The following is a 55,628-nucleotide window of genomic DNA, read 5'->3' as shown; positions in this document are numbered from 1 at the left end:
TTTAAAACTAACACACGCATCTATTGTGAATGATGGGAATTTAGTACAGGAGATTATTTTCACTTTAAAAGAGTTAAGGAATTCGGTTGCGCATAATAATGTAATATTCGATTGTAGGTTTGTTGGTGGTACCCATGCGATGAATTCTGTTAAGGCATATGTAAGCGTTGAGGTAGTTGTCCCAAATATAGAGTTTAAGTTTTTAATTGATTATTTCATCCTGATCGTTTTATTGCTTAAGAAACTTGGGTATAATAAAACAGAATTAAAGAGGATAATTAAAGAATTTAAAGAGGAAACTGAAAAATTAAGATTAGTGGTACCAGTTTCGATATGCAACAGAATAAATGGTACCAATCTTAATACAAAGCTAACTTGTTTAAATAATTATATTTAGGAAGAAAACTTTTCTCTTTACGAATAAGTACAGACTATGATAACATAATATTAACTAATAGCGGTGAGTTGCTGCGGCGCTCACTTAAGGGGGTTGGATGCGTCCGACCCTCTTTTTAATTTTTTTCTGCCTAAACTAAAGGAACCTTTAGTTGAATATGAATAGTAAAGACCACTTAAATGTTGGTCTTATATTTTTGTCTACATACAGAACGTTAGTTCTCATATGGTGGTATCTAAGGAGATGATTCAGAATGACAATACGTGACCGTGGTAAAATGAAATGGGTCGGCTTCTTTCATACGCTAGTATTAGGAATGACCGACGAAATGTTCAAGGGTTAATCTTGGACTACAAAGCCAATATTAGACGAATGTCAATCGGTGGAGTTCGACCTGCGGATAGCTTACGCCATAGAATACAACCATGTGATGGATGAGAAGTCGAAGTGAAAGTTTTTGAATTAAGCGAACATCAACATACATTGAGTCAGCCTATTGTAGGTTGGCATTTTGTATTTAATATAAAGGTACCTTTCAGCACCGTGATTTTTATAGTAAAATAGAATTAAGCGCTACTTAGAAAAAATAGAATTTAGGAGATTACAACATGGCAGAAAATAATTCGAAAAATTTATATCAAGCTTTATGGAGTTCAGCTGATATTTTACGTTCCAAAATGGATGCAAACGAATATAAGATCTATTTATTGGGATTAATCTTTTACAAATATTTATCCGATAAGATGCTTATTCATGCTGCATCACTACTTGAAGAACCAACAACCGACCTAGAAGTCGCACAAAAAGTCTACGCAGCAGCGTACCAGGAAGAAGATGTGAAAGACGATTTACTTGCTGAATTACAATACGACTTTTCTTACACGCTTGAACCAAACTTAACCTTTACAGCACTTGTTCAAGCGATCCATAAAGGGCTATTCCAATTAGAAGATTTAGCACAGGGTTTCCGCAATATTGAGCAATCAAGCGAAACATTTGAAAATTTATTTGAAGATGTCGATCTATACTCGAAAAAACTAGGTTCAACACCTCAAAAACAAAATCAAACGGTTGCGGAAGTGATGAAAGAATTATCCGTATTGAACGTTGCAGGACATGACCGTGACATGCTAGGTGATGCCTATGAATATTTAATCGGTCAATTTGCATCGGATTCAGGTAAGAAAGCAGGCGAATTCTATACGCCACAAACCATTTCAACGCTTATGACAAGAATTGTCTTACATGACAAAGAAAATCAAAAAGGTTTCTCTGTGTATGATCCAACAATGGGATCGGGTTCACTTTTATTAAACGTGAAAAAATACTCGAATGAAGCGGGAACGATTTCATACTTCGGACAAGAGCTAAATACGTCTACATATAACTTGGCTCGTATGAACATGATTTTGCATGGTGTAGATACTGCCAACCAACATTTGAGCAATGCAGATACATTAGATCAAGACTGGCCTACTGATGAACCAACGAACTTTGATGGTGTGTTAATGAACCCGCCGTATTCCGCTAATTGGGCTGCGGAAAAAGGCTTTTTAGACGATCCACGCTTCTCAATGTACGGTGTGTTAGCGCCGAAATCGAAAGCAGACTTTGCTTTCTTACTACATGGCTTCTATCACTTGAAAGACAATGGTGTTATGGCGATTGTGTTGCCTCATGGCGTTTTATTTAGAGGGAATACAGAAAGTAAGATTCGTAAAATCTTATTAGATAATGGCGCAATTGATACGGTGATCGGGCTACCATCGAATATTTTCTTTAGTACATCTATCCAAACGACGGTTATCATTTTAAAGAAAAATCGTTCAACAAAAGATGTATTATTTATTGACGCATCAAACGAATTTGAAAAAGGTAAAAATCTAAATATCTTAACAGATCAACATATCAGCAAAATGCTTGAAACATATATTCAACGTGATAATATTGAAAAATACGCACATGTCGCTTCTTTCGATGAAATAGTTGAAAATGGTTACAACTTATATATCCCTCGCTATGTGGACACATTTGAGGAAGAAGAAGAAATTTCACTTGTTGAGCTATCGGGAGCAATGCAGCAAACACAACAAGAGTTGCAACAAGCAGAACAAAATCTATTTGCGATGTTGAATGAATTGGAAGGTACGAACGAAGATGCTAACAAAGAACTTCAATACTTTATTCAAGGATTTGGATTAGATGGTGGAAAGAATGAATAGGAATGTGCCGAAAGTGCTATTTAAAGGTACTTTTGAACCGTGGAAACCATATAAATTAACAGATGTAGCAAATTATTTTAGGGGATCTTTTCCCCAACCTTACGGAAATAAGGATTGGTATGATGAAATAAACGGAACTCCGTTCGTTCAAGTTGCTGATATTGGATTTGATTTACGTCTAAATGACGAAACGAAATTGAAAATCAGCAAACTAGCTGAACCTAAAAGTCGTTATGTGAAGAAAGGAAAGGTTATTGTTGCTTTGCAAGGAAGTATTGAAACAAGTATTGGTCGAGTGGCGATCACTCAATACGCGGCGTTTTTTGATAGAACTATTTTAATATTTGATAGTTATAATGTACCTATTAATGAACAGTTTTTTGCATATGTAATTCAACGGATTTTTAAACGTGAAAAAGAAAGCGCACCTGGAGTAACAATTAGTACAATTACAAAAGAAGCATTAGGTTATTTTGATACTGCACTTCCTTCTGTAGAAACTCAACAAAAAATCGGAACATTCTTCAAACAATTGGACGATACGATCTCTTTGCAACAACAAATGGTCAAACAGCAGCAACAATACAAAAAAGCGATGTTACAAAAAATGTTCCCGCAAAGAGGCGAACGTGTGCCAAAAGTTCGATTTGATGGGTTTAGTGGGGATTGGACAAATGAAAAGTTATCATGTTTTTTTAAAAAGTATCAAGAAACTATTTATCTAGATGACAATAAAGAATATTCCCAAATATCTATAAGAAACAATGGATTAGTTGAAATTCGTGGAATAAAAAAAGGGATAGATATAGGACGCAAAAGACAATATTTAATTAATACCAAAGACTACCCCAATACGTTAACTTTCACAAGACAAACTATCTATCAAGGTGGGATAGGATTTATTCCCGAATTATTAAATGGATCTATAGTGACAGAAAATATGCCACTTTTATCAATGAATCAAAATTTAAATATTAATTTTATATTATCATTATTTAAAACTAAGTTATATTATCAAAATGTAATAGGAAAAAATATGCCTATAGGAAGCGCTCAAAAAGCTCTACATGAGAAAGTTTGGTTGGAAAGTGAATTATTGTTCCCTTCTCTCGAAGAACAACAAAAAATCGGTGATTACTTCAAGCAGCTGAACGATACCATCGCCCTTCATCAGAAAAAGCTCAAGGATTACGAACAACTGAAGAAAGCATTATTACTGCGCATGTTCGTTTAATATTTTTTAGATCGAAATGAGGTGAGCATCATAATGGTTCATTCTTTTGTACCTGAATCAGAACTAGAGGATAGTTTAATTAAACAATTAATACGTGCTGAATCCCAATGGACGTATCGTGGTGATTTACATACGGAAGATGAGTTGTGGCAAAACTTTAAAAATAAGCTAGAAAACAATAATAAAGATGTACTGAACGAGGTTCCTTTAACGGAACAAGAATTCCGTCAAATTAAAGAACAGCTTCATTTCGTGAATTTTTACGAAGCGGCTAAATGGTTGGCTGGCGAGAATGGCATCGCTAAAGTTCAAGTACAGCGTGAAGATGCGGCACTAGGTACAATTCGTATGAAAGTATTAAATCGTGCTGATGTAGCGGGTGGTATGTCCTCTTATGAAGTGGTTAATCAATATCAAAGCAATAAACGTACAAAAGAAGACCAAGAACGACGCTTTGATGTGACGTTATTAATTAATGGGTTACCGATGATTCATATTGAACTAAAAAACCGAAAGCACTCCTACATGGAAGGCTTTCGTCAAATTAAAAAGTATCTTAAAGAAGATAAATTTACAGGTATTTTCTCAACTGTACAGATGTTTGTCGTATCGAATGGTACAGATACCCGTTATATTGCGACGGCTCGTGATGAAAAGTTGAACGAACAGTTTTTAAGTAAATGGTTAGATCGTGAAAACCAGCCTGTCAATAATTACTTGGATTTTGCTAAAGATGTTCTCTCGATTCCGCAGGCACACAAAATGGTGACGCAATATACGGTCATGGATAGTGCGAAAAAGGCGTTGATTTTACTTCGTCCGTATCAAATCCATGCTATTGAAGCGGTGAAAGAGGCTTCAAGACAACAAGAATCGGGCTATGTATGGCATACAACCGGTTCAGGGAAAACATTAACATCGTACAAAGTAGCACGCAATTTACTTCAAATTCCGTCCTTACAAAAAACGATCTTTATCGTGGATCGTGTCGATTTAGATCAACAAACAAGTAGTTCATTTGAATCCTATGCAGAACATGATGTGATTGAGATAAATGAAACGAACAATGTGAATGATTTAATTAAGAAATTACTGTCCCAAGATCGGAATGTAGTCGTGACAACGATTCAAAAGCTTAATCATGTTATGAAACGTTTTGATGGAAAAGACGATTCAAAGAAATCGAATATGCTCCGCCGATTAAAAATAGCGTTCGTAGTAGATGAGTGTCACCGAGCGGTTTCACCTCAAAAACAGCAAGAAATTAAAGAATTCTTTGTCCGCTCGTTATGGTACGGATTCACTGGTACACCTATTTTTGTGGAAAATGCGAAGCAGTCTGTAGGAAACCTCCCTCGCACAACAGAGGGACAATACGGACGACGATTACATGAATATACGGTCAAAGAAGCCATTTACGATAAAGCGGTACTAGGATTCCAAATTGAATACAAGAGCACCTTTTCAGAAGAAGAACTCGATGTAGCTTTAGTTCAATTAGACAGTGAAATTGAATTAGACGACCTCACACTTGCGGATAAAGAAGCACGTTTACCGAAGAGAGTCTATGAACGTGAACGCCATATGCTAGAGGTCATTAAATCAATCGTAAATAAATCCCGCAACAAACTTGGTTTCCAAAATGGTGTCGGTAAGACGAACAATGCGATTCTAACAACTTCTTCAATCGCTCAAGCACAACGCTATTACGACTTGTTTAAACGAGTGAAGGCGGACGAAACAACCGTTCAAATTAGTGAAAAAACGAAGCGGACTTTACCTGACTTCCCGAAAGTTGCGATTACTTACTCGATTTCTGAGAATGAAGAATCCTCTATCGAAAATCAAGAGAAGATGAAGGAAGCCCTTTTTGAGTACAATGAGGCCTTTGACACAAGCTATACATTGGAAACGATGCGTTCATACAATCGAAACGTCAATGACCGTTTAGCACGTAAAAAAGAGAAGTTCCTACCTAGGTCGGAACAGTTGGATATTATCATTGTTGTGGGTCGTTTATTAACCGGGTTTGATGCACCTTGTTTATCGACATTGTTCATTGACCGCCCTGCAATGAAGCCTCATGATATAATTCAAGCCTTTTCACGTACAAATCGTCTTTTCGATAAGTCGAAAAAATACGGGCAAGTTGTGACATTCCAAACACCCACAATTTTTGAAGAAAAAGTGAAGCAAGCACTTATCCTTTATTCAAATGGTGGCGAAAATGAAGTTGTCGCTCCAACGTGGGAGGAAGCACACGAAGCCTTTCACACAGCAATTAAGGAATTACGTGAAATAGCCCCAATACATGAAGGAATAGACATAGAGAGCTTAGAACCAGCACAATTAAAGAAATTTGCGAAAGCCTACCAATCTTTAGATAAAGCCTTTGCGAATATTCAGGTATATACCGAGTATAGTGATGCGCAGCTTGGTTCAGACTATCCAATCCAACTGGACCAGATTGAAGAATATCATGGCAAATACGTCAATGTATTAGAGAAACTTCAGAAGGAAAAAGAAGATAAAGACGATGTGGACGTTAATATTGAGTATGAGTTGGAATCTGTAAAAACAGAAGAAATCAATTACGAATACATTTTACTTCTAATCCAAGCCTTTTTACCGAATACGCACGATAAAAAAGCGCAACAACCACCTGCCGAAAGGACAGTGGAAGAAATTAATCAGTATTTAGCAAGGTTGAAAAAAGGAAATCCAATACTCGCTGGATTAATGGGAAAATTATGGGCGAACATTCAAGCAAATCCAGAAGCCTATCGCGATCAACATGTATCCTCATTATTAGAACAAATGATTCAGCAAACAATTAACACACTCGTTGGTGACTTTGCAAAAACATGGTGGGTCCAAGAAGATGAATTAGCATTTATGGTAGCTAATTATAATCCAGCTCGTAAGAAACAAAATGGGGAAGCGGAACTAAAAGAAACAAGTGATTACGTAGGTTATAAAGAGAATACAGAAAATCCAGTAAAGCGTTTAGCTTATTGGAAATCTGTCAAACAAGCTTTTGAAGAAATGATGCTACATGATATTTTACCTTTACAAAAGAGATAGGTAAAACAATTGGAAACAATATAGATTTTAGGTATATTTAGAGAGGAACATGATATTCTCTAAAAAAAAGAGCTCGCCATTTACTTGGGAGCTCTTTTAGACCTTAAGTTTAGTGGGAATAGTCTCCATTTATGCAAATCGAGCACTTATAGCCCTTTCTGTAAGTGCTTTGACAGTAATTATACGTGCCAACACCGTGCCAAGTTCGTGCCAAGTTGAAAATATAATCCATTTTAAACCATTTGAAAAAATGGCTTTATATCAAAGGTTTGACCGGATTTTTGTTAATCAGGTCGTGCCATTTCAAGCAAACTTAATCAAGTTCGAAATGGAAGGCTTGATTGATACATTAATTTAGTGAAGCGAAGTGATATGAACGCACTTTTCCGATTTGTTGTTGGTTTTAAAAAAAAGAATATAGTCAGACCAAACCACCGAAAAACCACCGGGAAGTTTTAAGACTGCTCATTTTCATTTTAAGAGAAATAACTAAATGTTGACGTAGTAGTGTTTATTGTATCTATTTCACTATATTGAACAGGTTATGGGTATCCACGCAAGAAAACATCAGTGCGCACCAATTTCATTATTCGCGCAGAAAATTTAAGGCAGAAGATAGTCGTCAAGTCTCTTCTATTAAAGAAAGTGGATGGACATCTCTCGATGTACCTGTTCTGTTTTCTTCTACTACCATCGAAATTAAATGTCATGATTTTTGCGTTCATATCCCAGAAAATGCGAGTGAAGAGCATATTAGTCGTGTACTTAGGGTGCTGAGAAATGAATGATTAGCCATCGAGACGTCGATCGAGTATATCTTGCTCAAGGAAGCACCGATCTTCGAAAGGCAATAGATGGTTTAGCTGCTATTGTTCAAGAAACTTTTCAGTTGGACCCTTTTTCTTCGTGTCTTTTCGTTTTGTGCAACCGACAGCGAGATAAAATCAAAATTCTTCATTGGGAACATAATGGTTCCTCCCCTTTTAAAGCTAGCTGATTTTGAAGGGAGATAATTTGATGCATGAAAATGATATTGATTATATGACCTCAGTATTCAGAACACTTTATGAAATCGAAACAATTTTTAAATATACGATCCAGTCTACTTATTCTCGAACATATGGGTCTAATTGGGAACGACATTGCTCATATGAGAGTTATTACTCCGGTTGAATATGATCTTCTGCAAGAATGTCAACATAATGTTTTGAGAAGTAAGAAACAAAGTGTTGCATCTTCATAACTTCGTCAAATGATTGCTGGTCTAATAAATTCCATATGAGAGAAATTGGATAATTATGGTTATAACTAAAATTATTGTCAAGAAATACAATTTGAAAAAATAAGCGGTTAATCTATTATTATGGGTTAACCGCTTATTTAATTGGTAAGCGTAAAATGATTCCCACCTTCTAATGATATGAGGGTAATTTATAACGGCTTGCAATTTAGTCGTGTAATTAGATTACTATTTTTAATTTTGTCTCCAAAAACCGAATACGTTATAAGATCAGTTAAAATCACATAAAAATACTAAAATATGTATTTTTATACACCGTTACAAAAAAGTGTGAAATTTAAGTATTTAATTAATTAGTTATTAATTATGTTAACCCTAGATTAATAAAGGTTTTTAAATTATAAACTTAAATTCTTATGTAGATAATGTGATTCGAGATGTGCCGAAAAGTGAGAGGCCTAGAGAACGATTAGTTAGAGATGGCCCCCAAGCTTTATCCAATCAGGATCTTATTGCTTTACTTCTTGGATCTGGAACGAAATCTGAGTCCGTTATTCAATTATCGGCAAGAGTTATTCAACACTTTGATGGATTGAAGTTACTGAAAGAGGCATCGATCAAAGAGTTAATGGATATTCGGGGAATTGGAGAAGCGAAAGCAGTACAGCTTAAAGCAGCCCTCGAATTAGGAAGAAGAATTCACCAATACCCCGCAGAAGACCGCTATGTTATCAGATCCCCCGAAGACGTATCGAATTATATGATGGAAGAGATGCGTCACCTTCAACAGGAACACTTCATTTGTGTATACCTTTCATAAACCCTAAAAAAAGCGCACATCTTTAACCTCGACCACACCATTCTCTTTCTCGAAAGAAATACTCTCTACAAATTGACTCATGAATTCTTTCTTCTCCAAATCCTCAAGACGACTCCAAATGTTATTGAAATCCCGTACAATCATTTTTGCCTTTTCTTTGTCCATTACTTCTTCAACAGGTTCAATTTTATTTAATTCCTCCTGGAGCTCATCCATCACTTCTTTAGTCTCAATCATGCGATCACTAAATTCTTCATCTGTCATTAATTCCATTGACCAACCACGCTGATATTTCTCTCGTTGCTTTTCTACTTGAGTTAATTTATTTAGTATTTTCTTTATATCTTTCTTTCGATTAGCTCCCAGAGGTTTCGGGGCTGTCCGTGTAGCGAAGTTTCTCATGTACTCGACGAATGCCTTATGAATCTTTGTTTGACTCATAGAAGGAGATTTACGACCGTTCAGAGGGCATGCTCCACATCTGTAAGAAGCGTGTTCGATCGTTTGTTTATCTGTTTTCCTTGTATATCTGCTTCTTTCCGATGTGAATCGACCACCACAAACAGGGCAGATAATTTTAGTCTGAAAAATAAATACGGATTTTGTTTCCCTCAACTTTACATGTCTACGACTTTCGATGATACTCCTTAAATGCATAAATTCTTCTTTGGATATAATTCCTTCATGTGTATCTTCAATGATCTGGTCACGCCACTTGGTTGCACCATAAAGCGCAGGATTACGTAAGAGAGAAAGAATAGTGCCTATATGCCACTGATATCCCCTTATGGGCGAGTGACCAGAATTGTTCATGTAAGTTGATAGCTGTCTAGCTGTCGATCCTTTCTTAGCTCGGTTAATGATATCTAACATGATTTCCTTTTCTTCATCGTGAATGACTAATTTGCTGTCTACTTTTCTAAATCCAAAAGGAGCTGCAGCACTGAATTGTCCTTGTCGCGCTTTTTCTGTTTGACCCATTCGTACTCTTTCGCCTAAGTTCTCTCGTTCCCACTGAGCCATAGCTGCAACCAGTGTGATAAACAGGCGACCTATTGCGGATCCGGTATCATAAACCTCTGTGGCGCTTTTGAATGTGCAGTCGTATTTTTCGAAGACATCTAACAATTTGTAGAGATCAACAACTGATCTAGTCAGACGGTCTAATCGGTATACTAATACTGTATCTATGTGCCCTTCCTCAATGTGCTGTAGCATTTGCTTTAATTGAGGACGGTTCGTATCTTTCGCAGAAATACCTTCATCGACATAAAATTTATACTCGTTCCAATCTTGTACCTTACAATAAGCTTTCATTTTCTCTCTTTGTGCTGAGATAGAGTATCCTTCAGCAACTTGTTCCTCCGTAGATACTCGAACATATATTCCAACTGTCATATCCTATACCTCCTAAGATAATTGACGAGATATATTTACTTCAATAAGTTCCTGAACATCATCGACTAGCATAATAAAATAGTCAATATCATTAAATAGATTAGGATCAATTCCCTTAGATTCCAGATCTGCTTTGAACTTATAGACTGGAACACCGATACTATTTTCTTTAAATGGATCACGAATCATATCTCCAAGCGGAACTGTGAAGGCATGGAAATCAAGCATATCTTCTTCAAGCATTCGTTCGAATGGTCCGTTCACAGTGTAGTAAGGGCACTTCACATCAGTTATGGCTTTAACAATCAACCATTTCGGTTGTAATTCTCCGTCAATCTCTTCGAAATAAACCCACATGATTAATGACCTCCTGTCCTGTTTGTTGTTTTAACTTATCCATGACACGAACCGTTTCATTTGACCATCGATCAGGCTTATAGCTACCCGATTCAAGGTTTGACGCTTTTCCTAATTCCAGCTCGTCATACTCTTTGCGTTTTTGAGAGACGAAAAGTAACTTACTCTTTACGAATTCCTCCGGCACCTTGAAAACATCTCTCAGTTCTTCCACGATATAAGGACTTTCCAAATTGAATTTTTTCATCATGTGCCAGGGCATAGCAGCGTAGAATTCAAAATGTTTAGCATCCCATTCTAACCAATTTGTATAACTAGCTGGAGCATCAAATCCTTTATTTGTCTGTCTTATCAAATGTCCTAGCTCGTGAAAGAAGTGCATTCGGTACTCAAGAGGATCCACATCTCTATTTATAAGAATAGCTTGATAGTATCCAAACCTTTCAAAATAAGAAGGTTTGTCTGTTTCTTTGATGAAAATTCTTAAATGTCTAGCAATAGATAATTCGTCAATGTCTTCTGGATCTAGTATATTCATTCTTTCAAAGAATCGTAGAACCCACTCTTCTCGGTGTGTGTGAATGTACTTCATCATGACAACCCCTCTTAGTTGTTTTCTTCATCGATCATATGACTAGGTGTTTCAATGAATTTATCGAACGCTCCGTATTCTTTACCGTTAATCAGCTTGATGTCGCTAAATGAAGGGACTCTATAAGTCTCATCATCTATCTTTTCGATTCTGCAGTTAGATATTTTGATCCAAACCTTCCACTCTTTAATCATAATATACCACCTTTAAGAACATGTGTTCTATTTTTACTTAAAAAGAAAACCCTGGGGAGGGCTCTTAATCTAAAATTATTCAAATTCAAGTATTTTTAATTAATTTTAGCTCTTTAGTTACTAAATATAACCCAGTTCCAGACAAAATAGCTGTTATGGCTCCAATAGCTGAAGCAATTCCTATATCCCCAAACATCATGGTAGATAATAAAAGCCCAATAACACCGAAGATAATCAAAATAATTGCAATTATTTTCATATTATTTCCTCCTTTAATAAATCGTTTTCAATATTAGAACTAACGTTCTATGAAAAGGTGAAAAGAAAACCCCACAAAGGGGTATTCTTAAAATTCAACTTCTATATCAACGTCTTCTCCAATGGTTTCCCAATCTGCATCTGTAGGGGCATCCCAAGTTAATCTCACACTTTCTACATCCTCAGCATTTGAGTTTTCTAGTACAAAGAAAAAAGTTCCGTTTGCATTTATCCCCGACATCATTTCACCGTCAATATGGTCAGACAAAAACATGTCTGCTTCTATTTGTTCACCGGTCGATGTTGCAATCGTAGCTTGGCCAGAGTAGAAGGTAATGTCTTCATCTGAGGTATTTTCAACGTTTAAGTCAATTTGGATCATGTCAAGTTCATCAGTCTCCATAATATCTGCCATATCTGGTGACAACTCTCCCGATTGAGAATTTAACTGTTCGATGTTTAAGACAATCGGTCCTGTCTCTATAGTGTCTATTTCATCCTGTCTAGCGTGTAAAGTAAATGTTCCGCCCTCTGTTTCTACTGATTCACCAACTTCAGTTTCCCACTCACCTTCGGCAACTTCTTCCTCTTCTTCAGCGTTCGCTTCTTCAGTTGCACTGTTTTCATTACTTTCTTCTTCGACTGCAGCTTCTTCATTGCTCTCGTTACTGTTATTTTCCTCAGTAACTTCGTTTTCTGTGTTAGTTGTTTCATTTTCAACTTCTTCTGAGGCATCAGCTGCCGCATTGTTTTCATTCGCTTCATCCGTGTTTGCATTTTCACCGCCACAGGCTGCTAAAACTAGCAAAGTAGACAAAGATAATGCTCCTAGTAATCTTTTCATAAATGAATCCCCCTTTTATATTTATATATGAAACTAGCTATCTGCTAATTATCACCAATTTAATTGTATATCCTTCAATTAACCCCAAAAATATACAGTAATAAAGCAAAAAAAAGAGAAAGTGAAACTTATTTCTTCTTCTTTCTCTTTTCTTCCTCAGCTTCTTTCTCCATTTGTTCAGCTTTGGCAACCACCCATTCGAAATGACGCTTCACTTCTTGGATAGCATCTCGGTCTAGCTTCTTCCACTTCTCTAAATCGTAGAACCCAAAGTCTAGATCTTCCATGTTGTTTTCCTTCATGAATTGTTTGAGATCGTCTAATGGATCGTAATCTGAAACTTCGGAGCCAGTATTACGATTGGAGGTTTCTTCTTGTTTGTAGGTTTCGCCACGTAATAAATAATCTATTGAAACGTCGTAATAGTCGCTTAATTTTATTAAAGTGCTTTGGTCTGGCTCTCTTTTATCCTGTTCATAGGCACCGTAAGTAGACCGGGCAACACCCAAGTCTTTAGCAACCTCTTCTTGTTTCTTGGAAGTTTTAATTTTCCTTAAATTAACCAACCTTTTTCCAATAGTCATTTATATTCACCTTCTCGTTAATTCTGTTTACATTATAACTCTACAAAAAGTAGAATTAAATTAATTCCACAAATTGAAGAAACTTTATTGACATTCCACATTACGTGGTTTATGATTAATCTATCGAAGCCACACAACGTGGAATTGGAGGTGATCAAATGAAACAGAGATTATGGCTCAGAAAGAAAAGAGAAGAGGCAGGGCTAACTCAAGAAGAAGTTGCCTCTAAGTGCGGTATTGGTAGAGCAACATACGGTGCTATTGAAACAGGCGATAGAAACGCTACAGTGATAAATGCTAAAAAAATTGCGAACTTGTTGAATTTTGATTGGACCATTTTTTTTGATAACTCATGCCACGAATTGAAGAATCATCAAAAGCAGGAGGTTGTGTAATGAAAGAATGCCCTCGCTGTAAAAACGATGTTATCCAAGAATGGCACGCACATTGTCGCATTTGTGGAATGCCAGTAAATCTAAAGGAGGAAGCGAAATGAATCAATTAATTAAGACAATCGAAACAAACGATGAAATTGCAGTGTCAGGTAGAGAGCTTCATGAGTTTTTAGAAGTTAACAGTAATTACACAACTTGGTTTGAAAGAATGACTGATTATGGTTTTGAAGAAGAGATAGACTTTATTCCAAATTTGAAAGAAAGTACCGGCGGCCGCAGATCACTCGACCACCATATCAAACTAGATGCAGCGAAAGAAATTGCCATGATTCAAAGATCCGATAAAGGAAAACAAGCACGTCAGTATTTTATCCAAGTCGAGAAACACTGGAACAATCCAGAAATGATTATCAAACGAGCAATGGATCTTCAACAACTAAAGATCAAGCAGCTGGAAGCAGAGAAACAAGAAAACCTTCCTTATACCAATTTTGGAAAGATTGTTTCTAACTCTCAAGGAGCTATCAACATAGGAGCTTTTGCAAAAATGATGTTTGACGATCACGGAATCAAGATTGGTCGAAACAAAATGTTTGGTTGGCTTCGTGAACATGGCTTCTTAATTAGGACAGGTAGGGAGTACAACAATCCCAAACAAACATTTATCGAACGTGGTTACTTTATCGTCACACCAACCATCGTTAGTCGTACAGAAGGTGATATTCAAACCTTCACCACACTAATCACTGGTAAAGGTCAAATCAAGATTGCTGAGTTACTTATTAATGAGTTTTTAGTAGAAAAGTAATTTCATAACCAAATAGATGGGAGGGATCTACATGGCAAAAGAAAATAATAAACCGAGATATCGTGAAGAATTCGGAATCAGTGAATACACGGAAAAGAAAATGGTTGAATTCTTCATGAGAACAGCAGTACCTAGAATCCTTAAAGAAGAAAAAGAGAAAGAAGAGTCTTCTAAGAAAACTGGATAACCAACTACATTTATTGTAGTTGAAAATTGGAAAGTATTGAGTTCCATAGAGGAACGGTTCCAGATTGGAACATGAGAGGTGGTGAAAACAATGGACCTTGGCGCTGTATTGAGAGCGGCGAGGGAACGAAACGGACTATCTCAAGAGGAACTTGCAAATAAGTTAAATCGTTCTCGGACTTGCATTACTAAATTTGAAAACAACGTGAAAGAAATCAAGTGGTCAGAAGCTATCAAGTGGGGAAGATTAACCAACGCTCAAGACTTAATCATAGGAGCAATGTTGGCGGTAGACCCTGTAAAGGTAGCGCATTTAATTGAAACACTTACACCATATGTAGGCTTTATATCATTATTCAGATAGGAGGTTTTCCAATGTCAGAAGTTCATTACAAGTGTGATTTATCGGTAAAAAATAACCCGGTAACAGTCAACGTATTCAGCGAAAAAGAACTTGAGTACTCGGAGTTAAAAAAGCGTGCTAAAGAAGAAGGAATCGCATTTATGCAGCACACATTCGAACAATTGGTTACAGAGGATGATGTCATACCAGTTGGTTACTCGAAGGGGCTGTTTGAATGACGAAAGATCAAATAGACACCATAAGTAGCACTGGTGCCGTGTTATTTCTTATCAGTCTAGCAATCTATTTTATGAAATATGCACCATTAGGAGGGTGAAATCATGGCAGTGAATGAAGTGGCAGGCAATATTGAAACGCACCTATGTACTTACAGTTTATTAAAAGAATGGTTAGTACAAAACGCAGATGCTGAGCTCATTGATATTAAGTATTCAGCAGATGAAACAGAAGATATGGTTCTTGTTATTTATAGAAAGGAGGAATAATCGTGACCATGCATGACTTAAACAACCAAGTAAAGACAATCAAAAAGTCTATGTTGAAAATGCAAAATTACATGATGGATATGGCTCAGGCATTGGAAGAGGTGGAAGATCAAATCGAATATTTAGAAGATAAGGAAATGCAAGATTTTGAGGATCAATGCAGAGCAGACGAAGAAAAATCCGATCAGCTGGCGGGCTAATCGGACAGTTAGAAAAACATTCATAACTTAATTATATGCGATTATAACTAATTATTCAATGGAGGGTTTTGCATGAAAAAACTAGAGTTGGTTCAACTAAATCTTAAAAACTTCAAAGGTATCAAGGCTTTCACACTTGATGCTAATGGTGAAAGCAAAGATGTATTCGGAGATAACGAAGTAGGTAAAACAACCTTACCTGATGCTTTTAATTGGCTCTTCTTTGATAAAGATAGCAACAACAAAAAAGATTTTGCTATCAAGACCTTAGATGAAGATAACAACGAAATACACGGACTTGATCACGAAGTATCTGCAACGATCAATGTCGATAGAAAACCTACTATTTTTCAGAAGATTTATAAAGAGAAGTGGACGAAAAAGAAAGGGTCTGCTCACAAAGAATTCACAGGCCACACGACAGATTATTTTATTGATGAAGTTCCGGTAAAACTCAAAGAGTACAAGGATAAAGTAGGCGAGATCTTAGATGAAGAATCGTTCAAACTCCTAACCAATCCAGCCTATTTTAATGAATCGCTAAAGTGGGGAGAGCGAAGGGAAATTCTACTCGAGGTATGCGGTGACGTATCGAATGAGGATGTTATTGCTTCTGATAGAAAGCTCTCTAAACTCTCTGACATTCTAGGTGACAAGAGTATAGACGACCTTAAAAAGATCATTGCAGGTAAGAAGAAAGAGATTAATAAGCAATTAGATATCTTGCCAGCTCGTATTGATGAAGTGCAGCACAATCTTCCAGACATTAGCGGACTAAGTGAGCATGGTTTGAAAGAAGAAGCTGCCGAATATCAAGAGAAGATCCAAGCGAAAGAAGATGAAATATCTCGTATTCGTAATGGATCAGAGGTTGCTGAGAAACAGAAGCAATTAAGCGAATTAGAAACTGAGTTAAACACCATTAAAAACAGTCATGATTCTGACAACAGAGAAAAGATTGTTGCTAAGGATCAAGAGTATTACAAGATCAAGAATCTACGTGATGATATAGAATTCCAGATTACAAGTGCTGATCGAAAAATAAAAATGAACGCAAACACTGCTAACGGTTTAGAGAAACAAAAAAAAGAACTCGCTGACCAATACTACCAAGAAAAAGAGAAAGAAATGCCTGAACATGATGATAGCGAATGTTCTGCATGCGGACAAGCGCTACCAGTGGAACAAGTAAAGGAAGCTCATGAAAAGGCTCTAGCATCGTTTAATCGCAAGAAGTCAGAACGAATGGAACACATCATGTCACAAGGCAAGCAGTTGAAAGAAAAGATTGCTTTTTATGACGATGAGAACGAAAAAATACTTACCACTATCGAAGAAAGCAAACAATCAGTAGAGAACTATGACAAGCAACTAGAAGCCCTCCAACAAGAGATAAACGACATTAAGACTAATACTACTAGCATTGATGAAAACCCTAAATACAAGGAATTACAGTCTGATATTTTGAATGTGAAATCATCCATCAACGAATTACAATCATCAACTATTGGTAATACGAATCAGGCGAAAGAAGAGCTGCAGACTCTAACGGAAGAGAAAACAGCAGTAACGCTCAATCTCAATAAATTTGAACAGCACAAGCAATCTAAAACTCGTATCAAAGAGCTGACTGATCAGGAACGTTCACTCTCTAAAGAATACGAGAAATTAGAAGCTGAGTTATATCTCTCAGAAGAGTTTATCCGTACAAAAGTTTCTCTCCTGGAAGAGAAGATCAACAGCAAATTCAAGTATGCCAGGTTCAAGTTGTTTGAAACTCAGATCAATGATGGACTGAAGGAAACATGTGAAACCCTATATAAAGGCGTTCCCTATTCTAAAGGGTTGAACAACGCTTGGAGAATCAACATTGGCTTAGACATTATTAACACTTTATCAGAACACTACAACTTCTCAGCGCCAATCTTTATAGATAACCGAGAAGCAGTTACCAAGTTAATTGATACAGAAGCACAAACGATTAGCTTAATTGTCTCTGAAAAAGACAAGCAGTTGCGAGTCGAAACATCAAAAGAAATGGAGTTGGTTTAAGTGACAGAGAAAAATGAAGTAGCTGTAAGAACTAGTTCGGAAAGATTTCTAAATAATGTTCAAACACAATTTTCAACAGAGGCAGGTAGTCCGATTGCTTTCTCTCCTTATGAAAAACAACTAGCACAACATTTATTTTTGAAACTTGATTCTGTACTAAAAGACTTAGAAGCGAAACGAGTGAAAAACGGGGAAAAGAAATCTCCTTACGATTGGCACAATGTCAACATGCGAAAACTTTCTTTAGATGCTGTGCATTCTGTCCAATTAGGTTTGGATGCTCTGATCCCTAACCACATCCATCCTGTACCTTATTTCAACGGTAAAGAGAAGAAATATGACCTTGATCTACGTGTCGGTTATGTCGGTAAAGCTTACTACAGAATGGAAGCTGCAGTAGATAAACCGAAAGATGTCATTCTCGAACTTGTACATGAAACAGACAAATTTAAACCTATCAAAAAGTCACTAGGAACTTCTACTGAATCTTACGAATTCGAAATCACTAATGCATTTGAGAGAGGAAAGGTTATCGGTGGATTTGGTTATCTTGTTTTTGATGATGAAACGAAAAATAAACTGATACTAGTATCAAAAGCAGATTTTGATAAATCAAAGAAGTCAGCTCAAAGTCAAACGTTCTGGAATAACCACCCTGAAAAAATGCAATTTAAAACACTAGTTCATCGAGTAACCGAACATTTGAAAATTGATCCCAAAAAAGTAAACGCCTCATACCTTCACATGGAAAACAAGGATGAAGAGGAATCTGTCAGACGTGAAGTCAATGAAAATGCTAACCAAGAAATTTTAGATGTTGAATCTATGCCGGATCCTGAACCACCTAAACAAGAGAAGCAGCCAGAACCACCAAAAGAAGAACCAAAAAAGAATGAGAAAGAACCTGAACAGCAATCACTCTATGACTCTTTCGAAGAAACGGAAAAAGCATTGGCAAACGATAAAGCCGAAGGTGATGATCCTTTCTGATGATCCAGATTAAAACCCTAGCTTCTGGATCGAAGGGAAACTGCTACCACGTAACAGATGGTAGTACCTCCCTTCTCCTTGAGGCTGGAATCCCATTCAAAAACATTCGTAGAAAGCTAGACTTCCAAACTAGCGACATTGAAGGATGCTTAATCACCCATGAACATCTTGACCATTGTAAAGCTGTCTCAGATGTTATGAGAGCCGGAATAGATGTTTATATTTCAGAAGGTACAACGAAGCAAATTGAAGCTACTGGACACAGAATTAAGACCATTAAATCTAAAGAGTCGTTCAAGATTGGAACATGGACGATCATGCCCTTTGATGTGGAGCACGATGTATCAGAACCACTAGGATTTCTACTCGTTAATCAAGCAGGAGAAAAGCTGTTATTCGCTACAGATACTTACTATATTCGATACAAATTCAAAGGCCTTACTCATTTATTGCTTGAGTGTAACTACAGTATGGATATTTTAAACGAAAAGATTGCTGAAGGCTCATTGGATTCATTTAGGAAAAAACGTCTAATACGCTCACATTTCAGCCTTGAGAACGTCAAAGAGTTCCTAAAAGCGAATGACCTATCAAAAGTACAAGAGATCCATTTGCTCCACTTGTCAGATTCTAATTCAGATGAAGGTAGATTCAAGCGTGAGATACAGGAGTTGACCGGAAAGCTTGTGATTGTATGAGGATAACGATACCGGAGTTTTACGTACTAGCAGCTAAGAACAGTCAGAACCCTAAACAAACATTTAAACGCTATGTAGATGCCTATCTAGTGCACAATTACAACGGTTATTACCTAGTCAAATGGGAACAACGTGAAGCGATTATTGAGAAAAAATAACAAATAATACCAAGCTAAGAAACAAATGAAAGGAAAGAGGGTGAGGTGATTGGCTAGACCGATTAAACAAGGACTTGAATTCTTTTCACTGGACGTAAAAATGGACGATGAAACAGAGCTTATAGAAGCTGAACATGGTCATAAAGGATTCGTTATTTTAATTAAGATGTTCCAGAAGATTTATTCAAATGGTTACTTCCTTAATTGGAACGAGAAGCAACAGATACTATTCAGCAAGAAGGTTTCCGTCGACACAAACGAAGTTACTGACATCATAAACGATTGTGTGAAGTGGGACATATTCAATTCTGATCTATATGAAAGATTTGGAATACTCACTTCAAGACGGATTCAAGAACATTATGTGCGCTCCACTTACAAGCGTTCAAAAGTCGAAATGATAGAGGAATATTTGCTCATTGACGTTTCAGATGCCAAGAACGTAACGACAAGTAGAGTTTCCGATGTCAGAAACTCAGATACAACTATAGTTACTGATGACGAAAGTACACACAGTACAGTACAGGATAGTACAGTACAGAACAGTAAAGAAGATAAAGAGAATAGTAGTAGTAGCGAATTTGAAAATCCTTTTGAATTCTTCCAACAAAATATTGGAGTACTGAAACCAATCGTTTCTCAATCGATAGCAGAATGGTGTGAAGATCTATCAGATGAAATGGTCACAGCCGCTATGATGATCGCTGTAAAAAACGGAGTGTATAAATTCTCCTATGCAGAAACGATCTTGAAAGAATGGAATAACAACAATCTCAAGACCATAGATGATGTTCGTGCTTATGAAGAAGAGAAGAAAGCTAATAAGGATCAAAAAACTAGAATCAACGGGGCTCGTTGGAATCAACCTCAAGAAGTTCCTGTACCAAAAGCTTTAACCGAATCACAGGAAATTAATTCTACGCCAGAAGAAATGTCAAAAGCGAAAGCTGAGGCTGATAAGTATAAACGGATCTTGGCTGAGAAGAAAAAACAAAGGATTGGATAGTAGCAAGCGATATTTGATTAGAGTTCTCCCCAAAAATAAAACCAGAATTTCAAAGAGGACTGTTAATATTTGTAATGTTTATTCTTTATTTAAGTTTCGGTTGCTAATTTCGCTTTCTAGAAACAATAAAAGATCTTTCAAAAGATCATGCTCGTTCACCTTACTTTTCACCAAATATGATTTAGTGCTTTTAAATAGGCAAATTATTTCATGATCAGTTAAAATTTTAAAATTAAAATTCTCGAGATCCATTGTTATCACCTCCCTCCTAAAAAGGGGAGGACAATCAAAATATTACACCTATACATTCGAAAAAATGTCGTATTATGTAAACTTGTGAAATTCAGAATAATATACCTATACAGATAGGGTTAATTCGTAAATTTTATGGATCAATGCAAAATGACAGGAGAGATTACCTAATGCTACTACGTAAATACGCAAGCCGAGAAGCTGAACGGCAACGGTTGATAGCCGAACTAATGATGCAAGGTTTCACTGAATCAAGGGATGGACAAGCTTTATCATGTCTTTCCCTCAGTGATCTGGAAACGGAGTATGTGAATGAGGGTATAATAAGCGAGCGCTATAAATAAGTGCTCGCATCAAAAATTCTAGTAATGTTTAACGAAAGCTGTACCGACAATAATTAACAAAATAAATAAGACTACAATTAACGCAAAACTAGAGTCTTTTTTACATCCATAATCACTCATTAGTAAAACCCCCTTTCGATAGGGATAGTACATCATATGTAATAAGGTTAAAACGGTGTAGTTAATTGCGGATAAGTAAAAAAACAATCGAATTAATCATGGACAAATGAGGAAGGCATTGGCTTGTTTTTATGAAAAAGTGATTTCAAGTAATAAAAAAACAAAGCGCTACATGCGATAGCGCTTTGAAGGAAATTAGTATCCTTGGTAATAAGGTGGTCTGTATGGTGGTCTGTATGGTGGATAGTATGGTGGGTAGTACGGTGGGTAATATGGTGGATACGGTGCGTAATATGGTGGTAATAACCACCACCAGGGAAATCTTGGTCTATGAAAAGGTGCATATTGCGTTTGATATTGTCGTTCTAGGCTATCTGAATTTTGATAAACTTCATCATTTTGATTATGGATCTCGTTTGTATAATTATCGTTATACATAAGATTCCTCCCAATTAGTTAGTCAATTAAATAATATGCATTTTTTATTATTTTGGGTATGTCTCTTATGTAAATGGGCTTATAAAAATTCCATTTCATTCAACCATTTTTGAGAATAAGCATTCCGAGTAAACTCTGAAAGGAGCCGATCTTATGCCAATAAAAGAGTCAATCCGAGAAGGTGGAGTAAGGTTCAACAGATCATTTTTAGAAGCATTGATTAGAGATATCAGAATGAACGGAAGTTGTTACGTCTCCAATCGTCATATGGCTCGAAAGATTGATACAGAAAATCCTAACATCGATGTTGAATATCTCACGGAGGAAAATATCTTTATTTGCAGATATATCAGTCCGGTGGAAGAGGGTGCGAAATGAAACGAGTGTATAAGGGGTTGTTTGCTCAGTTACAACAGGAACGAAAGCAAACAGAAGCGTGGTCAAGGTACATGATCGAACGATTGAAATTAGCGGAACGTGAGCGTGATGAAATGAAGGTGATTTATGGAGATCAAGTGCAGCTATCCATCAAACAGTTTAATGAAATTCAAAGGCTGAAAGCTCGTGAATGAGGTTGAAATAATCCCGTCAACTAATAGTTTACATGGTGACATAGTGGTTTATTACATGCCAGTTAATGAAATTGATCGTATGTATCCAAAGAGAAAGAAAACAGAGGAGGAGAAACGTAGAGATCAACAGTTGCTTAAGAGTGCTAGGATTTCAAATAGCATGGCAGAACGTATGGGATGGTGGCAAGGGTAAGAAGCAATGGAATAAACGAAAAACCGCCCCTCTCAGGACGGCTAGTAACTGGTTATTGCTAGTATATCATGAAATACCTTGGGAGGGGTCTTTATGAATATGAGAATGAAAGACTTGGAAATTAATAGTGAAACTGGTAGGATTGAACTAGACACAAAAAACTATGCTAAACCTGTTATTATTATGATTTCTGATGGTAAAGCAAAACAAACGGTTCTTCCTGATCACGGAGAGACAAAGGTAATTACACATCAGGGGAAGTTAAAACGGGTGAGGTTTGATGAGGGGGAAGAGTTTTGATTACTACACTAATAGGCGCTGGTATTAATGGTGCTGTATTGTTGATATTGGTTTTTTTAAACAGAAGTAAAGAAATCAAATTGGAACAATTAAAAAATGATCTATCGATGGAAAAAGAAATATTAAATCAGAAACGAGAGTTATACTCTCAATTTGCAAAATATTTGAATGTCTTTGTAAATGATAGATATGTCGGAGATGAACTGAAGATGAATAAAAAGAAATTATTAGAATCATATGATCATTTATGGCTATGGGCAAATGAAGAGTTGTTGAAAAATATAAGCCTCTTTTTTGATACTTTGGTTAAAAAAGAAAATGGACAATTTATTAGTGATGATGAAATAAAAAGTTTGCATAGAGAAATTATTATTTCTTTGAGAAAAGATCTAGGAGTTAAAACAGTATCCATTGATAAAGAAGATTATAAATTTATTTCCTTTAGGTAACTGAAAGTTTTACCACTAGAGGTTGCAGGGATATTAAAGTATTTAAGCTATAATTGTGAGGTTTGATGGGCGAGTATACTTTTAATTGAGGAGTTGTAGAACATGAGAATTCTGATTGAAACACTTCTTAAGCACTATCATTATTTTTATAATAATGATTCTAAGCCCAGCGATCAAAAGGTTGGTAATATTATTAAAAATGAAATTCCAGAGAAAATGATGACTTTATTAAACCTAGATAATCGAAAGTTTAAAGTAGAGGGCTCATATGGGATTGGGAACAAAACGAAAACTCCATGGATTTCAATTTTTGACAAAGAAATTACTGAAGGTGCTCGAAAGGGTTTTTATGTAGTTTTTTTGTTTAGAGAAGATATGAGTGGATTTTATCTTTCACTAAATCAAGGAACTACTTATTTAGCTAAAAAATTTAAAGGTAATAAACCTAGAGAGAAAATGATAGACGTAGCCCAAAATTTACGCCAGGAGTTGGATTTCTATAGTAATGAATTTACTGAGTCCTTTATTGATTTAAGGTCTAAAACCGACAATGCTAAAAACTATGAAGCTGCAAATATATATTCGAAATTTTATGATGTTAATAACGTACCAGACAATAATGAGTTGGTATCAGATATATTAACTCTACTTGAAGGGCTTTATGAAATTAAAAAATTCATAGGAACTAGAGAGTTCGATATAGTAATAGATGATTTAATATACAAGGGTGAAGTTGAAGATACTAAGTATCAACAAGAAATACTTATCTCTAAGCCCAGTAAAACAAATGAAGTACCTCAAACAGTGGGGAAAAAAACGAGTAAAAGCAAAAGTGGGGGATGGACGAGAGACCCTTCAAAAGCAAAAGAAGCATTAATAAAATCAAACTATAGTTGTGAAATTGAAAGCTCACACCTCACATTTATCTCATCGATTACTAATGAAAACTTTCTTGAGGCACATCACCTGGTCCCAATGAATGCGCAAGGTGAATTTAATGTCGGTCTTGATGTACCTGGTAATATAGTTAGCCTTTGTCCAAATTGCCATCGTAAAATACATCATGCAACTTCTAAAGAAAAGAGGGATATTTTAATAGATATGTTTAATAAGAGGAAAACTAATTTGCGTAATTTTGGTATAGATATAGAGATTGATAAATTAATAAAATTATACGGTATAAGCTAATTAATAAAAAGTAAAGGTTATGAGCCGAGATTAAGTATGGAGTAACTTTCAGAAATTTTAAATAACAATTACTATCATTATGATCATATTTCGGGAAATTATTATAGAAATTTATACAGAATTGTAAAATTCATTAATGATTTAGCACTGAAAGAAAATGATAAGAAAAATTATCTAGATACAAAATCATTACTTATCATAGTAAGTTAAAAACGTGAAAGTAATTTGGAGAATATTTATGAATGATATGAAAGGGAGAGGATCCATTGGAAATACTATTATCTATTATTTCGCTGTTAACTATTACTATATCCCTATTTTTAATGCGATTTAAAAAGTTAAAAATAAATATTAAGGTACAATCAAATTTTAGAGAATTAGAAAAGATGAAAAAAATAATAGAGGAAAGTTGGTCAAGTACTTCCAAAACTATTAATAGTCCTTTTGAAAGGGTAAGAAATCCTATACAAAAAGCTTATGGAAAAATGGTGTTGATTTCTAACAAATCATTATTTGTCTTAGTTCAACAATTACTTATTCAAGAAATAGAGAAGGATAAAAATAATAAAGAAAAGCATACAATTTCTGGATTGTTAGTTACGAAAAAAGCCCGTAGCAATACGAATTCTTTTTTATTATTAATTCTTTCTTTTTCAATTTATACTATTTTCTCAAGTATAACTGCAAGTGTAAATATCTATATTGTATTAATTATAGCGCTACTGATGATATTACTTTTTGTTAGACAAAGGATTTTAATGTACAGGATCAAAAGAGGATACTACGGAAGTTACGAATCTGAAGTACGTGAAATTTTAACTTTTCTAATTGAACATAATAATAAAGATGATTTCTTTGATGGAGATGATGTTAAAAGTATTTTTCCTGCCAAAGAAGAACTAGTTAATAATAATGAAAAATCGATTTTTGGCTGGGGTGGAGTTTATGGAAGATAAACTTAAAAACAAAATTTCACACATAGCTTTAAAGTCTTTAGATATTTTATTTGTTAATAATCCTTCTGGTACAGCGTTTGGGGTACTTTTAGGAGTTTGTATATGGGTAGTGTTTGACATATTCTTGCCTATTTTACAAGAATCTACTAACCTTAAACTTAATAGAAATATATGGGAATGGATGATCGTAGGCGCAACAAGCATGAATGGGAAAAAAATATTTTTTCCTAAGAAACTTCCAAAAGAGGTTGAAGTGGGTCTAAGCTATATAAGAGAGGCTAAATTAGATGGAGCACAGGCATGGCAGATTCAACAGATGCATATAAACCTATACAATAAAATGATTGAAAATATGGACATTAATGATAGTACTGATAAATATCTTAAACAGCTAAAAAAGAGAAAAGGCCAAAAAAGTTAACCTACCAGCCCACTGGAGGACGTTAAGAATGACGGGTATCCGTTTATTCTGGCGTCCTCTTTTTATTTTACGAGGAGGGATCGTTTACATGAACAGAAAAGAGATTGAGGACATAATCAGTGCTTACCGTTTGATGAAAAGAGAGATTGACAGGCTAGATGATTTAATAAGAGGTATTGGTAGTGGCGGAAGTTCAGGAAATAACGGCGTGGCTCCTTATGGTATAGAAGCTACGATGCCAAGAGGGTCAAAGGGGATTAGTCAAAGTGAATTAGATCAACTGGATAGAAGAGAAAGAAAATTACTTACTCGCATGAGAAAGTATCAGGATAAAGTTGATTTTGTGGAGTCAGCCGAGGAATTATTAGAAGATCCAATGCTACAGATTGTTTACAGCTGCATGATGGAGGGGCTGAGCTACCGAGCAATCGGCAAGCATATTGCAATATCAAGAGAACAAGTCAGAAGGTTGAGGGATGACATTATAAACCAATTGTGTCAAAACAACAATTTGTGTCAAAGTTGGCAGTATTTGAATCGCGAAAAACAATTAGTATAAACTGGAAGGGAGGTCGGCGAGGTTAAGTGCTTCTACCTTCCTCATACTAATACCGAGCGCCATTACTAGTTATCTAGTGGTGGCGTTTTTCACTTGATTTTTGTTCACAGGTCTTACATAGGAACGACAGCGTTATGCGGTTCCTGTCCTGTGAAGAGGAAGCAAAGAGAGGGATGGTAAAGGTGCGAATTGAAAAAAGAAAAATAAACGATGTAATCCCTGCAGAATACAATCCAAGAAAAGATTTAGCGTCTGGAGACAAAGAGTACGAAAAAATAAAGAGAAGTATCGAAACGTTCGGTTATGTTGATCCGATTATTGTGAACGAGAGAACTGGAGCGATTGTCGGAGGGCACCAAAGGATAAAGGTGTTAAAGGATTTAGGTTATAAAGAAATAGAAGTGTCTGTGGTTGATTTAACCGATGAAAAAGAAAAGGCATTAAATGTGGCATTAAACAAGATCAGCGGTGACTGGGATACAACTTTATTAAAAGATTTACTACAGGATCTGGACGATGGCGATTTTGATATGGGATTAACCGGGTTTGATATGGATGAAATAGAGGATATGATGACACAATTTCATGTTGAAGATGAAGTGAAAGAGGATGACTTCGATATTGAAGGGGCAACAGACGAGGCGAGTGAAAATACAAAGTCAAGAAGTGGAGAGGTTTGGCAACTCGGAAATCATAAGCTAATTGTCGGTGATGCTACGAAAGAGAATGACATGCTGGCTCTTTTAGGAGATAAACAAGCAGACATGGTATTCACTGACCCACCGTATAACGTCGATTATGAAGGTGGCACTGGATTAAAGATTAAGAATGACAAAATGGATAATGATGTGTTTTATCAATTCCTTTTAGATGCTCATAAAAATATGTATAACGTGACAAAGCCTGGAGGCGCTTTATATGTCTGTCATGCTGATTCAGAAGGAGTTAACTTCCGTAGGTCCTTTGAAGATTCGGGATTCTTATTAAAGCAATGTCTAATATGGGTTAAAAACCAGTTAGTTATGGGTAGGCAAGATTACCACTGGAAACATGAGCCGATCTTATACGGATGGAAGCCTGGAGCCAGTCACAATTGGTACGTGGGAAGAAAAGAAACGACAGTACAAGAGCTTCCTGTTGATTTATCGGTTGAAACTAAAAAAGATCACTCCATCCTAACGGTCAATAATGGGATTAATAATGTTGTGATAAAAGTAAAAGATTTTGAAATCATTCATGATGGAAACGATGAAACAACGACGATATGGAGAGTTGAAAAGCCACACAGGAATGCGGATCATCCAACGATGAAACCTGTTCGTCTATGTGCCAGAGCTATTTCTAATTCCACAAAGCCTGGCGACATTGTTCTGGATCCATTCGGTGGAAGTGGATCAACGTTGATTGCTTGCGAACAAACGGGGAGGCACTGCAGGATTGTAGAATTTGACCCTATTTATGCTGATGTGATCATTAGAAGGTGGGAAGAGTTGACGGGAATGGAGGCGATCAATATCTCATGAAAATAATAAAAAGGGATAGAGGTGGGGGCGAGGTGAATACCCCGATAATGGGGAAGGTGATCTTATGGCAAAAGGGAAGTATCATAAATGGCTCACTGTTGAGGGACAGACGCTTTTAGAAGGTTGGGCTAGGAATGGCCTATCAGATGAGCAGATCGCTAAAAACATGGGCATTGCTGTTCGCACGTTGTATGTTTGGAAAGACAACCATCCTCAGATTATGCTCCTTAAAAAAGGGGAAGGAAGTTGCAGACTTTGAAGTCGAGAACGCTTTATATAAAAGGGCGCTTGGTTATGACTACGAAGAAGTGAAAACGCACATTGAAGAGGTCGATGGGAAGAAGAAAAAGAAAGTAGAAAAGACACACAAGCACATCCCAGCTGATGTTACAGCTCAGATATTTTGGTTAAAGAACCGGACTAATAAATGGCGTAATAAAGATAATATTGAAGTCGAAAAGATCAAAGCGGAAACCGAGTTAATCAAGGAGAAAACAAAAGCAGAAGTTGCTAAGCTAGAGAAAGAGCTAAAAACAGATACTAAAACAGAGGATAAGCTGAAAGAATACTTTGAAGCTCTAGGTGGTGCTTTCAGTGAAGAATAACCTAGATTCTATTTACACAGAGAAGCAGCAAACTATCTATAAACGATGTGTGAATGATGATTGGTTTATGCTAATTAACCATGGTGCTAAACGCAGTGGTAAGACGGTCCTTAACAACGATCTATTTTTACAAGAATTAATTCGAGTGAGGAAAATCACTAATAAACTAGGCATCGAAAAACCTATGTATATTGTATCTGGCGCCACCCTAGGGACCATTCAAAACAACATTCTTACTGAGATATCTAATAAGTATGGGATTGAGTTTAAGTTTGATAAGCATAATAACTTTTATTTATTTGGTGTTTATTGTGTACAAGCTGGACATTCATCGATTGCTCATTTAGACAAGATTAGAGGGATGACGGCTTTTGGTGCTTATATAAATGAAGGTTCGCTCGCTAACGAAATAGTATTCGATGAAATTAAATCTCGTTGCTCTGGTGAAGGGGCAAGGATCCTAACAGATACTAACCCAGACCATCCAGAGCATTATCTCAAGAGAGATTACATTGACAATCCAGATCCTAGCATCATTTCCTATCAATTCAGACTGGATGATAACACTTTTCTATCAGAGCGTTATAGAAAGAACATTCGAGGCACAACGCCAAGTGGCATGTTTACAGAAAGGAACATAGATGGGCAATGGGTGAGTGCTGATGGTGCTGTTTATAAAGACTTTGATCAGAGAATCCATTATGTAGATCATGAGGAAATCAAGGCGATAAATTTCAAAACGTACTTTGCTGGAGTTGACTGGGGTTACGAACACTTTGGCTCAGTTGTAGTCCTGGGAGTAAGTGACAAAGGTCTTGTTTATGTAATTGAAGAACACGCTAAGCAGCATGAAGAGATTGACTACTGGGTGAAGGTGGCCAAAGGTGTCAAAGAACGTTATGGAAACATTAACTTCTATTGTGACACAGCTAGACCGGAACATATCAAACGATTCAGAAGAGAGAAGTTAAGAGCAATAAACGCTGATAAATCTGTCTTATCTGGAATTGAAGCAGTTAGCAGCTTCTTTAAAACAGGTAGGTTAAACGTCGTGAAAGATAAAGTGGATCGCTTCAGACAAGAAATTTACATGTACGTCTGGAATAAGAAGTCCGGGGAGCCAGTGAAAGAATGGGATGACGTTCTCGATGCATTACGCTATGCAATATATACCCATTACAAGAAAGAGTTCTTGAGAGGGAAGAGGTGAGACAATGCAAAGCTTAATACAACAGATTAAAATAAATGGTATTAGCTCTGATCTTATTAAAGAAATGATTGACCAGCATAACAACGATCGAAAGCGAATGATTAAACAGTATGAACGTTACAAAGCAGAGGTTGGAGGCGTGCCGATCCTCTCACGCAAACCTGTAGAGTATGAGAATTTTGAAACAGGAACCTTCAAGCGTATTGATAACAAAGTAAACAACAAATTAAACAACGCCTTTGATGCCGAGATCGTAGATACAAAGGTTGGATATATGTTCGGACACGCTATCAGTTACGAGATTGATGCTGAAGATGATGAAGAGTCAGACAAGGAAACGCCACTTCAAACAGAGGTAGGCGTTTTTAATATGCGTAATAACTTAGAGGACGAGGATTCCGAGTGGGGAAAGAGAGCAGCTATTTGTGGTTACGGTGCTAGGCTTGCCTACATTGATCCTGAAGGAAATGAACGAGTAAGGAACGTTAACCCATGGGAAGTGTATATCCTCTCAGAACGTAACATTGCAGAGCCGACATATGGACTCCGTTATTATTCGATCGGTAAAGAGGATCAAGGAGACTTATACCAAGCTGACTTCTATGACGAGGACGGTATATACGAATTTCGTCAAAAGTCTGCAGGCGGTAATTTTGAGTTAGTGGATATCTCAGAGCATTTATTCGATCACTGCCCTTTGTTTGGATTACCAAACAACGATGAGTTAAAAGGGGATGCGGAGAAGGTATACAATCTTATTGATGCGTATGACCGATCATTATCTGATGCTAATAACGAGGTTGAGCAGTATCGATTAGCTTATCTCGTATTAACCGGCATGGTTGCCGATGATGAAGCAATGGATGAAGCGAATAGGAGAGGTATTCTTGAGCTCATGGATGACAAAGAGAAGGTCCATTATCTTACTAAAGAAATCAATGATCAAATGATCGAGAATCACCTTGATCGAGCAGAGGAAAACATTTTACGTTTCTCTAAATCGGTTAATTTTTCCGATGAATCATTCGGAACGAGCGTTACAGGTGTTGCCATGAAATATAAGTTGATGGCATTAGAAAATAAATGTATTACGATGGAGCGCAAAATGACAACAGCTCTCCGTTATCAGTTTAAGGTGTTATGTTCTGCGTGGGCGAAGCGTGGCAAGTGTAAACCAGAGGATTACCTAGCCTTCACGTTCCAGTTCACGCGTAATTTACCAGTTAACATACTGGAAGAGGCACAAACGCAAATGGCTCTAAAAGGAAACGTATCTGAACGGACTAGATTAAGTCTTCTGTCATTCATTGATGATGTTATGGATGAAATTAAACGTATGGAAGTTGAAAACGAGGGTGAACTTGACCTTGATGACGATCTAGGCGGTGATGATGGTGGCGACGAAGGAGGAACAGAATAGACTCCGAGATTTAGCGCTAGATCAATTAGAAAGTGAGTTCGAAAAGGAACTCATTAGGAACTTTCAGACTGCTTTAAAAGAAATCCGTGGGAAACTTGCTATTGCCTACGAGAAAACAGATGGTAGCTGGATTGAAATGCAACGTTATAACCGTCTGACAAAGCTAGAAAAGGACATAGGAGACGAAGTTCGCAAGCTGACAGGCAGAAACGCCTTAACGCTTCAAAAGTCTCAGAGACAGTTGTTTGAAGAGTCTTATTATCGTTCTGCTTATATTCTATCGAATGAGGTTAAATCAGATCTTGGCTTTTCTGTCCTTAATAGAGAGTTGATTGATAGAGGGATTGAAAATCCTTTGGATCGTGTGGGATTCCTGCAGCGTAACCGAGATAATCAATCGAGACTCACTAGGCAAATGAGAGAGCAGCTTACTCAAGGACTGCTACAAGGAGAAGCTTATGGAACCACAGCAAAACGTCTCAAGAAAAGAATGGATATAGGCGCTAGAAATGCCCTAACTATTGCACAAACAGAGAATCACAGGGTTAGGGGAAAGGCGAGACTTGATGTGATGGAAGAAGGGAAAGAGCTCGGTATAACTCTTAAAAAGCATTGGTTATCTACAGTTGACGGAAGTACGAGAGATAGCCACGCAAATGCCGATGGTCAAGAAGTCGATATCGATAAGCCTTTTAAAGTAGATGGCGAAAAATTGATGTATCCTGGCGATCCGGCTGGCAGTGCTGAGAACGTTATTAAATGTCGTTGTACCATGATAGAGATAGTTGCAGGGTTCGAACCAAAATATAGAAGAGTGCGAGACGTTGGCATAACCGAATACAAAACGTATAACGAATATTTAGAAAAAGGGCTGATTAAATCATGAATGATCAAATCGCTAAGAAAATAGCAAGTGAACTAAAGCTCATTCGTATTGCATTGGAGAACTTCACTGGTACTGGTCAGAATGTTGATAAGGAAATGGATCAATACGAGGAACATAGTAGACCGCAAGCTAATGATAGGGTGACTATAAGGTAAAAGGAGGTGATCCTATATCTCGGTTCGCTACTCCGTAATGTAGCCGTAATAAGGAATACCACGCTTCTCATGAGACTTGAGAGGCGTTTTATTATGCCAAAATAAAGAACTTTATGGCTCGTACATGAAGGTCTTAGGAGGAATAAATAATGACATTAGAAGAGATCAAAGCATGGCTAGAAGAGAACAAAGAATCAGATGAAGTGAAAACGTACTTAGGAGAACTTAAACAGCCTACTAGAGAGAATGTAGAAGGGTTCCTTGATACGGAAGAAGGTAAGAAACTTTTACAACCGCGTATGGATCAGAACTTTACTAAAGGTCTGAATACGTGGAAAGAAAAGAACCTAGATAAGTTAATCGATGATGAAGTGAAGAAAAAGAATCCTGATAAAACACCAGAACAGAAAGAATTAGAAGAATTGAAGCAACAATTTGAGCAAGAAAAGAAAGAACGTAACAGGGAAGCTTTGAAAAACAAGGCTCTTACTGTTGCCGATGAAAAGAAGCTACCAAAAGGGATCCTTGATTTTTTTATTGCAGAGGATGAGGACGGCACAACTGCCAACCTTACCAAGCTAGAAGAAGAGTATAACAAAGCCGTTCAAAGCGCTGTAGACGAGAAATTCAAGGCAAGTGGTAAAGAGTTCAAGCAAGGTGGTAGCGATAATAAAGCATCGACTACCGACATTTCCAAGCTAGCGAAAGAAGCTAGTATCAGAGATTAATAAAAAGGGAGAGATTCACATGACAAAGCAATTTAAATCATTCTTACCATTAAATATTCAGCACTTCGCATTCAATCCAGATAACGTTCTATTGTCTGATGCACGTACAGGGGCTATCCCTTCCGAGCAAGGAACACTCGTTTTAAAAGAGGTTATGCAAAACTCAGCAATCATGCAACTTGCTCAATATGAGGAAATGACGAAGCCTAAAAAGAAATTCTCATACCTTGCTGACGGTCCAGGCGCTTATTGGGTCGGAGAAGGTAAGAAGATCCAGACATCTAAGGCTACTTGGTTAGAGGCTGAAATGAAAGCAAAGAAAATTGGGGTTATCCTTCCAGTTTCTAAGGAATTCTTAGCTTATTCCGTTACTGACTTCTTCAATTCGATTCGACCAATGATCGCGGAAGCTTTCTATACTAAATTTGACCAAGCCGGTATTTTCGGTAATGACTCTCCGTATGCTGCAGGTGTTTCTGTGTGGGAAAAGATCATTGCTTCTGGTAACACGATTGAAGAAGGTTCTACAGACAACCTATACCAAGATCTTAACGCTTTGCTTGGACTTGTAGAGGATGACGACAACGATCCTAACGGTTTCGCATCTGTTAAACGTTATCGCCAGAAATTGCGCGGTGCTGTTGATGCACAAGGGAATCCGATTTTTAACACAGCGAATGGAGGGGCAGCTAACCAATTACTTGGTCTTCCTGTTGGTTACATTAACGGAAAATCATTTGATTACGAAAAGGCGCGTGTCCTTACAGGTGATTGGCAGTATGCGCGTTACGGTATCCTACAAGATATAAGCTATGCGATTTCCGAAGATGCTACTTTGTCAACGATTCTGGACGAAAATGGAGATCCTATTAACTTATTCGAGCGTGATATGTTTGCATTGCGTGCGACTATGCATGTTGGTTTCATGACGTTGAAAGATGGAGCATTCGCAGCGTTAACACCAGAAGTTGTGGTGTAAGTATTGTTTAGAGGGGCTTAATGCCTCTCTTTTTTTATAAAATTTTACTAGGAGGAATATCATGGATAAAATATTAGTTCAAAAAGGCGATAAGAAAATCAACGTTACAGAAAAGGCGTTTCGTGTGGTTTATAAAGATATGGGTTTCAAGGAAGTAGAAGAAGTTACTCCAGCTGATGGTCAAGATGGCGAAACTGAAGTTGATTTCTTTGAACTCTCAGAAGAAGAGTTAAAGAAGATAAATAACGATGACCTGAAAGCTTACCTTGATAAAGAGGAAATAGAGTATGGTCCTAAAGCTACGAAAGACGAGCTCATTGAAATCATAAAGGGGTGATTGTATGGCTATCACAGCCCCACAAGTACAAGCGGTATTAGGCTTCTCTAATAAAACCGAACAAATAGAAGCGTTGATCCCACTTATTGAAGGTCAGTTAGAAAATTATGTAGGCTGGACTGATTTTACCGTTATTCAAATGATCGGCTACCACCTTAATAACAAGATTGGCTATCAATCTGAGAGCCTGTCACGACATTCTGTATCGTTCCTAGATGATTATCCTCCAAGTATTACAAAGGGCATAAGGAGAAAGCTATGATAGCAATTACGCAAAAATACACATCAACTAGTGACGGTATGGGTGGAGAAACGCATGAGTGGGATGATTATTTGATGCTTGAGGGCACATTAGATCAGTTAAGTGGTGATGAAGTAATTGCCAGTGAAAAGGTCGGCACTTTATCCACTCATGTTTTTATCTATTTTGGAGTCGAAGACATTCAAAAAGAACATCGAATGCTCATAGAAGGAGAATTTTACAATATCAAAAACGTAGATAATCCGAACAATTTAGATAAACAACTTGAAATTCTACTCGAGTACACAGGTGTAAAAGTAGGTGCTACCAATGGTTAGTTTTTCATCTAATAAAAATGCTATTAAGAAACAGATTGAAGATGCAAATAAACGGATGTTGGAGTCAGTTGGTAAAGCTGGTGAGGGTTATGTGAAGTTAAATACCGCAGTGGATACAGGCGCGGTTCGTGATTCAATCAAATATAACGTAGATGATAAAGGTGTTTCGATAGGATCAACACTTACATCAGAAGACTACCCTATTTATTTAGAAAAAGGGACCAGTAAAATGGCAGCACAACCGTACATTTCAACAGGGATTATGAATAACCTTAATGCCTTGCGTGCTATTGCTCAAAGGAGTTATAAGCTATGAGGAATATAGCAACTGTTTTATTTCAGCAGATTAACCAGGCGCACTCTAATAGAACGTTTCAAGGTTTGGCTCCACAAACAATTACGTTATCTGATGGAAGTGTGGTCCCAACACCATACCCTTATGTCGTGTACAAGCTTCTGCCAATGTCCAACAGGGAAAGTGGACGTGATGACTATAACATAGAGGTGAGTTGCTGGGATAAGTCAACAGGAACGTCTCATGCAACAGTTATGGAGCTTGCCGAGAGAGTGAATGATAGTCTGTTAGAGTTTGCAAGCTTGGATGAACATAATCTTGTGGCCGTCAGTCGCCCAAATATCGGTTATGTTCCAGATCCAGATGCAGAAATTAAAAGATACGACGTAACCGCAATGATAAGAACATATAGGAGGTAGAGCGAATGGCTATAAAAACAAACGGATTACGTACTGAGACCGCGCAAAATCTAGTGTTAGATGCCGGGGCTATATACAAGAATTTAGAATATGACGAGTTAACTGGAGAGTTTACAGGAACTGCTCTAGGTGCTACGAGTGGTGGTAATGAATTTACTGCAGAGCTAGAGATTCGTGAATCTGAAATTGATGGAAAGAAAACAGGCGTGAAAGGTCTTGAGTTTATTGACTCTCACAACGCTCAATTAGTGGTTAATCTAAAGGAAGTTACTGCAGAAAACATCAAGTTAGGTATTGGTGCTGCAGACATTGATGATACAGATGAAAATTTTCAATTAATTACACCTCGTACTGTCTTTAAGCTAGATGATTATGTTGAGAATATCGCTTTTGTTGGTCGTTTAAGCGGATCGCAACGTCCTGTAGTTATAGTGATAGAAAATGCCTTATCGATGGAAGGGCTATCCTTGACAGCAGAGGATAACAACGAGGCGATTATCCCTATCACTTTTAAAGGGCACCTCGATTCAGAAGAAGCCGGGACTGATAAAGCGCCTTACAGAATCTATTATCCGAAAACACAAGTAGCATAAATGAATGAAGAGGGCTGATGCCTCTCTTTTTTAATTGAAGGAGGAAGGTCATGAGAAACCTGAAAAATACAGATCTATTTAAAGTGACACGAATTGTGAGAAAGACAGGATTTAAAAAAAGAATGTTAGAAATGGATGTTCCAAAGGACGAGAAAGGTAACCTTCTTGTCACGGACAATGAATACTGGATCATGCTTATCATGGAAGTGGTTGAAGGTATCCCGGATGCAGAAAAAGAATTATTCAAATTCTTAGCTGATGTTGCCGGGGTGAAGCAAGAAGAATTGGAAAATGATGAATTCGAAATTCTAGCAGAGTTAATTGAGCACTTTAAAGGGCAAGAAAAGTTTACAAATTTTTTGAAGCTAGCCTTCAATTCAGCGAAATAAGCGAGATAAAAATCATTGATGAATTAAGCACCAGGTATGGAGATATGAACTTTATCATGGAGCTTGATGCTGATTTATTCGTTGAATTAATAGGCGAGGCTATGAAGAAAAACACAGAAGATAAACTGTGGAGTAAGTGGTTAGTTGAGTTGCCTAATATGGACCCTAAAAAGTTTGTGCCGTTTGATAAATATGTAAAAATGCACACTGGTAATTCAAACGGTAGCAACGAAACGCCAAAAACAGAGGAAGAAATTCTGCAAGATGCAGATAACATATTGAAATCAATGAGCCGTAGTACATAGGCTCTTTTTTAATGCCTTTTTAAGAAAGAAGGTGAGAAAAATGCTCGAATTATTTAAGTTAGCAGGGCGTATCGATTTAAACGGTGCGGATGAAGCCGGTAAAACGCTAGATGATATTGACGGCAAAGGACAAGGATTAAGCTCTCGTTTCGGTGGTGTCGCTAAAACGGTAGCAAAAGGCGCAGCTGTCATGGGTGCTGCAATAGCCGCAGCTGGAGTTGCTACCGCAGCAGCTATGGTCAAATACGGAAACTATGCCGACAAACTGTTAGACACGGCAGCTATTACAGGAATGTCGACAGATGAGATGCAAAAATGGAGTAAGATTGCTACTGATGCTGGTGTAGACACAGACATCATGACAAACTCCTTAGCGACACTCAATGGTCAATTAGAGAGAGGTAATGAACTATCCCCTCGTCTCGCTAAAGGTTTTGATGCTATGGGTATCAGTGCCGAGGAATTTAAGAAACTTTCACCAGATGAACAAATGCGAAAAATCGTTGAACAGATGATGGAGCTAGAAGGTGCTGATAGGAGAGCTTTTGCCAATCAGATGAATATGGCTGATATGTTGCCTTTGATCGCCGAAATGGAAGCTAGCGGTATGGAATTAGATGAAATTATGAATGAGATTGATGTACCGTTTAGCGAAGATGATTTAAATAAAATGAACGAATTCAGAAAAGCATGGGATAATTTTAAACGAATGCTTTTTGAAGTCCTAGGACAAGCTCTAATGCCTTTGTTTGAGTGGTTTAGTAATAACATGCCGTTGATCCAAGAAATAACGACTGGTGTATTTTCGGCGATCGGTGAAGCAATTGGATTTTTTAAAGAATTACTCTTTACTGTTATTGAGACCATACAACAGCTTTTTGAGAGTAACCAGACTTCCTTTATCGGAATTAAAGAGACCGTTCTAACGGTGTTTGGGGAAGTTGTAGAATTTTTACGTCAATCTTGGTTGATCATCCAACAATTTTGGCAAGAAAACGGCCAACAAATTCTTGAGAAAGCAATGGAAATTTTCCGGTCTGTGAGAGAAACCGTAGTTGTAGCGCTGACGGCTGTATGGGAGATATTCCAACAAATTTTAGGTTTAGTCGTTCCTTTTGTCCAAGAAAAACTCCAAGTTTTACAGCAATTTTGGCAGGGAAATGGCACTCAAATTATGCAATCCGTCCAAAAATCGTTTTCTTTTATACAGAAAATCATCCAAACTGTAATGCCTGTTATACAATTCATCATACAGTCGGTTTGGGGCATTATACAAGGCATTATAAATGGAGCCCTAAATATCATTATGGGGCTTATAAAAATTTTCTCAGGAGCCTTGACTGGCGATTGGTCAAAAATGTGGGAAGGCGTGAAACAGCTCCTTTCTGGCGCTCTTCAATTTATTTGGAATCTCATAAGTATAACTCTTGTAGGTCGTGCTGTTGCCTTGATTCGTAGCTTTGCTTCGCTAGGGTTAGGGATCATTCGAAATTTAGGACCTAGCATGATTAAAATCTTTCAAAATATGATGACGCGAATTACTTCGATCATAAGCAATTTATTTTCGCGAGTTACGAGAATCTTTACTAATTTAAGATCAACCCTTGCTAGTATAGGATCACGAATTCTAACAACGATCCGGAAGCCTTTTGATAGCGCGCTTAGACTCCTTTCAGGAATGAAAAGCAAATTTCTAAGCGCTGGTAAAAATATCATTGAATCTGTTATTGGTGGTATCACTGGATCCATCGGTAAAGTAAAAGATGCGGTTGGAAACGTAGCGAAGACCATTCGTGGATTCTTCCCTTTCTCAGAGCCAAAAGAAGGACCAATGAGAGGAATCACTAAGATTGACTTTGGTGGAACGATTGGTGAAGCAATTGACGGATCAGAGGACGAGATCAGAGCTAAGATGAACCACATGTTAATGATGCCGGAACCAAGTAGTGTGGATATCGGTAAACAAGCTATTGTATCAGACAGTGGTTCAAGACAATCCCAATCATCAGTTAAAACATCAAGCAATGATGCAGAAACACATCACTTACTAAGTGAGCTAATTCAAGCTGTAAAGGACGGGAAGAACCTGGTTATAGATAAGCGAGTAGTAGGTAAAGTACTCGAAGAAACAATAACGGAAGAGCAAAATAGAAATAAAAGAAGGAGGGATAGTTTTGCTTAAAACAATTAGGTTTAATGGCGTAGAGAAACCTTGGTTGTTCATAAAAAAAGGAAAAGAACGCCCTCCTTTCGCTCCAATTAACAGAAATACGATAACTACGCCAGGTCTAAAGGGTGCATACATTAATAGCTCCCAAACAGATGTCCTTCGTTTATCTATACCTATCCTCATAGTACGTGGTGATAGAGATATGGAACAAATAGAGGAAGAGTTAGCTAGTTGGCTAGTAACAGATGAACCAGCTCCATTAATATATTCTGATAGATCTAACAAAACCTATTACGCTGTATTTGATGGTGCTATAAATGATTTTGAGGATTTAGTTGATTCAGGAGAAGGAACGCTTCATTTTATCTGCCCGGATCCGCATAAATACGGGCAGGAACAAGGACCTTACCATTTCCAAGGTGATGCCATAACTATTCACAATGAAGGAACCGCCGAAGTAGACTCAGTTATTACTGCGACAGCCAAAGAAAGTGTCACCTCATTTATGATCGCAAAAGGTGAGCAAGATTACTTTATGGTTGGTCGTCCGTTTGATATTGATAAAGAGGCAAGGGATCGGTATCCAGAAGTTAACCGGTGGGGGATGGAAAGTCTACTTGGTTGGTCGCATATGACCAGTGGTTTTTTGCTTAATGACGAAGTATCTGGCGGTACGATTAGTGGCAGTGACCTTGAAGTGTTAAACGGTACCTCTTTTGTTCCTGTTGGTTTTGGCAGTGGGTATAGTGGTTGGTATGGTCCTGCTGTTAGGCAATCATTATCCGCGCCCGTACAAGATTTTAAACTCGTACTAGGCGCCTCTGCATTAAATGATGGAAATGGTGTAGGTAAGGTGATGGCCATATTTTTAGATGAGAACGATGATATCGTGTGCTCACTCGGGTTGATTAATACACGAGACGGCTCACGAAACATTCGAGTCTTAGCACGAATGAATGACGGTAATAATATCAGCCGTCGACGAGTGATGGATTACACTGGGGACTCCGGTCCCGAATCAACCGTATTTAGTGGTAGCCTTCTTAACATTGAATTGATAAGAGAGGGTAACACATTTAAAGCGCGTACCTGGCAAGTAAGAGACGGGGTGCCTGTTGCAAGGCACAGCGAAACGATCATTGATGATAATCCAGACTATCAGCGACCTATTAGGCAGGTCGTTTTATTTTTTGCGAAATACGGCAGTAGAGAAATTTTTCCCATGCGTATGTATGGCTTGAGGGTAAATGAATCGAATCTGCTAACTGAGGATGACATTCCGTATATCGCTCACGAGGGTGACGAAATAAAAATTGATACGAAAAATGAACTGATCATGATTAATGATGATCCAGCGACAGAGTTAAAAGATTTTGGCTCCAATTATTTTACACTTGATACAGGAAACAATCATCTGTTCACATATCCTGTGGGTGCGTTTGACACGATGATTGCTTGGAGACCTAAGTATAGATAACGTGTCACGTCCTATAGAGAAAGGAGGTCGGATTTTGACAACGATACACATTTTAAATCACCAAACCGATCAGATCATTGATTTTTATAGCAATAAAAGCAAGCTCTTTTGGGATGATGAACATGTTCGCAATGCTGAGACTGGAGTGGAGACATTCGAATATACCACTCTGTATGATAATAGCCAGCATTTGAAAGGGCGAAATCGTATTTTAATCCCTGACGAGGATGCAGGGTTTCGTGAATTTATTATTGACGAAGTAATCAAGCAAAATGAATTAGTGGAAGTGTTTTCGACCGCTAGTTATCTTGAAGATTTGCTAAAAGCCAAACCTATCGCTCCTTTTGATTTAGAAGGTGTGACAAGCGGAAGTGCAGTTAGTACGGTAGTAGCTGATACCGGTTGGCAACCGGGGAACGTAGATTTTGCAGGTATACGCACGATCCGTTTTGATAAATTCACGTCCCCTTACCAAGCGCTTAAAACAATTGCGAGTACTTATGGTCTGGCTCTTAATTTTAGAATTGAGACAGATGGTAACGTAGTGACTGGGCGTTATGTGGATCTAGTACCGTTGCGTAGAGTTTGGAAAGGAAAAGAGATTAAGAACAAAAAAGACTTGATCGGTGTGGTAAGAAATGAAAAAACAGACGAATTAGTAACGGCACTTATTTGTTTAGGTCCAGAAGATGAGGCAGGTAACCGGTTAGAAATTGAAGTGAAAGACGAAGAAGCAAGAGAACGCTGGGGAAGAGACGGCGAACACTTGTGGAAAGTTTATGAACCTCAGTCTGATGATGAAAACATGACTGAATCCCGTTTACGATCACTGGGGCAAACGGAGTTAAATAAGCGTATTAACACTATCGTGTCGTATGAAGCAAATCAAGTTAGTGAGGACGTCTTTGGCTTGCCTCATGAAAAAGTGAGATATAGAGACGAAGTAAGAATTAAAGATAATTCATATACACCAAGCCTTTATCTTGAGGCGCAAGTTAAAGAAGTCTCACGATCTATCTCTGATCCATCTCGGAAAACCTATGTTTTAGGTGATTTTATTGAATATGAGGAAGATGATCTGCTAGCTCTTTTTAACAGTATGCGGTCCACACTTGCTAAAAAAGTATCCGAACAGCAGTTACTAGATCGGACTTATACAAAAATAGAAATTGATGATAAAGATGATACTGTAAAAACTGATGCTTCAACAGATGCTACAAATAAATCTTATACAGCAAAAACTGAAGCTATCGATGAAGCTAGTTTAGATGCTACTCAAAAAGCTAATGATGCTGAATCAGCTGCAAAATTACATGCAGATACAGAAGCAGCCGCAGCAGAACAAAGAGCAAAGGAATATGCAGTAGCTAAAGAAGAGTATGATATTAAAGTCGCTGAATTAGTGGATGATCTAGAAGGGAAAGTAGGATTAGAATACGTTGATGGTCAATTAATAGATAAAGCAAATTTAAATGATGTTTACTCAATTTCTGAATTAGACGGGATGTTTAATAATGTTGTTTCTGTTATTGAATATGAAACAGATCAAAATGGGGTAGTACAAACCTTAGATAGTCACGAGTCTAGAATATCGCAAACCGAAACGGATATAAGTTCAAAGGTTGAAAAGACCACATACGATTCGGGAGTTGCTACCCTTCAAGATAATATCGACGGGATAAAAGTCGGGGGAAGAAATTTATTGTTAGGATCGAATATTCCGATAACAACGTCTAGTTATAGTGTAAAAGATTATACCTTGACCGAAGATTTAAAGGATGGGGAAGAATTAACATTAACAATAAAAGGTGAATTAGCAGAAGGAAAAGACTATTTTAGAGCATATAATTCCGGTGGAAGTACGTCGTTCGGTGGTAATATGTCAACTAAAAACCCGAAAGGATTGTATACCACCACTTTTCTTTGGAAGGCGAATTCTATAAATGAATTTTTACGTATATACCATATGCCTAGTAGTGTGGTCGAGAATTCGACAATTGAATGGATCAAACTTGAAAGAGGAAACAAAGCTACCGATTGGACACCTGCACCGGAAGATACCCAAGCAGAAATAGATTCTGTTTATTCTTATGCTGAATCAGAAATTAATCAGCTTGCAGGAGAGATTGATCTAAAAGCAGAGGCATCTACTGTAACTAGTCTAGAAACGCGAACTACAACAGCAGAACAAAACATAAGTGCTCTAGAGGGAGCTATCGTAACTAAGGTAGAGTCATCTACTTTTAACAGCTTAGAAGGTCGTGTGGATACTGCTGAATCTACCATTTCGCAACACACAACTCAAATTAATGCTAAGGCAGAATCTAGCACAGTCAGTGCGATTGAATCTAGAGTTAGCAGTGCTGAAGTTGATATTGATGGTCTTAATAGCCAAATAACTTTAAAAGCAGAATCTAGTACTGTAAATGATCTTACCAGTCGTGTATCGAGTGCAGAGCTAGATATTGACGGTTTGAATAGTGAAATTGAGTTAAGAGTAGAAAAGGATGGAGTTATCGGAGCAATTAACCTAACATCTGAAAGTGCTACGATTGATGTGGAAAAACTAAATATCACTGGTGATGTTGAAATCGAAAACGGTGAGTTGGTTGTAAAGCACTTGTCTGCAGCTACAGGGACATTTAGTGGAACTATTCAATCACCTATGTTAATCGTTGAAAATCCTAACATCGAGCAAGAAGGTGTCGGGGGTATTCGGTTGCAAGTCTCCCAATGGATACCCGATATTAACCAACCTTATGAAGAGACAGGCTACATCGAATTTAATACAAATAACAATGCTCTAGAATTAATTATGAACGATGTAAATGGTAATCAAATACCCTTAGAAGGTTTTCGTATTAATGCAAATAGATCCATTTTTGATGGGGAAATTCATGCCGAAGGAAATCTATATGCAAGAGGTGGAGGAAGCTTAAAGTTACAAAGTAGCTCTTTAGAAGATACCGCAGTTTCATACATGGAATTTAGAAATGGGTTGAAAAGATTAGGATGGGCGGGGTTTGGAAATCCAACGAACACTGATTTTTCAATTAGAAATGAAGTCGGGGGAGATATCCGTTTTGAATCTAATGTAAGAGCAGATCAGCTTATCAAAATTGAAGGATCGAGTAGTGGATATGGGTTGTCAAGAATGGAGTTTTGGAATGCTGGAATGGGAATTAGGTGGGGGAGGATTGGCTATCTAGGAAGTAGTGATCATATACTCGGCATCCAAAATTATATGAATGATGACATTAGAATTTATGGTAATTTTTCCGTCAGCGGATCGAATGTATGCCATAGAGGATACACGTAATTTGTTTACAACCCATATGGAAATGAATTTAGAAGAAGGCATTCATGAGATTGGCATTGAGCAGATTTATCGAGAAGTGATAAGCAGTTATTTTGTTGTGGCTCATGTTCAGAATCAAACCGCAGTTACAATATTAGAAAGAATGACCGATCGATTTAAAGTGTTAGTCGAGGGTGGTGCTACTGAGGTAGTTTTTCAAATAGTAGGGAATCGAATAGGTTATGAAGATATATATATGGAGGAATCCACTGGACCTGATTCAGATGAATATGAGGAGGAAATAGCATGATTGTAAAATTAGATAATGGAAAGTTGAAGCAGGCTGGGAGTCTGCTTTTTAATTTGTCCTTAAAAGGTAAACAGAGCCGTCACCGCACCAAATTTATTAATCTGATGGATGAAAGATTGGTAGAAATCGCTGAACAAGAAAAGGAACTTCTGAAGGAACACTGTCATTTAGACGAAGAGGGCGAGCCAAAAATCAAAATAGATAATGGACAAAAATTATGGGACGTAAAAGACATTGATGCTTTTTCTAAGGATAAAAGAGAACTATATGAGGAGCAACTTGTAGTGGATGGTGGGGATTCGCAAGGGATGTTAAAGACGATAAAAAGCGTATTGCTAGAATGTGATAAAGAATGGCAAGGGAAAGAGGCATTAACTTACGATTACCTATGTGATCAATTCGAAAAGGAGAGTGATAAGTAATGAGCATTCAAATAGCTTCCATTAATACTAAGTTTGGTGAAGGTGATATTACTGGTGTAGATGTTCGATTTAGCTTTAAAACAGAAAGTAGAAAGATCGATTCAAGTATCCGAGTGGAATTAAGTCCAGAAGAGTATCAAGGAAATGAATCAATCGACAAGTTAAAAGCTAAATTGAAAGAAGTTCTAATAGAAGAATTGACGAGCGGTGAAGAAATTCCTACTGCAGAGTAGTAGTATTATTACTTTTGTTATTATTATGCCAAATTTCGACACACTCCTGTAAAATATTAGGTAGGGAGGGGGAATATGTGGAAAATGAATCAATCGAAAAAACAAACAAAACTACTCAATTGCCCTAAGTGTAAGAGTGAATCTACTCTGTGGGGGAGAGAAGGAGAAAAAAATGCAAAGTGTTTGAATGAGGAATGCAATTTTGTTGGTAATGTCTTAGAATGTCAGAATAAGTGTGGTAATGTATCACGCGATATCAAAACGGACTTCCAATGCTACAGATGTATGTTTATTTTACAAGAATATAGTTTTAGAAAGTGAGTATAAGAGCCCTATTTTGGGCTCTTTTTATTATGTCATGAAAACTAAATAGGAGTTGATAAAAGTGATTATATTAGGAGGAATTAATTTGGAACACTTAGAGGTCGTTAGGATGCACTTGTTTGGAGAGGTAAAATTTTTACACTTGCTCGCTTTGTTGATGGTAGTAGATGTAGTGACAGGATTAGTTAAAGCATTTAAAAACAGAAACTTGTGGAGTCGTAAATCTTTGTTTGGGTTTGCAAGAAAGATACTTGTTTTTGGAGTTATTATTCTAGCAAACGTAATCGATCAAGTGTTAGGGATGAACGGTGCGGTAACATACGCTACCGTAGTTTTTTATATTGCGAGTGAAGGGTTGTCAATCGTAGAGAACATGAGTGAAATTGGTGTGCTCATACCCTCCTCTATTTCAGAAAGATTGCACGTTATAAAAAATGAACAAAATTCAGAAAGCGGTTTTAGTAAAGAAGTGAAGGAAGAGTTTAGCACTAAAAATGAAAAGCGAGATGAAGAGTAATGAGTAAAATACTAGATGTAAGATCACAAATGCCAGGCGGGACAAGTAAACGGAACGTATCAAAAGTAAATAAAATTGCAAGGCATCACTCGGCTACGATAATCGGGGATGCTTTTTCTTTTGCTGATTATCATGTAAATCATCATCGTTGGCTAACAAGTGGATACCACGAAGTTATATTATTAGATGGCACTGTTCAGCGATGCTACAGCGATAACGTGATTACAAACGGCATTCTAAACCATAACTCAACTACATTCCATATTTGTGTAGTAGGTAATGGCTCATTTACTGATGCCCAAGAAAAGGCATTCGAAGAACGAGCAAAGGCTGCTATGATTCGTTTTAACTTATCTGTCAAAGATGTGTTAGGGCACAATGAGTTTAGCGGAACAAGTACAAGTTGCCCTGGTATTAACATGAGTCAAGTAAGATCTAGGTTAAGTGGAAACAAACCAACAGAAGCGCTAACTGGAACCGTTAGCAATAGTAAAGCTCCTTCAACAGTCAAAACAAAAGAAGTCACTGGTATTATCGCTGGTGTCCAATCAACCGTGAACAGTCGCTACGGATTAAAGATTGCTGTAGATAACATCTATGGTGACGAAACAAAAGGTGCTCTCGTTCGAGGACTGCAAACCGAATTAAACAAGCAGACAAACGCCAAGTTAATCGTTGACGGCATCTTTGGTCCTAACACTCGTAAGGCATGCATTAATGTGCGACAAGGCGCCAAAGGTAACATTACGTGGATTCTACAAGCTATCCTACATTGCAGTGGATTTAAGTTAGGTAAGATTGACGGAGTATTTGGTACTCGAACACGAAATGCAGTCCGTAACTTCCAAAGTACAAAGAATCTTGCTAAAGATGGTATTGCTGGACCACAAACATTTCAGATGTTATTTAAGTAAATATTGGGCATACTACCAATTATCCAAGAAAGTAATAAAAAGAGCAGGGGCTTAGGTTCCTGCTCAATCAATTAACCTAATAGGTGTAATATATGATGGATTCCTAATTTCAAACCATTGATTTGTTTCTCCGTAGATATACTTCGATAGCTTATCTTTCATCACAATCCCTTCAAGACCTCGATCAATTATGATGTCAAAATATTCTTCAGCGTGACCAATTGTATATTGTATCTTTGTGATTAATTCGTTATCGATTGGTAACGCATGTTCTAAGATCATTTTTCTTTCAATTAAGGTACTAGCGTGCAACTCTCTTCCATAATGTTTTAAGATATCAAACACAACAAAAGTAATAGGTTTTTGATGTAAATTCTGAGTAGAATTAAGCCTTTCTATAATGGCTTTATAATCTGGTTTTCCATGGTTATCCGGCGAGACTAACTCCCCATCCAGTATTGTCCCATCCGGGATTTCTATCTTCGTCAGTTCTTCAAAAATCGAAGTTATATTGTTACCATCGGATGTAAACAGGCTTATAACTCCATTTTCTTTTGTTAGTATTACTCTTATTCCGTCTAATTTAAGCTCTGTTATATATCGTTTGTCATTAAAAGGTTCTTCAATTTTGTTAAGTAACATCGGTTTTAACACGTCGTTTCACACTCCTACTGGGCAATTATACAATCAATATAATGCCATGTGGGCGTGTAATACTTTCCAGTTAAGTAGCTTTCTTAACCCTTTTCTTTTTAGTGTCTTCTTTCTTTTTAGATTTTTTAGACTTGTCAATACTGGCTTGTAGAGCGGACATAAGGTCAGTAACCTGCTCAGTTGGTTTGCCAGTAGGTTTTGCTATGTCTTTTTCTTCAGCTAATTTCTTCTGTAGAAGTTCATCTACAGATAAACGATAATTATCAACATACGCGGAAGGGTCAAAGGTGGTTGTTAATTGTTCAATTAGCATTTCTGCTGTTTTAATTTCCTTTGCAGATAGGTTAGTTTCTTCAGGTACACCCGGAACATCAGAAGCTGGTCTAACTTCGTCAGGATAAAAAATGGATTCCATCATCAGAGTATTTTCAAAAACCCTTATAACTGCTAAATTTTCTTTAGATCTGATAGTAACTTTAGCAACTGCAATTTTGTTTGTGTTATTAATACATTGCCGTAACAAAGCGTATGCTTTACTTCCACCGGAGTCCGGGGACAAATAATAGCTACGATTGAAGTAAATCGGATCGATGTCATCAAGATTGACAAAATCAATTACGTCAACGCTCTTTTCGTCATTTTTTTCTTTTAGTTCTTCAAGCTCCTCATCTTCTAAAATAACAAACTGATTCTTACCATATTCATAAGCTTTAACAATGTCTTCCTTAGCCACTTCATCGCCAGTTTCAGACGATACTTTTTTGTACTGGATAGGAGCATTTGTGTTTTTGTCGAGCGATCTAAATTTAATATTTTTATCTTCTGTGGCAGCATGTAATTTAACTGGTATATTGACTAATCCGAAGCTAAGTGTTCCTTTCCAAATTGAGTGCAATTTTATATCCCTCCAACTATATATATTCCGTATAGTTTATTCAAGGGAGGTTACTATTATGTAAAGTGGTGATTTTTCGGGATAAACAAAAAAAGAGCCCGCCATCTTCCAGGCTCGACTCCATCGCAAAAAATAACTATTTAGCAAATTTTGTATGCTTTGTTTTCCACTTGTAAATAGATATGAAAACCCAGAAGCCATAGATTCCTAGAGTGATAATTGTAAAGAACCACCACTTAATCCAGTTACCAAACAAGCCAACTGCAGAACCAGTAAACCTTAAACGTCTTCCTTCGATTACGGTATGGTTAACTTTCCAACCATAAACCATTGTTACTGACCAAGGATAACATATGCCAAGTGTGCAGACAGTAACTAAAAAACCTAAAATCACCCACCCGATATACTGCAGTAATCCACCATCAAAATAAGAATTAACTTCCACCCTATGGACTACATTACCTTCATTTACTGATGCTTCGATAATAAAAACCTCCTAATTTATAAAAAAATACATTACAAATGTACCATGTATTATGGACTAAATAAAGGGGTGATTGAAAATATTTTGTATAAATGTGGAAACCATATACACATTTGAAGTAATATGGTTTATAATATTTTTAAGATTTACCTCGATAAACTCAAAATAACCTCGAAAGGAGCCACGCTCATGCATGAAAATGATATAGATTACATGACCTCGGCCTATAAAATGCTTTATGAAGTTGAAACGCTCCTAAAGTACAATGTCCATTCTACCTTTTATAAAAGACACGGATGGAGGTGGGAGGAATTTATATCTCTGAATAAACCCTTGGAGTTAATGACGTTTCGTGAAGTCCTTAATTTTTACAAACACCATCCTCTTTTTAACAACTACTTCGACAACGATGAATTTACTTCTCTACTTAATCTAAAGCCCATCCGTAATGATATTGCCCACATGAAAGTTATTACCACCGAAGAATATAATCTGCTGATAAAATGTCGTCAGATAATTAAAGATAAGAAAAAAATTAACGGTCAAAAACAGATTCATATGGCTCTTTCCTAAACGCTACATCCTTCGTTTTATTTTTGTCCCACCAAATTACTTCTTGTTCAACTAGACTCTCCAATACATCATTTAAACCTTTTTCAGTACGTCCCGTTTTTATAAGCAACTCTTTGTATGTAGTATATCTTTGCTGTGTAAGTTTGATATTCCAAACGATACGGTATATTTTTCTCTCCATGTCATCCACAATAATCACTCCTTATAATTAAAATAAGAACAATCGTTCTATTTGTCAAATGGGTATTGTTTCCTATGCTGTTAGCAGTGTAAAATAGGGATAAAGGAGTGATATAGTGAAATACTTATTAATATTAGTTGGATTTGTATTTATGGTAGGGTGTGGGGAAGTGAAGGTCCATGAAAATGTAAATGAAGATCTAGCTAATGACTCTCTTCAAGTTATGAACATTATTGAAGAGGCTGCAAACAGTGATACGATTATAGATGATTTAGCGGATGAAGATTTAATGAAGTTGGTAGGTTTCCAGGAGAAATATCACGAAAACGATATGCTGTTTGTTACCTTTAGTGAAGCGGATGAAAATATTATCACTTTTACTGTGGGGAGCAGTAGTAAATACTCTAAAAGTAAATTAATCGATTCAGATGTTAAAGAATTTACAGAGAACAAAGAGGCCATAGAGGCAATGATCGAAAGTGGAAAACCATATCTCGAACGAAATGATTAAGAGTAGCTAAAGGAAGCTACTTTTTTTGTGCATAAAAATGATAAAGCAGTGAAGTGAAGGATCTTTGGATCTTTGTAATATTGATGTTTTATTAACTATCTTCACATAGGTGACATAAGTTGTACTATATAATAGTAGAAACTCGAATATTATATGTATTTATGAAAGGTATATATGCCTTTACCTCAATACGAAAAATCAAGTTATCCATAAACAAACAATATTTATCGGTAGTTTAAATGCAAGTATCGTTCATCCACGTGAGGTGTTCAAAGAAGCTTTTCGCTACTCAGCAGCCTCGATTATATGCCTTCATAATCATCCATCCGGGGATCCATCACCAAGTAAAGAAGATATCGATGTGACAAAACGCCTAATAGAATCTGGTCGAATGATTGGGATTGAGGTACTTGATCACATTATTATTGGAGATCATAGGTTTATATCCCTAAAAGAAAAAGGTCATTTATAATCAAAATTTACCATTACAAAACGGGACTTCTGCTTCAGCATCTTGCTAATCCCCTTCCTGTCTGTTCTAGTCTACTTCTCGATGTACAGGATTCATTGGTTGTGTTAGGATAAAATGAGGATTTTTTTGTTGATTCATGAAAAAGCTACTCAATAGATGATTCTTTGAGTATAATTATCTTTATCGACGAGAAATCATGAAGTAACTGTTCAAAAAAATCTTATGGCTTAAAGTAAAACGTGAGGAATAAGGCTGAGCCGTCAGCATAACTATTCGAAACAGGGCCATTTTTAATGACTATTTGAAGATTTTATGACAAGAAATTAAGTTGATACAAACCAATAGATGAGAATAAGCTCGAATGGATGAAGGGAGATACATAGATGTTTGCAGGATTTTCAAAGGATTTAGGAATTGATTTAGGTACAGCTAACACACTAGTTTACGTAAAGGGAAAAGGGGTTATTTTACGTGAACCTTCTGTGGTTGCTATTCGTTCTGACTCAGGTTCTATCGAGGCAGTTGGTAGCGATGCACGAAATATGATCGGAAGAACACCAGGAAATATTGTCGCAATACGTCCAATGAAAGATGGAGTTATTGCCGATTTTGATACAACAGCGACGATGATGAAGTACTTTATTCAACAGGCGCTTCGTAACCGTTCCATTTTCACACGTAAACCAAACGTTATGGTATGTGTCCCGTCTGGAATAACTGCTGTTGAAAAAAGGGCAGTAGAAGATGCAACGAAGCAAGCTGGAGCTAGAGAAGCATTTACAATAGAAGAGCCATTTGCGGCTGCGATCGGCGCGAATTTACCTGTCTGGGAGCCTACTGGAAGTATGATAGTAGACATTGGTGGCGGAACGACAGAAGTTGCTATTATTTCTCTCGGTGGTATCGTAACAAGTCAGTCAGTTCGTGTAGCCGGTGACGAGATGGACGATGCAATTATTCAATATGTAAAGAAATCGTATAGTTTAATGATTGGTGAACGTACAGCGGAAGCAATTAAATTTGAGATCGGTTCTGCAGGAGAAGCAGAAGAAACAGAAGTCATGGATATTAGAGGTAGAGATCTTGTTTCAGGGTTACCTAAAACAATTTCGATTCATGCGAAAGAAATTGCGGGCGCATTGCAAGATACTGTTACACAAATTGTTCAAGCAGTGAAAGATACTTTAGAACAATCTCCACCCGAATTAGCGGCTGATATTATGGACCGTGGTATTGTTTTGACCGGTGGCGGAGCTTTGTTAAGAAACTTGGATAAAGTATTAAGTGAAGAAACAAATATGCCTGTTCTCGTATCAGAAGATCCTTTAGACTGTGTAGCCATTGGTACGGGAAGAGCACTTGAAAACCTTCATCTATTCCGCTCTAAAGCTGGAATAACTGTTCGTTCAAATAGAAAATGATAAGTAGGTGTCGCAAATGACTCCATTTTTTTCAAATAAACGCCTTATTATCTTGCTTGTATGTATGATCATCCTCGTAGGTTTAATCGGCTACTCTATGAGTGATCGACGTGACTTGTCTTGGCCGGAGCAATTCGTTCAAGATACAGTCGGCTGGGTACAGTCCGCGTTTTCAGGACCCTCACATATAGCAGCGGGGTTCTTTGAGAGCGTGAATGATATGAGAAATCTTTATGAAGAGAACCAAGTATTAAAATCACATTTAGACGAGTACGCGACAATTCAAGTAGAAGTAAATGAACTTCGAAGACGGAACGATGAACTTGAAGGTGCAATAGATCTAAAAGAAGATTATGATTTGATGGATTACACGGTGCGGTCCGCACTTGTTATCCAGCGTTCTCCTGATCGCTGGAATGAGCAGGTAGGGATTAACAAAGGTGCACAAAATGGGATCGAAGAAAATATGGCTGTCATTACTTCTGAAGGTTTGATTGGTAAAATCGATCAAGTTTCGCAATTTTCTTCAACGATCCAACTTTTAAGTGATCAGGATATATTAAACCGAATTTCAGCAACGGTTGATGCAGATGAAGCAGTTCAAGGTTTTATTGAAGGTATAGATCCGGAAACAGGCTATTTACAATTCACTAAAATTAATATTGATGTAGAGCTTGAAAATGGTCAAACAGTGGTTACCTCAGGTTTAGGTGGTGTTTTTCCGCGTAATCTTCAAATAGGTGAAATTGTAGACTATGAGTATGATGAATTTGGTTTAACTCAAACAGCCTATGTTCAACCGTCTGCTGATTTTTATCAGTTGGATTATGTCATGGTCGTTGAAAGAAGTGCGGAAAAATTAGAGGAAGACATTGATCCAGATGCTGAAGGCTTCGGTGAATCTGAGAACGAGGATAATGCGGATAGCGAAGAGAGTAATAATGAGTCCGGAGACGATGACTCATGATGATAAGAGTTTCGTTGTTTCTCGTTTTGTTTTTTTTATTTATTGTAGAAGGTACTGTTTACCAAATTTTTGCGCCTAATGCTGGTGAATTTGATTATCAGGTAATCCCTCGTTGGATGTTTATGTTGATTTTATTTGCCGGAATTTTTCGAGGAAGAGCAAATGGGCTCTTTTATGCCGTTATATTTGGTGTGATTTATGATATCGTTTATTCTTCCACTTTAGGAATTTATACTTTTGGAATGGGTGTTATTGTCTATTTACTTTCTATTTCCATTCCGTTTTTTAAAAGAAATTTGTCAATGACAATCATCACTGTCATTGTTGGGGTTGGCTTATTAGAATACTATGTGTACGGAATGATGATTCTACTTGGCTTAACAGAAATGTCGAATGATGAGTTTTTCTCGGTCCGCTTTTTACCAACACTATTGATGAATTTGATCGTATTGGCAGTTGTAGCTTATCCTTTACGAATAGGTTTTCTATATTTGGAAAAAAGATTGGGAGAATTAAATGACTAAGTATTCTAGGGTTCTTGATTCTAGTTTTAGGAGGTGACAGGCGCAATGCCCAATACAAGCAAGAAGCAATTTGTCGTTATTAAAGGTACAAAAGATGGGTTAACATTCTTACTTGACGATCAATGCACTTTAGATCATTTAAAGGAAGAATTAAAGGACAAATTATCTGAGCGGCCTGAAACCTTGTCGCCTTCTCAAGGACCTATTAAGGCGAAAATCGTTATTGGTACACGTTATTTGACTCTTGAACAAGAAGAAGAGTTAGAGAGTCTTTTTTCGCAGGAAATGAACGTGAGAATCGAAGCGATTGAATCAGAAGTTATTTCAAAAGTAAAAGCAGAAGAAATTAGACAGTTGCAACAAATAAATCGCATCGTAACCGTTGTTCGATCTGGCCAGGTATTAGAAGTTAAAGGGGACCTCCTTTTAATAGGGGACGTTAACCCGGGTGCTACTGTAAAGGCAACAGGAAGTATATACATAATGGGGAAATTACGCGGAATTGCTCATGCGGGTTATTTAGGAGAAGATCAAGCTGTCATTTGTGCATCTACAATGGAACCAACGCAATTAAGAGTGGCTTCTATTATCCGCAGACCTCCTAAGGATGACGAAGAAATACAGAGCAATATTGAATGTGCGTATGTCAATGATGATAAAGAAATGGTATTGGATAAATTATTAAAACTAAGAAAGATTCGTCCTACATTATCCATGGATATTTAAAAGAATACTAGTAGTGACTTTGTGAAAGATTGCTAGAGTGATACGAACTTCAGCACGATCATATGAGGAAATAGCTTTATAAACGAACCGCCGTACGTGTTGTTGATACTTTAATAGATATTAATGGTAGAATGAAATAAAGGGGAAAAGATTGTTTTTAGAAAGGGGAGAATAAAGTGGGAGAAGCGATTGTAATTACATCAGGTAAGGGTGGTGTAGGTAAAACTACAACTACTGCCAATATAGGAACAGCCCTTGCACTTTCCGGGAAAAAAGTATGTTTAATTGATACTGATATAGGCCTTCGAAACCTTGACGTTGTCATGGGATTAGAAAATCGGATCATTTATGACCTGGTAGATGTTGTCCAAGGTAACTGTCGAATTAAGCAAGCACTAATTAAGGATAAACGATTCGAGCACCTTTATCTCCTCCCTGCAGCGCAAACAAAAGATAAAACTTCTGTGGAACCAGAACAGGTTAAAGAAATCGTGGACGAGCTTAAGCAGGATTATGACTATATATTAATTGATTGTCCGGCAGGGATTGAACAAGGTTTTAAAAATGCAGTTTCTGGAGCAGACAAGGCTATAGTTGTAACGACACCGGAAATATCTTCTGTTCGTGATGCAGATCGTATTATAGGCCTTTTGGAAAAAGAAGAGGGCGTTGCTGCTCCAAAGTTAGTGATAAACCGTATTCGCAGGCACATGATGAAAAACGGAGATGCTATGGATGTGGAAGAAATAGTATCCATTTTAGCTATCGATTTGCTCGGGATTGTTGTAGATGACGACGACGTTATAAAAGCATCTAATAAAGGGGAACCGATTGCCCTAGATCCTACGAGTAAAGCTTCTATTGCCTATCGGAATATAGGTCGCCGTATAAATGGGGAAACCGTACCACTTATGTCTTTAGAAGATAAAGACGGTGTATTTAAGAAAATGAAAAAATTCCTCGGTATGAGAGGATAAATACGAACAAGTACAACAGTCAATTGTTATTGCAGGCTACGGGGAAATTCTCCTTGGCCTTTTTTTGCGTTTGATGGGATGAAAATTACTTTCTCCTAAAACATAGTTTAATAACCGACGAACTGTGGAAAAGAAAAATAAGAGTCACCAACTAATTAGACGGATCTTTATTATTAAAAAATATATGAAAGAGGAGAGATAACATTGACTAGTGAAAAGTATACAGAGCATAATGAGCAAGGAAACGGAGTAGGTAGTAAGATAATGACTGGAATGGCGGTAGGAGCATTAGCTGGAGCCGCTGTAGTGATGTTTGATTCAAATTCTCGTTCTAAGGTTATGAGAAGTGCGGGCCAAGCAAAAGATTCTGTCGTCAAAATGAGTAGTGATGTGAAAGCAGACCCAACTGCGGCGAAGGATCAAATGATGGAACGTATTCAGAATGCAACTGTTGTTTTAAAGGAAGCAGTAGGGGATCTTCAGAAAATTAATAACAAGGCAAATGAAGAAGTCGTTGAACAGGTTAATGATGTGAAAAAAGATGCTCAGGATATTATCTCCTCTGCCAAGGAGACAGGAGAAGATCTTAAGGATGTGGGCTCAAAAGCAGTCGAAGCAAAAGATGAGCTAGTTAACAATTCCGGCACGGAGGAAGCCTCCGAAGAAAACACCAAGGAAGGGAACACCATTACAAACCGTCCTGTTTAATACGACTCATAGAAACGAGTATAATAGTTATAGTAAAGAACAAAAAGTAACCCTTTCCTAATTCGGAAAGGGTTACTTCCATATAATGG

Annotated in this window: 73 protein-coding genes and 1 pseudogene (1 of these 74 running past the window's edge); 62 read left to right on the top strand and 12 right to left on the bottom strand. The window is 37.2% G+C overall.

Annotated elements, in window-relative coordinates; translation table 11 throughout:
- The 6 genes from ACHABW_RS15510 to ACHABW_RS15485 form a co-directional block, all read left to right on the top strand.
- A protein-coding gene (locus ACHABW_RS15510) for an Abi family protein (RefSeq protein WP_435756426.1) crosses the window boundary here: on the top strand, window positions 1-397 show its final stretch. It extends 575 nt beyond the left edge of the window; the window shows 397 of its 972 coding nt (coding positions 576-972); the start codon falls outside the window, past its left edge; the stop codon is at window positions 395-397.
- 608 nt (window positions 398-1,005) lie between these two features.
- Window positions 1,006-2,619, top strand: coding sequence for a type I restriction-modification system subunit M (locus ACHABW_RS15505; RefSeq protein ID WP_435756424.1), 1,614 nt, complete (start codon window positions 1,006-1,008; stop codon window positions 2,617-2,619).
- A complete protein-coding gene (locus ACHABW_RS15500) occupies window positions 2,600-3,853 on the top strand; it encodes a restriction endonuclease subunit S (RefSeq protein ID WP_435756422.1) in 1,254 nt (417 codons plus the stop codon). The genes ACHABW_RS15505 and ACHABW_RS15500 overlap by 20 nt, the downstream gene beginning before the upstream one ends.
- 33 nt (window positions 3,854-3,886) lie before the next feature.
- Entirely contained in the window at window positions 3,887-6,937 is a 3,051-nt protein-coding gene (locus tag ACHABW_RS15495) for a type I restriction endonuclease subunit R (protein ID WP_435756420.1), read from the top strand.
- 784 nt (window positions 6,938-7,721) lie between these two features.
- Window positions 7,722-7,934 (top strand): IS66 family insertion sequence element accessory protein TnpB, encoded by a 213-nt coding sequence (tnpB, locus tag ACHABW_RS15490; RefSeq protein ID WP_435756418.1) that lies wholly within the window; start codon window positions 7,722-7,724, stop codon window positions 7,932-7,934.
- 682 nt (window positions 7,935-8,616) lie between these two features.
- The gene (locus ACHABW_RS15485) at window positions 8,617-8,997 is read left to right on the top strand and encodes a UPF0758 domain-containing protein (protein ID WP_435756416.1); all 381 of its coding nucleotides are present in this window, start codon (window positions 8,617-8,619) and stop codon (window positions 8,995-8,997) included.
- A 3-nt stretch (window positions 8,998-9,000) separates the two neighbouring features.
- Here the strand turns inward: ACHABW_RS15485 and ACHABW_RS15480 are convergent, their stop codons facing one another.
- The 7 genes from ACHABW_RS15480 to ACHABW_RS15450 all read right to left on the bottom strand — a co-directional run bounded on the left by ACHABW_RS15480 (window position 9,001) and on the right by ACHABW_RS15450 (window position 13,224).
- Window positions 9,001-10,395 carry a recombinase family protein gene (locus ACHABW_RS15480; protein ID WP_435756414.1) on the bottom strand — a complete coding sequence of 465 codons (1,395 nt, stop codon included), beginning with the start codon at window positions 10,393-10,395 and terminating at the stop codon, window positions 9,001-9,003.
- Between the two features lie 12 nt (window positions 10,396-10,407).
- Window positions 10,408-10,752, bottom strand: a complete 345-nt coding sequence (locus ACHABW_RS15475; RefSeq protein WP_435756412.1) for a hypothetical protein — start codon at window positions 10,750-10,752, stop codon at window positions 10,408-10,410.
- On the bottom strand, window positions 10,727-11,347 hold the full coding sequence (locus tag ACHABW_RS15470; protein ID WP_435756410.1) for an ImmA/IrrE family metallo-endopeptidase: 621 nt from the start codon (window positions 11,345-11,347) through the stop codon (window positions 10,727-10,729). Before ACHABW_RS15470 ends, ACHABW_RS15475 begins: the two co-directional genes overlap by 26 nt.
- An 11-nt stretch (window positions 11,348-11,358) precedes the next feature.
- Entirely contained in the window at window positions 11,359-11,538 is a 180-nt protein-coding gene (locus tag ACHABW_RS15465; RefSeq protein ID WP_435756408.1) for a hypothetical protein, read from the bottom strand.
- A gap of 85 nt (window positions 11,539-11,623) precedes the next feature.
- Window positions 11,624-11,797 carry a hypothetical protein gene (locus ACHABW_RS15460; RefSeq protein WP_435756406.1) on the bottom strand — a complete coding sequence of 58 codons (174 nt, stop codon included), beginning with the start codon at window positions 11,795-11,797 and terminating at the stop codon, window positions 11,624-11,626.
- A gap of 87 nt (window positions 11,798-11,884) precedes the next feature.
- Window positions 11,885-12,640 (bottom strand): hypothetical protein, encoded by a 756-nt coding sequence (locus ACHABW_RS15455; protein WP_435756404.1) that lies wholly within the window; start codon window positions 12,638-12,640, stop codon window positions 11,885-11,887.
- 128 nt (window positions 12,641-12,768) lie between these two features.
- The gene (locus ACHABW_RS15450) at window positions 12,769-13,224 is read right to left on the bottom strand and encodes a helix-turn-helix domain-containing protein (protein WP_435756402.1); all 456 of its coding nucleotides are present in this window, start codon (window positions 13,222-13,224) and stop codon (window positions 12,769-12,771) included.
- A 158-nt stretch (window positions 13,225-13,382) separates the two neighbouring features.
- On the opposite strand from ACHABW_RS15450, the gene ACHABW_RS15445 reads away from it, so the two are divergent.
- The 13 genes from ACHABW_RS15445 to ACHABW_RS15385 all read left to right on the top strand — a co-directional run bounded on the left by ACHABW_RS15445 (window position 13,383) and on the right by ACHABW_RS15385 (window position 21,162).
- Window positions 13,383-13,619 carry a helix-turn-helix transcriptional regulator gene (locus ACHABW_RS15445; RefSeq protein WP_435756400.1) on the top strand — a complete coding sequence of 79 codons (237 nt, stop codon included), beginning with the start codon at window positions 13,383-13,385 and terminating at the stop codon, window positions 13,617-13,619.
- Window positions 13,620-13,716: 97 nt separating this feature from the next.
- Window positions 13,717-14,427 (top strand): antA/AntB antirepressor family protein, encoded by a 711-nt coding sequence (locus tag ACHABW_RS15440; protein ID WP_435756398.1) that lies wholly within the window; start codon window positions 13,717-13,719, stop codon window positions 14,425-14,427.
- A gap of 31 nt (window positions 14,428-14,458) precedes the next feature.
- Window positions 14,459-14,614 carry a hypothetical protein gene (locus ACHABW_RS15435; RefSeq protein ID WP_435756396.1) on the top strand — a complete coding sequence of 52 codons (156 nt, stop codon included), beginning with the start codon at window positions 14,459-14,461 and terminating at the stop codon, window positions 14,612-14,614.
- A 90-nt stretch (window positions 14,615-14,704) separates the two neighbouring features.
- Entirely contained in the window at window positions 14,705-14,977 is a 273-nt protein-coding gene (locus ACHABW_RS15430; RefSeq protein WP_435756394.1) for a helix-turn-helix domain-containing protein, read from the top strand.
- Between the two features lie 11 nt (window positions 14,978-14,988).
- Window positions 14,989-15,195, top strand: a complete 207-nt coding sequence (locus tag ACHABW_RS15425; RefSeq protein ID WP_435756392.1) for a hypothetical protein — start codon at window positions 14,989-14,991, stop codon at window positions 15,193-15,195.
- Between the two features lie 102 nt (window positions 15,196-15,297).
- Window positions 15,298-15,462: a hypothetical protein gene (locus tag ACHABW_RS15420; RefSeq protein ID WP_435756390.1), complete on the top strand. Its 165-nt coding sequence runs from the start codon at window positions 15,298-15,300 to the stop codon at window positions 15,460-15,462.
- 2 nt (window positions 15,463-15,464) lie between these two features.
- Complete coding sequence (locus ACHABW_RS15415; RefSeq protein ID WP_435756388.1) at window positions 15,465-15,662, top strand: hypothetical protein; 198 nt, start codon at window positions 15,465-15,467, stop codon at window positions 15,660-15,662.
- Window positions 15,663-15,734: 72 nt separating this feature from the next.
- On the top strand, window positions 15,735-17,714 hold the full coding sequence (locus tag ACHABW_RS15410; protein ID WP_435756386.1) for an AAA family ATPase: 1,980 nt from the start codon (window positions 15,735-15,737) through the stop codon (window positions 17,712-17,714).
- Window positions 17,715-18,704 (top strand): recombinase RecT, encoded by a 990-nt coding sequence (locus ACHABW_RS15405; RefSeq protein ID WP_435756384.1) that lies wholly within the window; start codon window positions 17,715-17,717, stop codon window positions 18,702-18,704.
- Window positions 18,704-19,402, top strand: a complete 699-nt coding sequence (locus tag ACHABW_RS15400; protein ID WP_435756382.1) for an MBL fold metallo-hydrolase — start codon at window positions 18,704-18,706, stop codon at window positions 19,400-19,402. The genes ACHABW_RS15405 and ACHABW_RS15400 overlap by 1 nt, the downstream gene beginning before the upstream one ends.
- Window positions 19,399-19,560, top strand: coding sequence for a hypothetical protein (locus ACHABW_RS15395; protein WP_435756380.1), 162 nt, complete (start codon window positions 19,399-19,401; stop codon window positions 19,558-19,560). Before ACHABW_RS15400 ends, ACHABW_RS15395 begins: the two co-directional genes overlap by 4 nt.
- A 49-nt stretch (window positions 19,561-19,609) precedes the next feature.
- Entirely contained in the window at window positions 19,610-20,566 is a 957-nt protein-coding gene (locus tag ACHABW_RS15390; protein WP_435756378.1) for a Lin1244/Lin1753 domain-containing protein, read from the top strand.
- A gap of 422 nt (window positions 20,567-20,988) precedes the next feature.
- Window positions 20,989-21,162 carry a hypothetical protein gene (locus tag ACHABW_RS15385; RefSeq protein ID WP_435756376.1) on the top strand — a complete coding sequence of 58 codons (174 nt, stop codon included), beginning with the start codon at window positions 20,989-20,991 and terminating at the stop codon, window positions 21,160-21,162.
- Window positions 21,163-21,180: 18 nt separating this feature from the next.
- Here ACHABW_RS15385 and ACHABW_RS15380 read toward each other — a convergent pair whose 3' ends face one another.
- Window positions 21,181-21,282, bottom strand: coding sequence for a YjcZ family sporulation protein (locus ACHABW_RS15380; RefSeq protein ID WP_435756374.1), 102 nt, complete (start codon window positions 21,280-21,282; stop codon window positions 21,181-21,183).
- Window positions 21,283-21,518: 236 nt separating this feature from the next.
- Here ACHABW_RS15380 and ACHABW_RS15375 point away from each other — a divergent pair, with 236 nt between their 5' ends.
- The 35 genes from ACHABW_RS15375 (at window position 21,519) to ACHABW_RS15205 (ending at window position 46,446) form a co-directional block, all read left to right on the top strand.
- Window positions 21,519-21,722 carry a hypothetical protein gene (locus ACHABW_RS15375; protein ID WP_435756372.1) on the top strand — a complete coding sequence of 68 codons (204 nt, stop codon included), beginning with the start codon at window positions 21,519-21,521 and terminating at the stop codon, window positions 21,720-21,722.
- A 151-nt stretch (window positions 21,723-21,873) separates the two neighbouring features.
- Complete coding sequence (locus ACHABW_RS15370) at window positions 21,874-22,098, top strand: hypothetical protein (RefSeq protein ID WP_435756370.1); 225 nt, start codon at window positions 21,874-21,876, stop codon at window positions 22,096-22,098.
- Window positions 22,095-22,292, top strand: a complete 198-nt coding sequence (locus ACHABW_RS15365) for a hypothetical protein (RefSeq protein ID WP_435756368.1) — start codon at window positions 22,095-22,097, stop codon at window positions 22,290-22,292. The genes ACHABW_RS15370 and ACHABW_RS15365 overlap by 4 nt, the downstream gene beginning before the upstream one ends.
- Window positions 22,285-22,485 carry a hypothetical protein gene (locus ACHABW_RS15360; protein WP_435756366.1) on the top strand — a complete coding sequence of 67 codons (201 nt, stop codon included), beginning with the start codon at window positions 22,285-22,287 and terminating at the stop codon, window positions 22,483-22,485. Before ACHABW_RS15365 ends, ACHABW_RS15360 begins: the two co-directional genes overlap by 8 nt.
- 99 nt (window positions 22,486-22,584) lie before the next feature.
- Window positions 22,585-22,785 carry an XtrA/YqaO family protein gene (locus tag ACHABW_RS15355; RefSeq protein WP_435756448.1) on the top strand — a complete coding sequence of 67 codons (201 nt, stop codon included), beginning with the start codon at window positions 22,585-22,587 and terminating at the stop codon, window positions 22,783-22,785.
- Window positions 22,782-23,234: a hypothetical protein gene (locus tag ACHABW_RS15350; protein ID WP_435756364.1), complete on the top strand. Its 453-nt coding sequence runs from the start codon at window positions 22,782-22,784 to the stop codon at window positions 23,232-23,234. Before ACHABW_RS15355 ends, ACHABW_RS15350 begins: the two co-directional genes overlap by 4 nt.
- Before the next feature lie 102 nt (window positions 23,235-23,336).
- On the top strand, window positions 23,337-24,422 hold the full coding sequence (locus ACHABW_RS15345) for an MrcB family domain-containing protein (RefSeq protein WP_435756362.1): 1,086 nt from the start codon (window positions 23,337-23,339) through the stop codon (window positions 24,420-24,422).
- A gap of 54 nt (window positions 24,423-24,476) precedes the next feature.
- Window positions 24,477-24,632, top strand: coding sequence for a putative phage abortive infection protein (locus ACHABW_RS15340; protein ID WP_435756446.1), 156 nt, complete (start codon window positions 24,477-24,479; stop codon window positions 24,630-24,632).
- Window positions 24,633-24,688: 56 nt separating this feature from the next.
- Entirely contained in the window at window positions 24,689-25,378 is a 690-nt protein-coding gene (locus ACHABW_RS15335) for a hypothetical protein (RefSeq protein WP_435756360.1), read from the top strand.
- Entirely contained in the window at window positions 25,368-25,799 is a 432-nt protein-coding gene (locus ACHABW_RS15330; RefSeq protein ID WP_435756358.1) for a hypothetical protein, read from the top strand. The genes ACHABW_RS15335 and ACHABW_RS15330 overlap by 11 nt, the downstream gene beginning before the upstream one ends.
- A gap of 88 nt (window positions 25,800-25,887) precedes the next feature.
- On the top strand, window positions 25,888-26,358 hold the full coding sequence (locus ACHABW_RS15325; protein ID WP_435756356.1) for a sigma-70 family RNA polymerase sigma factor: 471 nt from the start codon (window positions 25,888-25,890) through the stop codon (window positions 26,356-26,358).
- 173 nt (window positions 26,359-26,531) lie between these two features.
- Window positions 26,532-27,881: a site-specific DNA-methyltransferase gene (locus ACHABW_RS15320; RefSeq protein ID WP_435756354.1), complete on the top strand. Its 1,350-nt coding sequence runs from the start codon at window positions 26,532-26,534 to the stop codon at window positions 27,879-27,881.
- 134 nt (window positions 27,882-28,015) lie between these two features.
- Window positions 28,016-28,486 carry a hypothetical protein gene (locus tag ACHABW_RS15315; protein WP_435756352.1) on the top strand — a complete coding sequence of 157 codons (471 nt, stop codon included), beginning with the start codon at window positions 28,016-28,018 and terminating at the stop codon, window positions 28,484-28,486.
- Window positions 28,476-29,696, top strand: a complete 1,221-nt coding sequence (locus ACHABW_RS15310) for a PBSX family phage terminase large subunit (RefSeq protein WP_435756350.1) — start codon at window positions 28,476-28,478, stop codon at window positions 29,694-29,696. Before ACHABW_RS15315 ends, ACHABW_RS15310 begins: the two co-directional genes overlap by 11 nt.
- 4 nt (window positions 29,697-29,700) lie before the next feature.
- Window positions 29,701-31,116, top strand: a complete 1,416-nt coding sequence (locus tag ACHABW_RS15305; protein WP_435756348.1) for a phage portal protein — start codon at window positions 29,701-29,703, stop codon at window positions 31,114-31,116.
- Complete coding sequence (locus tag ACHABW_RS15300; RefSeq protein ID WP_435756346.1) at window positions 31,085-32,002, top strand: phage minor head protein; 918 nt, start codon at window positions 31,085-31,087, stop codon at window positions 32,000-32,002. The genes ACHABW_RS15305 and ACHABW_RS15300 overlap by 32 nt, the downstream gene beginning before the upstream one ends.
- On the top strand, window positions 31,999-32,157 hold the full coding sequence (locus tag ACHABW_RS15295; RefSeq protein WP_435756344.1) for a hypothetical protein: 159 nt from the start codon (window positions 31,999-32,001) through the stop codon (window positions 32,155-32,157). The genes ACHABW_RS15300 and ACHABW_RS15295 overlap by 4 nt, the downstream gene beginning before the upstream one ends.
- Window positions 32,158-32,306: 149 nt before the next feature.
- On the top strand, window positions 32,307-32,885 hold the full coding sequence (locus ACHABW_RS15290) for a DUF4355 domain-containing protein (protein ID WP_435756342.1): 579 nt from the start codon (window positions 32,307-32,309) through the stop codon (window positions 32,883-32,885).
- A 19-nt stretch (window positions 32,886-32,904) separates the two neighbouring features.
- Window positions 32,905-33,864, top strand: coding sequence for a phage major capsid protein (locus tag ACHABW_RS15285; RefSeq protein ID WP_435756340.1), 960 nt, complete (start codon window positions 32,905-32,907; stop codon window positions 33,862-33,864).
- A 61-nt stretch (window positions 33,865-33,925) separates the two neighbouring features.
- Window positions 33,926-34,201: a hypothetical protein gene (locus ACHABW_RS15280; protein ID WP_435756338.1), complete on the top strand. Its 276-nt coding sequence runs from the start codon at window positions 33,926-33,928 to the stop codon at window positions 34,199-34,201.
- Between the two features lie 4 nt (window positions 34,202-34,205).
- On the top strand, window positions 34,206-34,463 hold the full coding sequence (locus ACHABW_RS15275) for a hypothetical protein (RefSeq protein WP_435756336.1): 258 nt from the start codon (window positions 34,206-34,208) through the stop codon (window positions 34,461-34,463).
- Complete coding sequence (locus tag ACHABW_RS15270; RefSeq protein WP_435756334.1) at window positions 34,460-34,780, top strand: phage head closure protein; 321 nt, start codon at window positions 34,460-34,462, stop codon at window positions 34,778-34,780. The genes ACHABW_RS15275 and ACHABW_RS15270 overlap by 4 nt, the downstream gene beginning before the upstream one ends.
- The gene (locus ACHABW_RS15265; protein ID WP_435756332.1) at window positions 34,773-35,096 is read left to right on the top strand and encodes an HK97-gp10 family putative phage morphogenesis protein; all 324 of its coding nucleotides are present in this window, start codon (window positions 34,773-34,775) and stop codon (window positions 35,094-35,096) included. Before ACHABW_RS15270 ends, ACHABW_RS15265 begins: the two co-directional genes overlap by 8 nt.
- Window positions 35,093-35,494: a tail completion protein gp17 gene (gene gp17 / locus ACHABW_RS15260; RefSeq protein ID WP_435756330.1), complete on the top strand. Its 402-nt coding sequence runs from the start codon at window positions 35,093-35,095 to the stop codon at window positions 35,492-35,494. Before ACHABW_RS15265 ends, gp17 begins: the two co-directional genes overlap by 4 nt.
- 5 nt (window positions 35,495-35,499) lie before the next feature.
- Window positions 35,500-36,087, top strand: coding sequence for a hypothetical protein (locus ACHABW_RS15255; RefSeq protein WP_435756328.1), 588 nt, complete (start codon window positions 35,500-35,502; stop codon window positions 36,085-36,087).
- A gap of 50 nt (window positions 36,088-36,137) precedes the next feature.
- Window positions 36,138-36,476: a hypothetical protein gene (locus tag ACHABW_RS15250; protein WP_435756326.1), complete on the top strand. Its 339-nt coding sequence runs from the start codon at window positions 36,138-36,140 to the stop codon at window positions 36,474-36,476.
- A gap of 44 nt (window positions 36,477-36,520) precedes the next feature.
- Window positions 36,521-36,781, top strand: coding sequence for a hypothetical protein (locus tag ACHABW_RS15245; protein ID WP_435756324.1), 261 nt, complete (start codon window positions 36,521-36,523; stop codon window positions 36,779-36,781).
- A gap of 40 nt (window positions 36,782-36,821) precedes the next feature.
- On the top strand, window positions 36,822-38,963 hold the full coding sequence (locus ACHABW_RS15240; RefSeq protein ID WP_435756322.1) for a phage tail protein: 2,142 nt from the start codon (window positions 36,822-36,824) through the stop codon (window positions 38,961-38,963).
- Window positions 38,956-40,428, top strand: coding sequence for a distal tail protein Dit (locus tag ACHABW_RS15235; protein WP_435756320.1), 1,473 nt, complete (start codon window positions 38,956-38,958; stop codon window positions 40,426-40,428). The genes ACHABW_RS15240 and ACHABW_RS15235 overlap by 8 nt, the downstream gene beginning before the upstream one ends.
- A gap of 34 nt (window positions 40,429-40,462) precedes the next feature.
- Window positions 40,463-43,747, top strand: coding sequence for a phage tail spike protein (locus ACHABW_RS15230; RefSeq protein WP_435756318.1), 3,285 nt, complete (start codon window positions 40,463-40,465; stop codon window positions 43,745-43,747).
- A gap of 1 nt (window position 43,748) precedes the next feature.
- Entirely contained in the window at window positions 43,749-44,036 is a 288-nt protein-coding gene (locus tag ACHABW_RS15225) for a hypothetical protein (protein WP_435756316.1), read from the top strand.
- Window positions 44,033-44,458, top strand: coding sequence for a DUF1617 family protein (locus tag ACHABW_RS15220; protein WP_435756314.1), 426 nt, complete (start codon window positions 44,033-44,035; stop codon window positions 44,456-44,458). The genes ACHABW_RS15225 and ACHABW_RS15220 overlap by 4 nt, the downstream gene beginning before the upstream one ends.
- Window positions 44,458-44,691, top strand: coding sequence for a hypothetical protein (locus tag ACHABW_RS15215; RefSeq protein WP_435756312.1), 234 nt, complete (start codon window positions 44,458-44,460; stop codon window positions 44,689-44,691). The genes ACHABW_RS15220 and ACHABW_RS15215 overlap by 1 nt, the downstream gene beginning before the upstream one ends.
- A 433-nt stretch (window positions 44,692-45,124) precedes the next feature.
- On the top strand, window positions 45,125-45,532 hold the full coding sequence (locus tag ACHABW_RS15210; RefSeq protein WP_435756444.1) for a phage holin family protein: 408 nt from the start codon (window positions 45,125-45,127) through the stop codon (window positions 45,530-45,532).
- Window positions 45,532-46,446 (top strand): peptidoglycan-binding protein, encoded by a 915-nt coding sequence (locus ACHABW_RS15205; protein WP_435756310.1) that lies wholly within the window; start codon window positions 45,532-45,534, stop codon window positions 46,444-46,446. Before ACHABW_RS15210 ends, ACHABW_RS15205 begins: the two co-directional genes overlap by 1 nt.
- A gap of 63 nt (window positions 46,447-46,509) precedes the next feature.
- Here the strand turns inward: ACHABW_RS15205 and ACHABW_RS15200 are convergent, their stop codons facing one another.
- The 4 genes from ACHABW_RS15200 to ACHABW_RS15185 form a co-directional block, all read right to left on the bottom strand.
- Window positions 46,510-47,100 (bottom strand): ATP-dependent DNA ligase, encoded by a 591-nt coding sequence (locus ACHABW_RS15200; RefSeq protein WP_435756308.1) that lies wholly within the window; start codon window positions 47,098-47,100, stop codon window positions 46,510-46,512.
- A gap of 70 nt (window positions 47,101-47,170) precedes the next feature.
- A complete protein-coding gene (locus ACHABW_RS15195) occupies window positions 47,171-47,995 on the bottom strand; it encodes a Ku protein (RefSeq protein ID WP_435756306.1) in 825 nt (274 codons plus the stop codon).
- A 136-nt stretch (window positions 47,996-48,131) separates the two neighbouring features.
- Window positions 48,132-48,440: a hypothetical protein gene (locus tag ACHABW_RS15190; RefSeq protein WP_435756304.1), complete on the bottom strand. Its 309-nt coding sequence runs from the start codon at window positions 48,438-48,440 to the stop codon at window positions 48,132-48,134.
- Between the two features lie 574 nt (window positions 48,441-49,014).
- Complete coding sequence (locus tag ACHABW_RS15185; protein ID WP_435756302.1) at window positions 49,015-49,242, bottom strand: hypothetical protein; 228 nt, start codon at window positions 49,240-49,242, stop codon at window positions 49,015-49,017.
- 106 nt (window positions 49,243-49,348) lie between these two features.
- Here ACHABW_RS15185 and ACHABW_RS15180 point away from each other — a divergent pair, with 106 nt between their 5' ends.
- The 8 genes and pseudogenes from ACHABW_RS15180 (at window position 49,349) to ACHABW_RS15145 (ending at window position 55,539) form a co-directional block, all read left to right on the top strand.
- Window positions 49,349-49,744, top strand: a complete 396-nt coding sequence (locus ACHABW_RS15180; RefSeq protein ID WP_435756300.1) for a hypothetical protein — start codon at window positions 49,349-49,351, stop codon at window positions 49,742-49,744.
- Between the two features lie 163 nt (window positions 49,745-49,907).
- Window positions 49,908-50,216 (top strand): annotated as a pseudogene (gene radC, locus ACHABW_RS15175) (RadC family protein); the annotation flags it as partial.
- Between the two features lie 383 nt (window positions 50,217-50,599).
- Window positions 50,600-51,637: a rod shape-determining protein gene (locus ACHABW_RS15170; protein ID WP_110935017.1), complete on the top strand. Its 1,038-nt coding sequence runs from the start codon at window positions 50,600-50,602 to the stop codon at window positions 51,635-51,637.
- A gap of 16 nt (window positions 51,638-51,653) precedes the next feature.
- On the top strand, window positions 51,654-52,604 hold the full coding sequence (gene mreC, locus ACHABW_RS15165; RefSeq protein WP_435756297.1) for a rod shape-determining protein MreC: 951 nt from the start codon (window positions 51,654-51,656) through the stop codon (window positions 52,602-52,604).
- Window positions 52,601-53,128 carry a rod shape-determining protein MreD gene (gene mreD, locus ACHABW_RS15160; RefSeq protein WP_435756295.1) on the top strand — a complete coding sequence of 176 codons (528 nt, stop codon included), beginning with the start codon at window positions 52,601-52,603 and terminating at the stop codon, window positions 53,126-53,128. Before mreC ends, mreD begins: the two co-directional genes overlap by 4 nt.
- 45 nt (window positions 53,129-53,173) lie before the next feature.
- A complete protein-coding gene (gene minC / locus ACHABW_RS15155; RefSeq protein WP_435756293.1) occupies window positions 53,174-53,854 on the top strand; it encodes a septum site-determining protein MinC in 681 nt (226 codons plus the stop codon).
- A gap of 176 nt (window positions 53,855-54,030) precedes the next feature.
- A complete protein-coding gene (minD, locus tag ACHABW_RS15150; protein ID WP_110935020.1) occupies window positions 54,031-54,831 on the top strand; it encodes a septum site-determining protein MinD in 801 nt (266 codons plus the stop codon).
- A gap of 204 nt (window positions 54,832-55,035) precedes the next feature.
- Entirely contained in the window at window positions 55,036-55,539 is a 504-nt protein-coding gene (locus ACHABW_RS15145) for a YtxH domain-containing protein (protein WP_435756291.1), read from the top strand.
- Window positions 55,540-55,628 lie beyond the last annotated feature (89 nt).

Origin of the sequence: Salipaludibacillus sp. CF4.18 (assembly GCF_051262595.1) — a bacterium.
GTDB classification, from domain to species: Bacteria; Bacillota; Bacilli; order Bacillales; family Salisediminibacteriaceae; genus Salipaludibacillus; species Salipaludibacillus neizhouensis.
The sequence above is the reverse complement of the archived record's forward strand: the minus strand, read 5'-3'. Positions and strand labels throughout refer to the sequence as shown.

What these genes read in the sequence shown, in the direction of transcription:
- gp17 (WP_435756330.1), top strand. Translation starts at nt 35,093, where the DNA reads ATGAGGAATATAGCAACTGTTTTATTTCAGCAGATTAACCAGGCGCAC.
- ACHABW_RS15380 (WP_435756374.1), bottom strand. Translation starts at nt 21,282, where the DNA reads ATGAGTGATTATGGATGTAAAAAAGACTCTAGTTTTGCGTTAATTGTA.
- ACHABW_RS15280 (WP_435756338.1), top strand. Translation starts at nt 33,926, where the DNA reads ATGGATAAAATATTAGTTCAAAAAGGCGATAAGAAAATCAACGTTACA.
- ACHABW_RS15495 (WP_435756420.1), top strand. Translation starts at nt 3,887, where the DNA reads ATGGTTCATTCTTTTGTACCTGAATCAGAACTAGAGGATAGTTTAATT.
- ACHABW_RS15470 (WP_435756410.1), bottom strand. Translation starts at nt 11,347, where the DNA reads ATGATGAAGTACATTCACACACACCGAGAAGAGTGGGTTCTACGATTC.
- ACHABW_RS15450 (WP_435756402.1), bottom strand. Translation starts at nt 13,224, where the DNA reads ATGACTATTGGAAAAAGGTTGGTTAATTTAAGGAAAATTAAAACTTCC.
- ACHABW_RS15395 (WP_435756380.1), top strand. Translation starts at nt 19,399, where the DNA reads ATGAGGATAACGATACCGGAGTTTTACGTACTAGCAGCTAAGAACAGT.
- ACHABW_RS15505 (WP_435756424.1), top strand. Translation starts at nt 1,006, where the DNA reads ATGGCAGAAAATAATTCGAAAAATTTATATCAAGCTTTATGGAGTTCA.
- ACHABW_RS15250 (WP_435756326.1), top strand. Translation starts at nt 36,138, where the DNA reads ATGAGAAACCTGAAAAATACAGATCTATTTAAAGTGACACGAATTGTG.
- ACHABW_RS15245 (WP_435756324.1), top strand. Translation starts at nt 36,521, where the DNA reads ATGAACTTTATCATGGAGCTTGATGCTGATTTATTCGTTGAATTAATA.
- ACHABW_RS15265 (WP_435756332.1), top strand. Translation starts at nt 34,773, where the DNA reads ATGGTTAGTTTTTCATCTAATAAAAATGCTATTAAGAAACAGATTGAA.
- ACHABW_RS15440 (WP_435756398.1), top strand. Translation starts at nt 13,717, where the DNA reads ATGAATCAATTAATTAAGACAATCGAAACAAACGATGAAATTGCAGTG.
- ACHABW_RS15300 (WP_435756346.1), top strand. Translation starts at nt 31,085, where the DNA reads ATGATGGTGGCGACGAAGGAGGAACAGAATAGACTCCGAGATTTAGCG.
- ACHABW_RS15375 (WP_435756372.1), top strand. Translation starts at nt 21,519, where the DNA reads ATGGTGGATAGTATGGTGGGTAGTACGGTGGGTAATATGGTGGATACG.
- ACHABW_RS15460 (WP_435756406.1), bottom strand. Translation starts at nt 11,797, where the DNA reads ATGAAAATAATTGCAATTATTTTGATTATCTTCGGTGTTATTGGGCTT.
- tnpB (WP_435756418.1), top strand. Translation starts at nt 7,722, where the DNA reads ATGATTAGCCATCGAGACGTCGATCGAGTATATCTTGCTCAAGGAAGC.
- ACHABW_RS15385 (WP_435756376.1), top strand. Translation starts at nt 20,989, where the DNA reads ATGCTACTACGTAAATACGCAAGCCGAGAAGCTGAACGGCAACGGTTG.
- ACHABW_RS15480 (WP_435756414.1), bottom strand. Translation starts at nt 10,395, where the DNA reads ATGACAGTTGGAATATATGTTCGAGTATCTACGGAGGAACAAGTTGCT.
- ACHABW_RS15425 (WP_435756392.1), top strand. Translation starts at nt 14,989, where the DNA reads ATGTCAGAAGTTCATTACAAGTGTGATTTATCGGTAAAAAATAACCCG.
- mreC (WP_435756297.1), top strand. Translation starts at nt 51,654, where the DNA reads ATGACTCCATTTTTTTCAAATAAACGCCTTATTATCTTGCTTGTATGT.
- ACHABW_RS15410 (WP_435756386.1), top strand. Translation starts at nt 15,735, where the DNA reads ATGAAAAAACTAGAGTTGGTTCAACTAAATCTTAAAAACTTCAAAGGT.
- ACHABW_RS15215 (WP_435756312.1), top strand. Translation starts at nt 44,458, where the DNA reads ATGAGCATTCAAATAGCTTCCATTAATACTAAGTTTGGTGAAGGTGAT.
- ACHABW_RS15205 (WP_435756310.1), top strand. Translation starts at nt 45,532, where the DNA reads ATGAGTAAAATACTAGATGTAAGATCACAAATGCCAGGCGGGACAAGT.
- ACHABW_RS15330 (WP_435756358.1), top strand. Translation starts at nt 25,368, where the DNA reads ATGGAAGATAAACTTAAAAACAAAATTTCACACATAGCTTTAAAGTCT.
- mreD (WP_435756295.1), top strand. Translation starts at nt 52,601, where the DNA reads ATGATGATAAGAGTTTCGTTGTTTCTCGTTTTGTTTTTTTTATTTATT.
- ACHABW_RS15290 (WP_435756342.1), top strand. Translation starts at nt 32,307, where the DNA reads ATGACATTAGAAGAGATCAAAGCATGGCTAGAAGAGAACAAAGAATCA.
- minC (WP_435756293.1), top strand. Translation starts at nt 53,174, where the DNA reads ATGCCCAATACAAGCAAGAAGCAATTTGTCGTTATTAAAGGTACAAAA.
- ACHABW_RS15345 (WP_435756362.1), top strand. Translation starts at nt 23,337, where the DNA reads ATGAGAATTCTGATTGAAACACTTCTTAAGCACTATCATTATTTTTAT.
- ACHABW_RS15275 (WP_435756336.1), top strand. Translation starts at nt 34,206, where the DNA reads ATGGCTATCACAGCCCCACAAGTACAAGCGGTATTAGGCTTCTCTAAT.
- ACHABW_RS15365 (WP_435756368.1), top strand. Translation starts at nt 22,095, where the DNA reads ATGAAACGAGTGTATAAGGGGTTGTTTGCTCAGTTACAACAGGAACGA.
- ACHABW_RS15320 (WP_435756354.1), top strand. Translation starts at nt 26,532, where the DNA reads ATGGTAAAGGTGCGAATTGAAAAAAGAAAAATAAACGATGTAATCCCT.
- ACHABW_RS15170 (WP_110935017.1), top strand. Translation starts at nt 50,600, where the DNA reads ATGTTTGCAGGATTTTCAAAGGATTTAGGAATTGATTTAGGTACAGCT.
- ACHABW_RS15465 (WP_435756408.1), bottom strand. Translation starts at nt 11,538, where the DNA reads ATGATTAAAGAGTGGAAGGTTTGGATCAAAATATCTAACTGCAGAATC.
- ACHABW_RS15420 (WP_435756390.1), top strand. Translation starts at nt 15,298, where the DNA reads ATGGCAGTGAATGAAGTGGCAGGCAATATTGAAACGCACCTATGTACT.
- ACHABW_RS15255 (WP_435756328.1), top strand. Translation starts at nt 35,500, where the DNA reads ATGGCTATAAAAACAAACGGATTACGTACTGAGACCGCGCAAAATCTA.
- ACHABW_RS15435 (WP_435756396.1), top strand. Translation starts at nt 14,459, where the DNA reads ATGGCAAAAGAAAATAATAAACCGAGATATCGTGAAGAATTCGGAATC.
- ACHABW_RS15430 (WP_435756394.1), top strand. Translation starts at nt 14,705, where the DNA reads ATGGACCTTGGCGCTGTATTGAGAGCGGCGAGGGAACGAAACGGACTA.
- ACHABW_RS15325 (WP_435756356.1), top strand. Translation starts at nt 25,888, where the DNA reads ATGAACAGAAAAGAGATTGAGGACATAATCAGTGCTTACCGTTTGATG.
- ACHABW_RS15305 (WP_435756348.1), top strand. Translation starts at nt 29,701, where the DNA reads ATGCAAAGCTTAATACAACAGATTAAAATAAATGGTATTAGCTCTGAT.
- ACHABW_RS15315 (WP_435756352.1), top strand. Translation starts at nt 28,016, where the DNA reads ATGGCCTATCAGATGAGCAGATCGCTAAAAACATGGGCATTGCTGTTC.
- ACHABW_RS15295 (WP_435756344.1), top strand. Translation starts at nt 31,999, where the DNA reads ATGAATGATCAAATCGCTAAGAAAATAGCAAGTGAACTAAAGCTCATT.
- ACHABW_RS15210 (WP_435756444.1), top strand. Translation starts at nt 45,125, where the DNA reads ATGCACTTGTTTGGAGAGGTAAAATTTTTACACTTGCTCGCTTTGTTG.
- ACHABW_RS15270 (WP_435756334.1), top strand. Translation starts at nt 34,460, where the DNA reads ATGATAGCAATTACGCAAAAATACACATCAACTAGTGACGGTATGGGT.
- ACHABW_RS15475 (WP_435756412.1), bottom strand. Translation starts at nt 10,752, where the DNA reads ATGTGGGTTTATTTCGAAGAGATTGACGGAGAATTACAACCGAAATGG.
- ACHABW_RS15285 (WP_435756340.1), top strand. Translation starts at nt 32,905, where the DNA reads ATGACAAAGCAATTTAAATCATTCTTACCATTAAATATTCAGCACTTC.
- ACHABW_RS15355 (WP_435756448.1), top strand. Translation starts at nt 22,585, where the DNA reads ATGAGAATGAAAGACTTGGAAATTAATAGTGAAACTGGTAGGATTGAA.
- ACHABW_RS15445 (WP_435756400.1), top strand. Translation starts at nt 13,383, where the DNA reads ATGAAACAGAGATTATGGCTCAGAAAGAAAAGAGAAGAGGCAGGGCTA.
- ACHABW_RS15220 (WP_435756314.1), top strand. Translation starts at nt 44,033, where the DNA reads ATGATTGTAAAATTAGATAATGGAAAGTTGAAGCAGGCTGGGAGTCTG.
- ACHABW_RS15240 (WP_435756322.1), top strand. Translation starts at nt 36,822, where the DNA reads ATGCTCGAATTATTTAAGTTAGCAGGGCGTATCGATTTAAACGGTGCG.
- ACHABW_RS15455 (WP_435756404.1), bottom strand. Translation starts at nt 12,640, where the DNA reads ATGAAAAGATTACTAGGAGCATTATCTTTGTCTACTTTGCTAGTTTTA.
- ACHABW_RS15370 (WP_435756370.1), top strand. Translation starts at nt 21,874, where the DNA reads ATGCCAATAAAAGAGTCAATCCGAGAAGGTGGAGTAAGGTTCAACAGA.
- ACHABW_RS15500 (WP_435756422.1), top strand. Translation starts at nt 2,600, where the DNA reads ATGGTGGAAAGAATGAATAGGAATGTGCCGAAAGTGCTATTTAAAGGT.
- ACHABW_RS15400 (WP_435756382.1), top strand. Translation starts at nt 18,704, where the DNA reads ATGATCCAGATTAAAACCCTAGCTTCTGGATCGAAGGGAAACTGCTAC.